Raw genomic sequence first — 57,671 nt, 5'->3', positions numbered from 1 at the left:
GCATGACGGGGAACTCCTTGCTCATCATCGCATGGAACATCATCTGCTGATAAGTCGCACGCCAGCGCGCAGGGTCTTCGGCAGACTGCCTGATCAAACTGCGCAATTTACCGCTGAGTTCGGTTTCTGATTCGAGCTGTTTGGCGATCTCGGCCAATAGGGGCTCGAAGTGTGCGATCTCCTCTGGCTTTTCACCTAAGTGTTTGAGGTCATTGATATGCTCCTCCAAAAAGGCATGTGCTTCGTGGTAGCGGTTGAGCAAACGAAGCAGTCGGACTTTGACCCAAGCCTGCTCCTTGTTCACCATGATGTTTTTGCCGTGCCAATAGTGAACCACCTGATCGATGTATTGCAGTCCTCGCTCAGCATAGCCGGCCATTTCACAGATTTCACTGGCGTACAGATAGGCTCCACTGCCTTCATTGTTTTCTACGAATTCTTCCTGCTTTGGCAAGTCATCAAAAAGCTGAAGCCCCTCATCTATGCTACTGATGTAGCTCAGGCGGTCCGCCTCGGGCAGCTCCAGGAGAAAATTCCGCAAGGAAGCCACAAGCAGGTACTGATCGTGAATACTGGGCTTTCCTCCTTCGAGCTGCACCATCCATTTGAAACTACCGTAGGCCTCTTTGTACTCCTTGTGATCGAAGTAACTCTTGCCTATGCAATAATGCCCCTGACGCCAATAATTCATGCTATGGACGTACACGCGCCCGGCTGCCAGGCATTTTTCGTGATCTCCCATACGCAATGCTGCGCGAGCCTTTCCCAGATAGTTAAAGATGTACTCTGGATTGAGCTGACTGGACATGTCATAACACGCATAAGCCTGTTCGTTATTCCCCTGCGCCAGATGCAACTCCCCAGCAGCAAATGCGGTCTCGTAGCGCTCTGGAAACTCTTCGAAATAGTCGAGTACCAAGTCGTGAATCTCCAAAAGATCATCCAATGTACCGAAAGTACTGCGATACTTCCAATAGAGAAAAACCTGTACATCACCATCCTGAGCCATCTCCATGGCCTTCTTGGTATCTTGCGGGTAATAAGTAGGTTCATGCCCTCCCTGCATATGTCTTCGGGAAGCTGAATACGCATAATGCTTCAATGCCATGATGTCAGGATCATCAGCAAGCGAATCAGGTATCTCGATCAACTCGTAGATCTCTAACTCCAACTGCTGTAGCATTCGCTCCAGATAAACACGCTTATCCGCCTGATCGACAGGCTGACTCAGTACAGCATCCAAAGCTCGCGCCGCATAACTTGCATAGTCCAGATTGAGAGGGTGTCGGTCAGCCAATTGCTGCAGCAGCTTATAGGCCTGCTGATTTTGATTGGTTCGCAAATAGCACCTGCCCAGAAGAAACATCTGTCTCTCATGCTCAGGGTGATTTTTCAAAGTTTTAATGATCTCCTCTTTGGTCTCGAAGGTAGGGCGTGTCTCAAAGCGAAAAGAATTTTGCAAAAACAGTAATCCCTCATCCTCAGGATAATAAATCATCGCCTCTGCCATCACCTGTGGAAACAAAGCCTGCGCGTGCTCCACACCATATGTCACACTGGCGCGGTAGACTAACTCCATCATTCTCTGCCAAACCACTACCGGACGAGTCTCAGCGGGGGTGCGAGACAGCATCTGAAAACTCTCCTGATCTTGCCCCTGACGACACAGCACACTCCCATGCAAAATGATCTCTAGCAAATCATCCATTCCTTTGGATTCCCACCCTTCCGTAGGAATACTCTGAATCAGCAAATCCAGTTCGAGATTGCCCTGCTCTAAGACCTCACGCACAAAACGGGTCGTCTGCTGATCTTCCTGGCACCACACCCGCCAATCAGGTGAATCGTACCACTTGTCCCAGGGAAAACTCTTTCTAATCAACAAAAAAACATCCGACAAAAGAAAAGAATGGCCTTGTAGAAACTGTGCTATCGGCAAGCAGTAGCTTTGCAAATTACCCTCCGCATGTTTTATGACATTCTGTACAAGTGCCTCCCATTGAGCAAAATCAAAGCGAATTGTCAGGTCAGAATAAACCGTATGCATCTGATGAATGAGTTGGTCTGGGGTATGAATCGCATCGATCATGATAGCCGCCCTAAGGCCTTCAGTGGGCCTGGCACCCTTGTCTTGCCCCTTGATTTTGACCTGATACTGACATAGCAGTTTCACAAATGTATCGATCTCCTGATCAGGATCTGTGTGTTGCAATTCCGCCTGAATGGATGCCAGGCAATTGGTTTCTTTGTCCACTGTCGAATTCAATTTTTGATCGTTTTTACTGTTTTAATACACCTCATTTGGGCCAAGAAACCCTTCTGATCAAGGAAGACTCATTGCTCAGAAGAAGTAGCATGTTGTCGACCACTGGTTGCATTTCATCTGGCGTGGGCAATTTGGTTTGTTGCAACTTGGTCAGGTGCGTACGCAGAAAGCTATCCCAAGAGTTCTCTCTCTCCTCCACCAATGCTCCTATCTCTTCCAGTTTTTGCCAAGCCTCCTCCTCGCTGAGATAGTCCGCATTGGCTGCCATTCGAATGAGCCAAGCCAAGTAGGGCAGATTATGGCTAGGTATCAGGTTCTTGAGCCACGGCATACAGTCTGCCACACGCTTGGCCTCATCGTAATAATGCTCTCCTCGCAACTCCTGCATCTTATCATACTGCTCTTCATAGCTTAAGTATAGTCCTTGCTGCATAGCATGGTCCGTACTACGACGGTTAGTTATATCCTCATACACCACTTCAAGATAGTAAGCACCGTCGAAATTGAAACTGTATCGCAGTTTGGCCTGTGCCTTTTCGATGGTTGCTTCGTCCTTCATCCCATAGGGAAAAAGTATATCCTCTCTACAACCATGCTCTCGTGCATAGTAGCTACTCAAGGCCAACAACCAATACTGTCGCTCAGAATATAACATCAGCGATGGATCTTTTGACTTGACCTCCAGTGAAGCGGTCGTTTTGGCCAATATACTCCCCAGTCGGTAGTCCATGTGCATGGGGTCGATTTGAGACAGCTTATCGAATATTCGCTGGGCAGTAGAGAAATCCCTTGACTTCAACGCTGACTTACCTAGTACCAACAGCAGTTTGAGATAATGGGGATGGACCTGTAACTTCGAAATCAGATCATCCCTGAGGGCAGACATATCCTGTCTTCGGTCCAGCTCAAAGCTATATTTCAAAAACAACAGGTATTCATTCTCAGGAAAAAAAGTCAAGGCCTGATCCACCAACTCACTGCAAGGGTGTGCTCCTTCCAGATGGAGATAATAATGCGCCAGCCTTTGCCAGGCGTAGATCGTCCTGTAACCCTCCGGGATCTGTAGATAACTATCTCTTTCACATTTTGCAGACTCGACCATGATCTTTTCCCTGGTACTGATGTCCTTGCCATCATAATCTCCTGGAGCCAGGAGTACAGTCAGTAGATCATCCACTTTTTCTTCAGGGTAAGAGCTGTAATCAAAAGCCTTAAGATAGATGTCAACTGCTCTCGTCCCAGCAATGTTTTGTCGGTAATTGATGCCCGTTTCTTGCCCCAAGCACTCTGCTTCTGCAGAATAAGCAAATTGAGAGAGAGAGAAGACTTCCGACAGCTTGTTGCGTATCGTATCACGTATTCTATCATGCGTCACTACAAATGCGATGATGGGGGCACAGAATTTTTTACGCTCCTCCTCAGCAAGGTTGTCTTTTAAGTGTTCGATGGCTGCCAACCAGTATTCGTTTTGAAAACGAACGATCGGCACAGCATACAGCTCCTCGAAATAGGCAATAAGCCCTTCGGGGTTCTTGATGCTAGTAGCCATTTCCAGCAGCTCAGGGTCCAATGGCTCTGACGGCTTCTGCAGCACTTCCTCCGCCTGATCGACCTGTGTCAGGTAGAGCGGGAGCCACTCCAAGTACTGATCAAAATTTTTGTCTAAATCTATATCTCTTGTCTTGTCGGCTAGTTTTTCTCGTGCTGGTTTAGTCATGTTCTAGTTATTCACTTGGTCACTTTCTCATCGACAATCTTCGATTATCTCTGATGCAAGTAATAAAATCTATCTACCTAATGAATCACTAAAAATGGTGATTTTGGGATTTCACCAATAATGGGGAGAGAATACAACGAGCAATAGTAAAGTTGAGCTAAACAAAAAAGACTGCCCTCTTCCGAGGTTATCGGAAAAGAACAGTCTCTTCATGTTATCCAATTATATCTACTAGTTCGCCAACAACTTGTGCGATGGTTTGAACTTCGTCAAGTTAATTCCCTGTACAGCTGCTTCGTACTCTTCTAAGTTTGGCGTTCTACCCAATACGGTTGAAAGTACGACCACTGGCGTAGAAGAAAGTAACGACTCTCCTTTTTTCTCCGTCGAATCCTTCACCACTCTTCCTTGGAACAATCGTGTAGATGTTGCCATCACAGTGTCTCCTGGCTCAGCCTTTTCTTGGTTACCCATGCAGAGGTTACACCCTGGACGCTCCAAATAGAGCATATTTTCGTATTTGGTACGCGCAGCGCCTTTTGGAGCATTGTCGTCAAACTCGAAACCTGAATACTTCTGTAGCACTTCCCAATCACCTTCGGCCTTCAACTCATCGACGATATTGTATGTAGGAGGCGCTACCACGAGGGGCGCATTGAACTCCACTTTCCCTTGTTGCGACTCGATGTTTTTCAACATCTGCGCCAAAATCTTCATATCTCCTTTGTGTACCATACAAGATCCAATGAAACCAAGGTCTACTTTTTTGTCTCCTCCATAGTAAGACAATGGTCGGATTACATCATGCGTATATCGCTTAGACACATCATCATTGTTCACGTCAGGGTCAGCAATCATTGGCTCTATGATCTGATCCAAATCCACCACGACATCCGCGTAATACTTCGCATTGGCATCTGGAGTAAGCGCTGGCTTCTCGCCTGATTTGATCTCTGCGATTCTCTTATTCGCGATATCAATCAAGCCTTTGAGGACCTGCTTCTTGTTGTCCATTCCCTTGTCTATCATGATCTGGATTCTACCTTTCGCGATCTCAAGCGATTCGATCAATGTCTCATCTTCAGAGATACAGATAGATGCTTTGGCCTTCATCTCGGCCGTCCAATCCGTAAAGGTAAATGCTTGATCAGCTGTCAATGTCCCGATGTGTACCTCGATGATTCTACCTTGGAATACATTCTCACCACCGAATTGCTTCAGCATTTGCTGTTGGGTAGCATGTACTACATCACGGAAATCCATATAGCTCTTCATCTCTCCCTTGAATGTCACCTTCACAGATTCTGGGATAGGCATAGAAGCTTCGCCAGTAGCCAATGCAAGGGCCACCGTACCTGAGTCAGCACCAAATGCGACCCCTTTCGACATTCTAGTATGAGAATCCCCACCGATGATGATTGCCCAATCATCAATTGTAATGTCATTGAGCACCTTGTGAATCACATCAGTCATTGCATGGTATTCTCCTTTCGGGTCACGTGCAGTGATTAGACCAAAGTCATTCATGAACTTCATCAACTTAGGGATGTTCGCTTGGGCCTTCTTGTCCCAAACAGATGCGGTGTGACATCCCGACTGATAAGCTCCATCGACGATTGGTGAAATCGTGGTAGCCGCCATAGATTCCAACTCCTGTGATGTCATGAGTCCCGTAGTATCCTGTGACCCTACGATATTTACTTCTACTCGGACATCCGATCCAGCGTGCAACACTTTCCCTGGGGTTGTACCCACGGCATTCTTATTGAATATTTTTTCTACAGCCGTCAGCCCCTGTCCTTCATGAGAGATCTCTTTGGACGGAGCATATACTGTCGGAGCTTCTACACCTAAGGTCTTCGCTGCGAACGTTTGAATCTTTTTACCAAATACAATAGCATATGATCCTCCCGCCTTGATAAACTCAACTTTCTGTGGCGTCAATGACGCAGAGATATCCATCAACTCTTTGTCGCCGTTGTAGAGTTTTTTCTTCTTAGTATTGATGGTAAGTACCGTACCTGTAGCTACAGAATACGCTTCCTCCAACACGGGTTCTCCATCAGCGTCCATTATCACATTGCCCTCGGCATCTGTCTTTTTGACCCAGTTTTTGAGATCTATCCCGATTCCCCCTGTGACTCCTACAGTAGTCAAGAAAATCGGAGAGATGCCATTCGTACCTGCGATGATCGGTGCTATATTGACAAATGGCACATACGGACTCGCTTGGATTCCTGTCCACAACGCTACGTTGTTGACACCAGACATTCTAGATGAACCTACCCCCATGGTACCTTTCTCTGCAAGGAGCATGACACGCTTGTCAGGGTGCTGCGCTTTCAATTCAGCAAGCTCGCTTTGCATCGTTTTGTTATGCTCGAATATACACTGACCGTGCAGCTCTCGATCCGACCTAGAGTGCGCGTCACCACCCGGAGAAAGCAAATCCGTAGAAATATCACCTACCCCTGCGATGAAAGTCACAACTTCAATTTCCTCCTCTACATCTGGAAGTTTGGTAAAGAACTCAGCCTTGGCATAGCTCTCCAAAATCTCTTTGGCAACTGCATTCCCACTTTTGAAAGCGACCTCTAGACGCTCAGTATCTGCGTCATACAAGAAGACTTGCGTCTTCAAGACTTTTGCTGCTTCTGCTGCAATAGAAGCATCATCCCCCAAAGCCAAATCAAGCAACACTTCAATAGAAGGCCCTCCCTTCATATGAGACAACAATTCAAACGCAAAAGCAGGTGTAATCTCTTCTACAACAGATTCGCCTAGAACGATCTCCTTCAAGAATTTTGCTTTAACACCCGCCGCACTTGTGGTGCCTGGCAAAACATTATAAATAAAAAATTGAAGAGAATCTTTGCGGTTCGCATTGTCCACCTCTTTGATTTGGCCAATGATTTCGCTTAGTAAATCAGCACCGTCAATTGGCTTAGGGTGTAGTCCTTGCTCTTTTCTTTCTGCGATTTCCTTGATGTAATCGTTGTAATAAGTATTCATATTTTTTGAAGCTTTTCAATAGTAAAGCCGAGCATATAGCGCCGTAGCATATACAGCAAGATTCCTTTGTTTCTTGTATGAATCGAAGAAATTCTAGCGGTTTTTGATCTTATCTAGACCAAAGACCCAATTGCTCGTGTTCCATTTTAAAAATTAACAATTGTATTTTGGGTACAAAATGCTTGTTTTGGGTCGCAAAAGTAAAAAATAATAAAGGCATTTCGAGTGAATTACCTACAAATAACTACGTAGAATATTTCATCGCCAATAAAATAGAAGTGTTCTAAATAAAAGAAAATACACTTCTCTAAATATCTGCCTTTAAACTCTCAGTGTTCGTACACGGAGCAAGTGACCGACACGCCTACCTTCACACCGATATCCCCATGATTCATACTTGTCTCTGTCACCAAAAACACAAAACAAACAGCGTACACACTCCTGTCTCGTGTAAATATCGGCATGGTTTTTTCTTGACCAGCTCCGTAAAATCTACCACCTGGTCAACATACTTTTATTCCTTCTAATTCGTTCACACACATAGAGCAAATAGACAACCCATGAAACACACACTACTTTTACTCTCTTTACTATCATTGATAGCCTTCGCTTGTGACGAAATCGACAAGCTCACCCAATTCAACATGAAGTACACGGAATCTGTCACTGTACAGTCCAGTACCATCGTAGACTTCCCTATAGACCTATCGACTCCTTCGATAGAGTCAAACACAGAATCGAGTTTTGCCGGCAACAACACCAGTAAAAACCTCGTTGAAGAAATTCGTCTCGATGAAATGACCTTAACCATTCAATCTCCCACTTCTGGAGATTTTGGATTTCTCGAATCAGTGCAATTGTTCATCAAAGCCGATGAGCTTGATGAGATTGAGATCGCCTACTTGGAAGAAGTTCCCGCAGACGCTGGCAGCACCATCTCCTTGGAGACGACAGGAGTAAACCTCAAAGAATACCTCCTCCAAGACTCCTTCCAACTCAGAATGAAATCAAATACAGACGAAACCATCGAGTCAGATCACGAAATTGAGATCGAATCGATTTTCTTCGTAGATGCAAAAATACTTGGCCAATAAAAGCGCGTCACGCTGAAGGTGAGGTACGCTCCCAGTGCTTGTACCTACCCTCCACCCTAATAGGTACAAGCAGGAACTACCCAGTATGGATCTTTGAAATTAAAAATTGGAATAATGAATGTCGAATATTGATCTTAATCCCCAAATTCACAGACGTGATCTAGTCTATCTCTAGCATAGTCCACTAGCTATCTCACAAAAAAAGCGCAAGAACACCTCCTGCGCTTTCACAACTCTTCGCGTGTTTCCGTTTATACATTAAATCGAAAATGCATTACATCGCCATCCTTCACGACATATTCCTTTCCTTCGATGGCTAGCTTTCCAGCTTCCTTACACCCGTTTTCAGTCTTGTACTCCACATAATCTGGGATTTTAATCACCTCTGCTTTAATAAAGCCCTTCTCAAAATCCGAATGAATCACACCTGCAGCTTGTGGTGCTTTCCACCCCTTCTTGATTGTCCAAGCCCGCACTTCTGTCACACCCGCTGTGAAATAAGTAATCAAATCCAACAGTTCATAAGCCGCACGAATCAACTTATCCAATCCAGACTCTTTCAAACCATACTCCCCCAAAAACATCTCTTTTTCTTCTGGCTCATCAAACTCGGCTATCTGAGATTCGATCGCCGCACTCACCATCACGACTTCTGCATCTTCTTCGGCTACAGCCGCTTTGAGCGCCTCCACATGGGCATTTCCAGTCAATATAGCACTTTCTTCTACATTCGCTACATAAATCACCGGCTTGACCGTCAGCAAGTGTAAATCCGCAATGGCTTCCTTGCGCTCAGGAGTCAATTCTAATGCACGTGCATTTTTACCTGACTCCAACAGCTCCTTGTACTCTTGCAGAGTCGCTACTAATGCTTTGACTTTGGCATCACCTGATTTGGCAAGCTTTACATTCTTATCTATTTTTTTATCAATTGACTCGAGGTCTTTGATCTGTAGTTCTGTATCGATCACTTCCTTGTCTATCACTGGGTTGACCACCCCGTCGACATGGACAATATTGTCATCATTGAAGCACCTCGTGACATGAACGATGGCATCTACTTCACGGATGTTTGCCAAAAATTTATTCCCGAGACCTTCTCCTTTGCTGGCCCCCTTGACCAGACCTGCGATATCAACAAACTCCATCACAGTAGGCAATACTTTTTGCGGACTAACCAACCCTTCCAATATCTTCAATCTTTCGTCAGGCACAGTGATCACTCCGACGTTTGGTTCTATTGTACAAAAAGGAAAATTAGCTGCTTCTGCTTTGGCATTTGATAGCGCATTGAAAAGAGTAGACTTCCCTACATTAGGCAACCCTACGATCCCACATTTCAACCCCATTTATTTTATTATTTTGATGCTTGAAAAACTTGATAACTGTTGAATCCATCCTTGATTTCCATCACCGAAACACGCAAAATCGTATACGTCGGAATGGCTGCAATCATGCCTGGAATCCCTGCTAAACTAGCGGCCGCAAAGATAACAACAAATATCTCTAATGGATGAGCTTTGACGCTTTTAGAAAAGATCATCGGCTGTAGCACTACATTGTCAATCACTTGAACCACTGCAAATACAGACACGATCTTGGCTATCAATATGAAAGTCACTTCGTCCAGTGCAAAATGTCCGCTAGTGGATATCCCTACCAGTATCCCAAAAGTAGATCCTAGCAAAGGCCCCAAGTAGGGTATCAAATTGGCCAACGCTGCAAACACAGCAATAGTCAAAGCATAGTTGACCCCAAATATCGACAAGCCTATCCCCGCAATTGAGAAAATAGACAACATCTGAAGCAAGAGACCAATAAGATAGTTGGACAAGAGGTGTTCGATCTTATAAATGGCTGAAATGAACAATTCAAAATACTGATTGGGCACGACAGAAATCATCAATCGGCTCAACATACCGTTTTCCAACAGAAGAAAAAAAGTAATGAATCCAAGTGCCATCAACGACACAAACACCCCTCCCGTCAAGGAAACAATGTTATTGAGTATTTTCTGAAAATTGATATCCTTGAGTACCGCCAACACAGAGGTCTTGATGGTCTGTGTGAGGCTATGATCTTCGGCCTCTACGAGATTAAACTCCATCAGATACTTTTCAGCGGTCACCACTGGCTGAGACATATGTGTGTAGACTTCATCAAAACTAATGCTTGAGATCACATTGATCTGTTCGACAATCAATGGAATAAACAGCAACATGAAAAGCGCAACGACTCCTATCACTGTGCAAAACGACACCAACACAGCAACCAGACGTGGGATCTTGACTCTAAAGATATATGTCCGACTGATGAAGTTGGTCAAAGGCCTAAGAATAGTCGCCAAGACAATCGAGATACAGATATACATGAATATATCTGAAAATAGCCATGCACTAAATACAAATAAGGAAGTGATGACTAGAATGGTCAGTAAAGTACGATTGATCATGATTCCAAATAAAAAAAGCCCTTGGGTATCCAAGAGCTCTACAGTTTTTTTTAGGTGAATTTAATCCCAGTTTAATTCTGAGTCTGCTCCCGTAGCGACAGTCGCTTTTCTCTCTTCTTGTTCCTCATCTTCACTGTCAAATGAGTCAAAATCTACCTCTGGCATCAACTCATCTTTGATATGATCCACAGTCTCGTTGAGCGCCTTGACGAATTTATTGAAGTCCTCTTTGTACAAAAATATTTTGTGCTTTTCATAGAAAAAACCATCGTCCTTGTATCTTCTTTTACTTTCGGTGATGGTAAGATAATAGTCATTCGACCGGGTCGCCTTCACATCAAAAAAGTAGGTTCTTTTCCCTGCCCGTACTCTCTCTGAGTAAATCTCAGTTCTTTCGTTGTCTTTATTCTCTTCCACTTTTCAGTTTGTTTTGGTGTCCGACACGTCGGATAGATAGATTAGTTTGATTTTCTAAAACATTCAATATAAAGGAAATTATTTAACAAATCCAAATGCTGTAGGATAATCTAAAATCATATTTTCACCCCTTGTCTCCTCTCTCCAAACCCTAGCTAATTTGTCATAAATCGCACATTTATTCCTAACTTCACTAGAATACTTCCTAATTTAGATTTGGAATAAAACTGTACTACCATTGGAACTAAACATTGACATCCACTCGCTGAAAGAATCGATCAATATCGAACTGCTGGCCAAGCAGATGGTCGAGGGATTCGTCACAGGATTGCACAAATCCCCCTACCATGGATTTTCGGTTGAGTTTGCTGAGCACAGTCTGTACAACTACGGTGAAAGCACCAAAAATATTGACTGGAAAGTATATGCAAAAACCGACCGGTTGTACACCAAAAAATTTGAAGAAGAAACCAACCTAAGGTGTCATTTGATACTGGACACTTCTTCGTCTATGTACTACCCTCGAGACAGCTTTGGCAAAATCCGCTTTGCGCTCCTCGCAAGCGCCTCACTATCCTACCTGCTCCACAAACAACGGGATGCAGTAGGACTGTTTACCTTTTCGGATCACATCACCTATCAGTCTCAAGTACGGTCAACTGCATCACATGTCCATCATTTGCTCCAAGAGCTACAGAGGCAATTTGACAAAAGCCCTACGAAACAACATACAGCTACTGCGCAAGTCCTTCATGAGATCGCCGACAAGATCCCTCGCCGGTCATTGGTGATTCTGTTTTCGGATATGCTCGATGATCCAGAGCAAAGTGCAGAAACTTTTTCTGCACTACAGCACCTCAAGCACAACAAGCACGAAGTCTTGCTGTTTCATGTCCATGACGGCAAAACCGAGCTCAACTTCGAGTTCGAAGACCGACCTTACAAATTCGAAGATTTGGAAAGTGGACAGATAGTCAAACTGAGTCCCAGCCAAGTCAAAGAAAGTTACCATCAGCAGATGAGCGATCATCTCTCTACCTTAAAACTAAAATGTTCTCAGCTAAAAATTGACTTGATTGATTGCGACATACATCAAGGATTTGATACCGTATTGTCCTCCTACCTAGTCAAAAGATCTAAAATGAGATAACCCACCATGATCACCGAAAGAAACGCCTCCTTGGCCAACACAGCCAACTGGATCATTGTCTTCGTCTTTTTATTGGCGACATTGATCTACTTCGATACCTTCCTCAAGGGATTTGCTATAGCCATACTCATCTGGTATCTGATTAAAAAACTACGGGACACCATTGCCAAAATCAAAATCGGCAAAATCAAATTGCCCAAATGGCTCATCACTGCCACCAGTACGATCACTGTATTTTTGATTCTGTATTTGATCATTCAGATTATCGCTTCGAACTTACAAAAGCTGATTGTCGACATCCATCTGTATAGAGACCACATCAAAGATGCACTCGTTGCACTAGAGGGCCTGATAGGAACTAAAGAAGACATCAGTACGAGTTTTGTTCATCTGTTTGATCAATACAAAAATGAAATCATCGGGTACGCGGGTTCCTTTGCAGGAGCGATTGGCAAATCTCTGATGATCGTCATCTATGTAATTTTTTTGCTTCTCGAAGAAAGTCTATTCAACTTGAAAATCAAGAAGACGCTCAACATGACTTCTCGCGGTGCTACCATTCATAAAATCGGAACAGCCATCACACTACTCTTTGACAGGTACTTGTCAGTCAAAACCTTCACTAGCTTCTTGACTGGGATTTTGAGCTATTTTATTCTTCTCATTCTTGGAGTTGAGCTGGCAGCTCTCTGGGCCTTTTTGATCTTCCTGTTCAACTTCATACCTACCATTGGCTCCATTGTAGCGACTGCTTTCCCAGGGCTATTTGCCTTGGTGCAGTTCGGTACACTCAATATGTTTTTCACAGTACTCGCCTGTGTAGGGATCGTACAACTACTCGTCGGCAACCTCGTCGAACCCCGCATCATGGGCGAACGGCTCAACATAAGCCCGATGGTTGTCTTGCTGGGACTGACTCTTTGGGGATTCATTTGGGGAGTCACAGGTATGTTGCTATCCATCCCGATCACTTCGACGCTCATTATTGTTTTTAGTCAGTTTGAAGACACACGTGCCATCGCCATTATGCTTTCCAAAAACGGGGAGATAGGTATCATTGATCAACCCGAAGACTCTATCGACCCAGAGGGAACTACTTCGAAAGATTCATAAAGTCAACCAAGGATTTTCGGACTTGGGCTCTTAGCTTCTTTTTGAAGTATGGAGTCCAACCGATCGAAAACCCTAAGGGTCCAAAAGCCATTTGTGTCCACTTGTACAAGTCAAAGCGATCAACATGTGAGACGATCAACCCGTCTCGAAAACCAAAGGTCGCCTCGATCTTGTTGTGCACAAGACGACCCGTCTTAGAAAATCGATAGACTGCATCCCAATGCGCTCCCCCCTTTTCTTCATCCGCATGGACTCGATCATGGTTGATTTTGAGGTCTACACCCGACTGGAGCAGCATGCGCCACATCCCACTTACATGCGCATGATCTAGGTGCCCAAACACAGGGTCTTGAAACAGCACCTCGCTGTGGTAGCAAGCCAACATGGCTTCAACATCCTTATTGGCAAAAGCGGTGTAAAACCGTTCGATCAATTCAATATGTGCTTCTTTCATTGTTGTCTTAGCTTTTCTTCAGTACTCTTCTAAAATTATCACAAAACACCGCCGTAGACACTGCCACGTTGAGGGATTCCGCTTGACCATACGCGGGGATCTTCACTTGCTGATCCAACTGCTCGATCAACTCCGGGGCAATCCCTGTAGACTCATTGCCAAACAAAATCAAGGCAGGGTCTTTGAAATCAATCGCATGGATATCTTCCCCCTGCAATGTAGCCCCATAGGTACAGGTCGCTCGTCTGACCACCTCAGCGATCTCAGCATAGACGACTCGTACGCGAACAAAAGACCCCATCGTCGCTGAGACGACCTTAGGGTTGTAGCAATCCACAGAGTCCAGCGAACATACGATCGTATCAAATCCGTACCAATCTGCAATCCGTATGATTGTCCCGAGATTGCCAGGGTCTTTGACTCGATCAAAAGCAAGTAGAGATTTGGAGAAATCCATACTCGCATCTTCTTTGATGCGAGCTACCGCGAGTGCCGCATTGTTGTTGGTAAACACCCCCACTTTGCTCAACTCCTTCTCTGTCACCAACCGAACCACCAGGTCTTCACGTCCATCCCATATCTCAAAATGACTCGATCGAAATGCCTCCGTCACATACAGAGTATCCACTACAAAATCAGAAGACATCAATTCCAACACATTCTTTGCCCCTTCGACAATGAACCTGTTTTCCAGTTTTCTAAATTTTTTTAATTGTAATGATTTAATGAATTTTGATTCCTTGATTGAGATCATTCAAATAGTGTCTTAAAAGAATGTTATTTTCGCGCTTCAGATATGGTCTGTACCTTCTGATAGATTATATTCAAACTTACATAGATTATTGGTGATAGCATACATGACGAATTAAATCCAGATGGTTCTACCGATCATTATCAACTACTGACATCTCTTCCTACCCATATCATATCGCAACACGCGGCCTTCACTGTGTCGTCTTGGTTTTGATCACATCGATACTCCTCTCTGGGTGCATGGGTAGGCGATACCTCAAAGGAGACGACAAACTCCTCGTCAAACAAAATCTGGAAGGTGCCCGAAAACTCAACAAAGAGGAGATCGAATCACTCTACGTCAACGAACCCAACGACAAAATCTTATTCCTGCCTTGGTCACCCTATGTGGACTTGTACCAATTAGGAAAAAAAGCCTATGATTCGACCAAATACGCCGACAGAAAATCCAAGTACAGGGAGAAATACAATAAAAAAATCAACCAGGCTATAAACAAACAGAAAGAGAAAAAGGAGAAGAAGTTTCGCGAAAAGCTGGCCAACAAACTCGACAAACAAAACCGAAACATCAAGGAAGGAAACCAAGCCATGAGGCTGGGGGAAAAGCTCGCCATCTACGATGATCGAAAAGAAATCGAAACGACCGAAAAGATCAAGCGCTACATGCACTCCAAGGGCTACTTCAATGCTGAAGTAACCTACTCAACTGAAGAAACCTTCAAACTCGTCACTTCCACCTACACGATCCAACGCAACGAGCCCTACATCATTGACTCGCTATTTTTTCTTGTACCGGACAGTGCCGTCTCTCAGGTCCTACAAGAATCACTCGAAGAATCCTTGATACACAAAGGCAATAACTACGACCAAAGTATTTTCACCAAAGAACGTGACCGCATCAACGAACTCATGCTCAACAACGGGTATTACAACTTCAACCGACGCTACGTTCATTACAAAATCGACACCTCTTCGCTCGGTGACAAACGTGTCATCGTAGGGCTGACCATCGACAATCCCCCCCAAAGCGATAAGCATAAAGTATTCAAAATCGATTCGGTCATATTCACCACAGACGCTGACATCACTGGGTTGTCTACTGGGCGCCTCTCCAAAAGTCACAAAGGAGTGAGCTACACCTTTTACAAAAAACGCTACAACGAAAAAATCCTCGATTGGAGGCTCTTCCTCTACCCAGACAGTACCTACAGTCGCCTCAACACCATCGAGACTCAAAAACAACTATCCAATTTGGATATCTTCAAATTCATCAACATCAACTACGACACAGTAGGCGGGCAATTCATTGCCAACGTATTCACTAGTCCTCTCAAAAAATACCAGACCTCCACAGAAGCTGGGCTCAACGTGAGTGAAGGACTTCCTGGTCCATTCGTCAACGCATCTATCAAAAATAGGAACATTTTCAAAGGGCTAGAGATCGCCGAACTCAGTGGTCGAGTAGGGTTCGAGGGGCTTACAGGAGCCACCGAAACAGGCAGTCCTTATTCTAGTTTGGACTATGGTGCCAACCTCTCGCTAACCTTCCCACAATTTGTCATGCCTCTAGGCAACAAACTCAAATCCAAACTCGGACACTACAACCCCAAAACAAAACTCGCCGTTGGACTTAATTTCAACTCTAGGCCTGAATACCAACGAAATAACCTCACCGCCAATTGGGCTTACTCTTGGCAGAATTTCGAAAAACGAAGGAGTTATGTGCTCAACGTCGCAGAAATCAACCTGATCAACTCCGACTTACAACCTGATTATGAAGAGTTCTTGATCGAGCAAGAAGCCAAAGGCAACAACCTCATCCGTTCGTTTGATCCTTCCTTCGTCAGTAGCTCATGGTTTTCGGCGACATACAATATCAACGAATACGGAAACAGCAAAACTGCATCTGCTTACTTTCGCTACCGCGTCGAAACTGGCGGCAACCTAATCCAATCTTTGGGGTCCTTTGGCCAAGACAACGACATTGCATTTTTCAAGTTCACCAAAGTCAATCTTGACTTTCGTCGTACGACGCCTGTCAACTCCAAAATCACCATGGCATACCGTATCAATGCAGGAGTAGCCGTACCTTATGGAGACAACAACACCCTCCCATACGAAAAATTCTACTTTGCTGGAGGCAGCAACAGTATCCGCGCATGGGAGCCACGACGACTCGGTCCCGGCTCGTACCTGCCCGTGGACAGTACCGGTACCTACAACAACAACATCGAACAACCTGGCGAAGTACTCTTAGAGGCCAGTGTGGAGTTTCGACACAAACTATTTGGGCCGATACACGGCGCGTTGTTTCTCGATGCAGGCAACGTCTGGACAATCCGAGAAGACCCTACGCGACCAGGTTCGCAGTTCGAGTTCAAAAGCTTCCTCCATGAGATCGCCCTAGGTGGTGGCTATGGTCTACGCGTGGATTTCTCCTTCCTAATTTTGCGCCTCGACGCAGCTTGGAAACTCTCCGAACCTGGTCGCGTCAGCACCGTAGACACCTACAACCGAAAACCTTTTGAATTGCCGGATTACTCCAATTACAAACGCCTAGTATGGAACCTCGGGATTGGGTATCCTTTTTAAACACAACACAATGAATAGACAGACCATAGAGACTTGGTTCAAAAAACTACAAGATGACATCTGTACTCAAATCGAATCTACAGATCAAAAAGGAGCCTTCGAACAAGACCTCTGGCAAAGACCTCAGGGTGGTGGCGGACGAACCCGCATCCTACGAAACGGCAACATCATCGAAAAAGGAGGAGTCAACTTCTCGGCAGTAGAAGGCCCCACGCCACAAAAAATCCTTGATGCACTACAACTCGACCAAGCGGACTTCTATGCCACTGGCGTATCTATCGTCATGCACCCTCGATCCCCCAGAGTCCCAATCATACATATGAACGTGCGCTACTTTGAGATGAGCAATGGAGTCAGTTGGTTCGGCGGGGGGATTGACCTCACTCCACACTACGTCGTAGACGAAGACGCACACTACTTTCATCAGCAACTCAAAACCACCTGTGATCAACACGACCCCTCCTACTACCCTCAGTTCAAGCAATGGGCAGACGACTATTTCTACATCAAACACCGCAAAGAAACACGTGGGATTGGCGGCATCTTCTTTGACCGTCTGACAGAGACCCCTGAGATCAGCCTAGCTGATCGTTGGGCGTTCGTACAAGATGTCGGTAGTCTATTCGCTCCGACCTATTGTCATCTCTTGGACAAAAACAAAGACCTGCCTTTCGGTGAAAATGAAAAATTGTGGCAATACCTGCGCAGAGGACGGTACGTTGAGTTCAATCTCGTTCTAGACAAGGGAACCAAGTTTGGACTGGACACAGATGGGCGTACCGAATCCATTCTGATGAGCATGCCTCCTCAAGCCAACTGGGAATACAACTACGAAGTACAACCAGGCTCTGAAGAAGAAAAAACTCTTCGGCTCCTACAAAAAGGAGTCAACTGGATATAACCAGGGTCTATGAATCCACGAATGACACCCATCCTGAAATATCAGCAGGATAAATAAGTTGGCACAAAACCACGGTACCCTTTAATCCAGAGTGCCGTGCCTTCGTATTACTTTATTCTGAGTCCATGTCCTTTCTCAAGAAGTGAATTTTCAAGAATACCCCAACCTGTAGTCGGATTGTAACCTATAAAGACACAAGGGTCCACGAGATATAAGCTACTAAAAACAGATAGATGCCCACCTTTCGACAAGTGCTCCTCGTTGACCTTTGGTTATTTAGAGCCCGAAACATTATCTTCACAAAAAACATCTTCAAGAACCTTGGCTCTTTGTAGATTCTACAGAAGAAGAAAAGCAACCCTTCATACAAAATGAAAAAACTCATCAATGACCTCTTAGGGTTTATAAAAACTACGTTAATTGGAGGTTTTCTATTGATCGTTCCATTTGGTGTATTGATCTTTTTATTTGGAAAGGCACTGGTCATCTTTCGTACTCTTGTCTCTCCGATTTCTAATCAGATCCCTATCGAGCACATCGGTGGTATCACACTCAACCGCATACTGGCCTTCCTTCTACTTCTATTTCTTTGTTTCGTAGCAGGGCTACTCGCCAAATCTCAACGCATCAACAAACGGAAAAACTGGCTCGAACAAAAACTACAATCCATAATCCCTGGCTACTCGCTGATCAAAGGCATGACTGAAACCCTCGCTGGACTTGAATCAGACAAGCTCAACGAAGTAGTCCTTGTCGATATGGAAGAAGCTTGGCAGATTGGCTTTTTGATGGATCGTATAGACGAGAACATCAGTACAGTATTTCTACCAGGAGCACCCAGTCCCTTATCTGGAGAGGTAATCTTGATCAAAAACGAACGGCTTAGAAAAATTGACATTTCAGAAGCCAATGCAATGAAGATATCCAAAAAGCTTGGACAAGACTCTCAAAAAATCCTTCAAGGGAAAATCCATGTGGGCATATTTGACAAGGACGATGACTAGACTAAATACCCATCTCTTGTATTGAGTATACTCCAAGTCTCTTTTGTCAAGTCAGGAGTGGAGAGCTCTAGGTAGCGGGATAAAGCCCCACCTGTATGGAATCATGGTGGTATTCTGTGATTTGTGTATATTAGATACCATGAACAACAACCCTCAACACACATTTACTGATCGCCAGCAAGCGTTTAGCAGACAGTTTACCAATCCATGGAAACTGCGTTTGTTTCTGCTCGCTAAACTACCCATGGGATGGCTCAGCGGCATGAAAGTCACCGAGATCAGTGAAAATCGAGCGGTCACTACTGTAAACCATCGCTGGCTCAACCAAAACCCCTTTGGCTCGATGTATTTCGCGGTACAATCCATGGCTGCCGAGCTATCGACGGGTGTACTTGCTCTGACAGCCACTCAGGGATTGAAGCCCAAAGTGCTCACCATCATCGTCGGCAACCAAGCCGAATATCTCAAACAAGCCAAAGAAAGAATCTACTTCACATGCACGGATGGGCAAAAAATCCTCTCTACTGTCGCACAAGCACTCCAGAGCAATGATTCGACACAAGTCACGGCTCGGGTAGAGGGTAAAACAAAAAATGGAACACTGGTATCAGTATTCCATTTTACGTGGAGTTTCAAACGAAAAGATTAGGTTCAGCCAAACTTCGCCTGATAATCTTCAATGCTTTGATTGACAATCTGCATCGCTACATCCTTGTTTTGGAAGTCTTCTACATGTACAGATTTATTTTCCAATTTTTTGTAGTCTTCAAAAAAGCTTCTGAGTTCTTTGACAAAGTGAGGAGGCAACTCCGAGATGTCTTTGTAGTGATTGACACTCATGTCGTTGGAAGCCACCGCGATGATTTTGTCATCCGCTTCTCCTTCGTCGAGCATTCTCATCACACCGATCACATTGGCTTGTACGATACACATTGGTACTACCTCGATCTGAGACATGATCAAAATATCCAAAGGATCCCCATCATCACAGTAAGTACGTGGGATAAAACCATAATTGGCGGGGTAGTTAATCGATGAGTACAACACTCGGTCCAATCTCAATAGACCGCTTTCTTTGTCCAGCTCGTATTTTGCTCTAGTATTCGTTGGTATTTCTACGATACCGGTTACCACTTCTGGTGCTCCTTGTCCGATACGGACGTCATGCCAGGGGTTCATCATAAATTCTTGTTTATATTGATTGCGGCGTAAAGTTACTACTTAGATCGAAAAGGAATAACGATACGCCTAGAAATGACTGCTCGTATTTCTTCTTTCCTGCCAAATCACAAATCTTTCAGCAGCTTATTGTGCGTCGAGCTCTTGAGTTCGGCTGTGATCTGCTGCAAATTGGCGTGCACTGCCCCTACTTCAGCGTTGCTCTCATCGTAGAGTCCTCCTACCCCGGTATCTTCGAGCTTACTGGACACATAGTACACATCGAGCTTGTTGATATCAATAGACGGTAGATAGACGTGGTGCAACTCCTCCTCACACAGGCTCTTGGTCAGTACGCCACAGCTTACCAATTTATTCACGGCATTGGACACGAATCGGTGCGGTATCCCGAGTGTTTTGCTCAAAGTCATTTTCGTATAGGGCGCTTGACCTTGCTCAAAGGCTTTGACAATTGCATGAACCACCGCCAAAGCAATTTTTCGTCGCTCCGCGTAGCTAAACTGTATGTCCTTTTCTTCGGGAATAAACTCTGATTCAACTTGCACCGCATAGGACAATTCTCCTCCGACAAACACAATCGACCAACTCAATTGGCAAAAAACAAAAAACAAAGGCAACACAGCCAATCCTCCATATACAGCTCCATAATTGCCCATCAAGAAAGAAAAATTGATGAATGCCCATTGTAACAACTGAAACAATGTCCCAGCGATCACTCCAGCGATCACTCCACTACGGATCGAGACACGCACATTGGGCATGATGATATAGATCAACGTAAAAAGCATCCATATCAGTACAAAGGGCGACAACTGCACAAAAAAGGAAGCCACAGGAGTCAACAAATCCTCATAATTGCTATTTCTACCGAAAGTTCTGATTTTGTTTTCGATAAAAAAGGTCACTCCACTGGACAAAATGATCAAGATCGGAGCAAAAATCAACAGCGCCGAATAATCGGTGAATTTCCGAATCAAATTGCGCGAACGCTGCTTGCCCCAGATGTCATTGAATACCTCCTCGATATTGTTGAGCAAGCGCATGACTGTAAAGAAAAGCACCACAACCGACACTCCAACGATCAGTCCTCCCTTGGTATTTTCAAGCATTTTTTGAGCAAAGCCAAAGATCGCTTCTTTGACGATCACCTGACCCAAAAACAAGCGATCCAGCTCTTCCTCGATCATCCCCTCCAAGCCAAATCCCTTGGATATCCCAAACACAATGGCCACCAAAGGAACGATCGACAAGATCGACAAGTAGGTCGTTGCAGACGCTTTGAGCACGACATTGTCCTTCTTTATTTCATAGGCGACTATCATCACGATACGCACGATCCGATACCAAAACTCTTTCGCACGGCTTGTCACTTCGGTCCGTTTCCATATGTCCGAATGGATAAATTTTAAGCTTGCATTTAGTCGGTCTTTGAGGTACATGGCTAATTGTTGTATTTAAAAACCCCCATCTTGGAGATATTTTTTTCATAGAGGTACGTCATGATTCCGTCTTTGAGACCAACATTAGGCACGATGATTTCCTTGGCTCCTGCCTGCTTCATGGCATTGATATAAATCCTAGAGGCTGGAATGATAACGTCTGCACGATCCGCATTCAATTTCAGCTTATTCATCCGCTCCTCATAGTCCATCGAGGTGAGCTTCTTCTTCATTTTCTCTAGATCTGCCAATTGCACTACCCCTCCTTTGACACCATTGATGAGCTCAGACAGTTTCTTGATGTTACCACCAGTACCGATCGCTACGATCTCTTCATGGTCAGGTAGATGGTCTCTCACCCATTCGTTCATCTCGTCCCACATGCCTTTATTGTTGGCGTTGTTGAGAAACCTAACTGACCCCAACTGAAATGATTTAGACGCCAGCTTGATCTTGTTTTTATACAATATCAACTCAGTACTACCTCCTCCCACATCGATATGCACGTGGTTCTTTTCGGTCAAATGAAAAGCGATCACTTTGTTGATCATATCCGCTTCCAGATCTCCAGAGATGATGTTGATCTCCAGCCCACAGGCTTCTTTGACTCGTCCGATGAGCTCTGAACCATTGGCTGCCTCACGCATGGCTGAAGTCGCACATGCAAAACACTCGTCGACCTTGTACAAATCTACGATCAACTTGAAAGCTGTCATCAGTTTGACAAAACGCTCCATCGTCTCATCACTGAGACGATGCTCACCCTTGAACACCTCGGTACCGAGACGCAACGGAAAGCGCATGAAGTGAAGTCGTTTGAAAGTCGTCTCATCGCCGTAGCGAATCACGTTGGTCACCTGAAAGCGAACGCCATTGGACCCAATATCAATTGCCGCAAATTTCATAGATTTGATTTATCATTCCGCCTCTGTACTAGAGGTTTGCTCCATCAAGAAAGCCTTAATATAGTCATTTAAATCTCCATCTAGCACATTTTGCACGTCAGTTCTTTCCACTCCTGTCCTCGCATCTTTGATGAGTTTGTAGGGGTGTAAGACGTAGTTTCGGATCTGACTTCCAAAATCGATCTTCATCTTGGTACTTTCGATCTCGTCCCGTTTGGCATTGCGCTTCTCCACCTCTTTTTGATAGAGCTGCGATTTGAGCATACGCATGGCGTGCTCCTTGTTGGCCAGCTGAGAGCGTTCGATCTGACAAACAATCACTATACCTGAGGGTTTGTGTGTCAATTGTACTTTGGTCTCAACTTTGTTGACATTCTGACCTCCAGCACCACCAGATCTCGAAGTATGAAATTCGATATCACCTGGATTGATTTCTATCTCAATGGAGTCGTCCACTATCGGGTATACATAGACCGATACAAATGAAGTATGTCGCCTCCCCCCCGAATCAAAAGGTGAGATTCTCACCAGGCGGTGAACTCCGATTTCAGATTTCAAGTAGCCATAGCCAAACTGTCCATCAAACTCGATGGTTGCTGATTTGAGACCTGCCGTTTCACCCGCTTGGTAGTTGAGTTGTCGGACTTTGAAGCCGTTTTTTTCACCCCACATGATATACATCCTGTGAATGATCTCTGCCCAATCCTGACTCTCGGTTCCTCCTGCTCCTGGGTTGATTTCCATCACAGCTCCGAGTTGGTCCTCTTCTCCACTTAGCATGCGCTTAAACTCGAGTTCTTCTAGCGCTGTGATTGCTTTTTTGTATTCTGCGTCCACTTCAGACATCTCTACCTCACCCGCTTCGTAAAACTCGTGAAGGGTCTCTACATCTTCTTTCAGTGTATTGACGTTTTCAAATCCGTCTGTCCAGACTTTTTTGGCTTTGATTTGTTTGAGGATTCCTTCGGCCTCTTTGGGGTCATTCCAAAAATCCGCCTGCATGGTAATCGTTTCTTCCTCTTCTACTTCTTTTACTTTGACATCATAGTCAAAGATAGCCCCGAAGTGCTGTCACTCGGGCCGTTAGTTCCTTCAATTGATCTCCAGTCATTCTGTTTGTTTTAATAAAATGAGACCCCAAATTTATACAGCACGCCCGACATAGCACAGCTTAACTGGAATTGAATATGGATTAGTTTGGACATAAAAAGATAAGCTCAGCCACGATCCCTTCTTAAACTTTTCTATCCTGTTCAATGGCTTTCCTCAAAATCAGATGGTAACAAAATCCGATCACACCTCTTTGTCGTGACAAACAAGAAGTAGACCTCAGTACCTAATCAATACAGAAGACCAAGCACTTAAGGTTTACTTCGATTCATCACCTATTATTTCATCAATGTTATTTTCCCTTTTTGCATGTTTTTATCTGGGCACGAGATTGTGTAATAGTAAAGACCCTGTGGCAAAGACTCACCATGATCAGTTCCATCCCAGTCGTTGTTATACCCAGACGATTCATACAGTACAGTTCCTCTACTGTTGTAAATTTTTATCGTACAATCGTCTAAAAGCCAATTGCCTTTGATCTCCCAAAAATCATTCTTCCCATCGGCGTTGGGACTTATGAAATTGTTCACTTCTATTTTTTCATTCACCGTGATGGTGATCTCATCGCTAGCCGAGCACCCTGTGTCACTGGTCGCCAATAGCGTGTAAGTAGTCGTTCGCGTAGGTTGAGCGACAGTGATCAAATCAAAAGGATTATCCAAACCTGCGGAAGGTGACCATTCAAATAGGGTCGCTTCCGTCGCTTTAGGGGCTAGGCGATGAAAAAAACCAGCATTAATCGTAACATCAGCTCCTGCATCCACCTCGACAACCGGATGTCTCGTGACAGTGAAAGTACAGGTAGAAGTGTTTCCACTTGCATCGGTGACGAGATACTCATTGGTCGTCACCCCTACAGGGAAAGCCTCCCCGCTCGCTATACCAGCCGTTTGAGTGACTGATAACACTTGACAATTATCAGTAGCAGTAGGCTCATCGAAGGTTATCACCTCCTCACAACTTTCCACATCTGCAGGGCAAGTGATCGTAGGTTTCGTGTCATCCGATGGAATCACATTGAAGGTACAAGTCTCGGTGTTACCTGCGCCATCTGTGGCGGTCAGTGTGATGACTTGGCTCGCAGTGATCACCGTCCCAACGGCTGGGGATTGTGTGACTGTGGCTGTTCCGCAATTGTCAGCGGCAGTTGCCAAAACCGTATAATCCAATAGCGTGTATTCACAGCTCGTGTCGAAACTCACATTCTGATCCGAAGGACATGTGATCGTAGGTTTGGTGTTATCGGCTGGGGTCACGTTGAAGGTACAAGTCTCCGTGTTACCTGCGCCATCTGTGGTGGTCAGTGTGACCACTTGACTCGCGGTAATCACTGTACCAACGGCTGGGGATTGTGTGACTGTGGCTGTTCCGCAGTTGTCAGTGGCAGTTGCCATAGTCGTGTAATCCAACAGCGTATACTCACAGCTCGTATCGAAACTCACATTCTGATCTGCGGGGCACGTGATCGTAGGTTTCGTGTCATCTGCTGGAATTACATTGAAGGTACAAGTCTCCGTGTTACCATTTCCATCTGTGGCGGTCAGTGTGATGACTTGGCTCGCAGCGATCACTGTCCCAACGGCTGGGATTTGTGTGATCGTAGCAGTTCCGCAATTGTCAGCGGCAGTTGCCAAAGTCGTGTAATCGAGCAGTGTATACTCACAGCTCGTGTCGAAACTCACATTCTGATCTGCAGGGCACGTGATCGTAGGTTTCGTATCATCCGATGGAATCACGTTGAAAGTACAAGTCTCTGTATTGCCTGCGCCATCTGTGGCGGTCAGTGTGATGACTTGGCTCGCAGTAATCACTGTACCAACGGCTGGGGATTGTGCGATCGTAGCAGTTCCGCAGTTGTCAGCGGCAGTTGCCATAGTCGTGTAATCCAACAGCGTATACTCACAACTCGCATCGAAACTCACATTCTGATCCGAAGGACATGTGATCGTAGGTTTCGTATCATCCGATGGAATCACGTTGAAAGTACAAGTCTCTGTATTGCCTGCGCCATCTGTGGCGGTCAGTGTGATGACTTGGCTCGCAGTAATCACTGTTCCAACGGCTGGGGATTGTGTGATCGTAGCAGTTCCGCAATTGTCAGTGGCAGTTGCCAAAGTCGTGTAATCCAACAGCGTGTACTCACAACTCGTGTCGAAACTCACATTCTGATCTGCGGGGCACGTGATCGTAGGTTTCGTGTCATCTGCTGGAATTACATTGAAGGTACAAGTCTCTGTATTGCCTGCGCCATCTGTGACGGTCAGTGTGATGACTTGGCTCGCAGTAATCACTGTTCCAACGGCTGGGGATTGTGTGACTGTAGCTGTTCCGCAGTTGTCAGCGGCGGTTGCCATAGTCGTGTAATCGAGCAGTGTATACTCACAACTCGCATCGAAACTCACATTCTGATCTGCAGGGCACGTGATCGTAGGTTTCGTGTCATCCGATGGAATCACGTTGAAAGTACAAGTCTCTGTATTGCCTGCGCCATCTGTGGCTGTCAACGTGATGGCTTGACTCGCGGTAATCACTGTACCAACGGCTGGGGATTGTGTGATCGTAGCAGTTCCGCAATTGTCAGCGGCGGTTGCCATAGTCGTGTAATCGAGCAGTGTATACTCACAACTCGCATCGAAACTCACATTCTGATCTGCAGGGCACGTGACCGTAGGTTTCGTGTTGTCGGCTGGAGTCACACTAAACGTGCAAGTTTTTGTATTTCCATCCCCATCATTGGCAGTAAGTGTAACGACTTGAGTAGCGAACAAAACAGACCCTGGAGCAGGAGATTGTGTAAGGGTAGGCGTGCTACAGTTGTCATTGGCGATCGCCAAACTCCTATAATCAGGCAAAGTATATTGACAAGAAGCGTTAAAATCTATCGTCTGATTGGCTGGACAGGTAATCGTAGGTTGATCATCTACAATGACTACAGATTGGGTTTTGAACTGAGAACATGTTCCTCCCGTCGTGTACCTCACAGTATAGGTACCCCCATTACTAGCCGACAAATCTATTTTACCCGTAGAACTATTGATAGAAAGACCCGAAGGAGAACTGGTGAATGTACCTCCTGCGTCCCCTGATATAGTAGGCGTGGGATCAGGTAGATTAGAACAATAGCTGCTGCTACCGTAACTAAAAGAAGGATCTCTAACTACCCCCAGTTTTGCTATTATTTTCAGATCTATATCGCTACTGTAAACGCTAAGTAATTTTTCATTTCCAAATCCAGTTGTTGTAATACTATTGGACCCATCTCCGTTGCCCTGTCCTTTAGCACTAGCTTGGACAACCAGTTGATCGCTGGCATCCCCAGGGTGCATCACTACGCCAATATAAAATCTACTGGTAGTCGGAACTGGCAAAGAAGGCAGCTCAATCCAAAACTCTCTAAAATTATGCACTACCCCTAACGAGGTAGGTGAAAGACCTGTTACACCCCCGACCTGAGTACCTGGTCTGCCTGACCCATTGTCATCATAAACCATCACATCAATCCTAAGATTATCATTGGCGTCCGAAAGAAACCCAAGACCTAATAAAACAGCTCCTACTGAGGTCGTACCAGGACTAGGACTAGTAAATCCTTCAAAGATTGTTTTTGCGTCTGTTGGGTTTGTAGAGTTCGATGGATCTGGTACACCTGTAAGCCTACCAGATCCATAATTAAAAACAGTTGTGGTTGGAGTGGGAGTTTCCCACTCATAGGATAGCGTATCACATTCTTGCGCTTTGGATAGGGTGAATGTCAACAAGGTAAGAGCAATAAGTAGTATCTTTTTCATCTATGTATCGGAAAAATAAGGGGATGATTTACTGAATCAGTTGACATGAAAAACAACCTGTACGCATCGGTTCTCTTCATCCTGTTCGGAGATAGGGTCTATTTCACCTCTCCCAATCGTAGAAATGCGGTCCCGAGCCACACCAATCTGAACAAGTTCGTTGGCCACCGCTGTTGCCCTTGCTTCAGATATTTGCTGATTAAATTCTTCTGTACCAGACGCGCTCGCATGTCCGATGATCGTAACATTAAGTTCCTGATGCGCTTCTAGTATTTCAGCTACTCTAGAGATGACCTTGTATTGATTTCCCGAAATCACCGAATCTTCAGATGCATTTGCAAATCTGATAATTAAGTCCTTTTGAGTAAAAACAGCATTGAGAGAATCAGGTAATGCTTCAACATTTGCGGGTTGGGTCACGAGCTGCGCCGAGGTTTCAACCGGCTCAACTAGAGTAGGCCATGTGACAAGTGCTGGTTGAGTGTGTGTGACATAGGTTTGTCTCTCTTCAGGTTTGTTTCTGCGACATAGCTTAATCCCCAGCATGATCCCATGCGAGCCTCCGAGAGATCGGGTTTTGGTAGGGATTTCATAGTTATAAGCAAAAATGAATCTATCATTGATTTGCACGTCAGCCATTACCGCCAAGCCATAGCCCGTTTTGTAGATCGCTCCAAGGCCTAAGATATCTTTGAGCAAGACGCGGCTACCAATATCTAGTTGATCGGTTTGTTCATCGTAGTTTCGATAGAGAAGAAATCCTTCGAGCATCCAGTTAGGCCCACTAGCGAGATCATAAGCAGCGTAAGCATTGAACAGTTCGCTCTGTGCAAAGTTCAACTCTGATTTTCTCGAAAATGTCTGAGGCATGGCCGCCCCTAGCGTCAACCTTCGAGAAGTAAACATCAGCCCCAAACCATTGGACACCCGTGATTGGGGTTGGTTTTGTCCAACTAACAATTCGTCCGTGTAATCACTAGCGATCACTTCATTCATGTCGAATCGCTGCTGATCGATCCCCAGAGAAACTCCAGCATGGAGCGCACCTTCCTCTGAGACCTTCAAATGATAGGCATAGCTAATGTTTCCTGAAAATTGAGTGATCAACCCTAAATCCGAATAACGTATAGCTGTACCCAAACCATGTGTAGGAGTTAGACTCCCATAGAGGCTCAACTGCTGCATCGAAGGGGACGAATCCACTCCAGTCGCTTGCACTCTACGATTTACAAAACCATACCAGCAATTGCTCATTCCTGCCACGGCGGGATTGATCAGAAAGGTATTTTGGTTGTAGAGGCTATAGGGCGTGATCTGCTGTGCCAATGCAAACGGACCATGCGTAGCAAGAATAACTACAAGGGTGGTTAGGAGGTGATTTCTTCTCATGTGCTGACGCTGATTTACAACTACAAAGATGAAAACAGCAGCTACACGAGGCAATACGAGGCATCCCGTAAAAACATACGTGGCAGTACGTAAAAGTCAAGCACATTTGGATGGAGTCAGATGAGACCCCCACATATCCGTTTCATTTCACATGAAAAGGCAGCTAGGAAACTGTAGCATTTTTTTGTCCTCCCGAACCTATATTTTGCATTTAATCAGCTTATTTTATGATTTTATCCTGATCTTGGCGACTCGAATGAATTACATCTCACTAGTGATGCAGCGATTATTCCTTTTAGCAGTTTTTATATTCTCAGCAGGTGGTTCGTCCTATGGCAATCACAACTACGATTCACTTTTTCAGGTCATTGATAGTCAACCTACTTGGGAGGCTAAACTTCCCTTGTATGACACCTTGGACGTATGGATATACCCCGAAAAGCTGGATTTATACCAACAGTGTCTTTCTCGAGCTATCCAGAACACTAAAGCAGAACAACAGTACGATTTTGCTACCAAGTACGCCATCCGTTTAGCTAAGACTTATTATTCAGAAGTATTCATCCCTGATTCTGCTTTTGCTATCCTCAGTAGAGCACTTAGCTGGGATGACCGGTTGTCTCCATCCTCCAAAGGATCGCTATTCATACAGCGGGGGCATGCCTATTCATATATAAACGAATATGACAGTTCATTACGTGAGTACAACAATGCCGCTCATGTTTATGAAACACTCAATGATTCAACTCAGAGGGAATTTGGAGAGGCCTACCTATATTCGGCAGCCAGACACATGCAAAAGGGCGATTTTATAAAATCAGGTGAATTGTTAGAAAATGCCCGTGCGATATTTGCCCACAACTATGATACTGCTAGCCTGATCAAAACGATCAATGAGACGGCTATCCTCTACGGGATGAACGGGTTTGCTGAAAAAGCGATCGAGCAGCGAAAAAAACTCATTCAGTTGAGCAATGCGAATACCGAAATAGGAGTGATTCTGGTGAACTATATAAACTACGCCACTGAAGCCCGCAAATTGAATAATGACAGTCTAGGGATTCGTTTATTGAAAAAAGCAATCTCACTTGGTGGTCCAAAGCCAGACCTAAGGTATTCAGCTTACAGCAAACTCACGGTTGCATATACCAAAATCAACCGCTGTGATTCTGCGAACCACTATTTTCAGCGCATGCAAGCCGAACGAGACAAGTTTAAGGGATCCAAATGGCTGGATGAGCTTTATTTATGGGCACAGGTCTATTCCCTTTACTGTCAAAACAGATACGATGAAACGATTGTATTGTCCAAACAATTGATCGATCAGTGCCGAACACAAAACAAGTACGAAGAGGTCATGGAAATGGAGAATTTGACCTATAAATGCTATTTGGCAAAAGGGGATTTCGAAAATGCTCATACACACCTACAGTCTTCCATTCATATCAAAGACTCCATACTCAGCGCCAGCAAATCCAATGCACTGGTCTATATGGAGACATTGTATGAGAAAGAGCACAGGGAGAGACAGATATCTGATCAAGAAAATGAAATTAAGGTTCTCGCAACAGCCAATTTATTCAAAACCCGACTGAGCTGGGCTATCGGGATTGGTTTGCTCTTATTCTTTGCGGGAATTTATTTCTATCGCTCATCAAGGTTTGCCATTCAAGCCAAAAAAATGGAAGCCCTCTATTCGCGGCAATTGATCGTAGCACACGAGGATGAAAGAAAACGGATCTCCCAAGACCTGCACGATTCAGTCGGCCAAAGTCTTATTTTGATCAAAAATAAGGTAGCCTTGAATCAAGATGAAAACACCACCAATATGGTATCCAAAGCACTAGAGGAAGTGAGATCAATCTCCAAGGCACTGCATCCAGCTGTATTAGAAAACTTGGGTCTTACAGCTGCCATCCAAAAATTGGTAAGTGACGCAGATGAATACTCCGACATTTTCTTTTCCGAAGAGATTGACACCATAGATGGTTTATTTGACGAAGCAAAGGAATTACAAATTTACAGGATCATTCAGGAGTGTTTGAATAACGTACTGAAGCATTCGATGACAGAGTCTGCGTCAATAGTCGTAAAGAACGAACCGAGACGTATATCGATCCAAGTGAAAGATTATGGCGTGGGTTTTGACTTGACTGAAGACTCCAGAGTGGTGACTAGCTTAGGAATGAAAACGCTCAAAGAACGAACACAACTTCTCGGTGGCAAATTGATGATAGAATCCATCAAGGGAAAAGGAACTAGTGTCACACTCCATATTTCAAAACGAACAGAAAATGCTTGATTCTAAAGTAGTACGCATCGTAATCGCAGATGATCACCCGCTGTTGTTGCAGGGGTTGAAAGAACTACTGCATCAAAAAGGTAATGTAGAATTGTTGGGAGCTGCAAGCGATGGTGCCACAGCTTTAAAATTGATCTTAGATAGCCAACCTGACATTGCTCTATTGGATATTGAAATGCCCTATTTGAGTGGGTTGTCCATTGCTGATGAGTGCAGAAAAAAACAGCTAGACACTAAATTCATTCTCCTATCCTATCACAAAGAGCCCGACTTGATCGCACAAGCGAAAAGTCTCAACATAGCGGGCTATATCCTAAAAGAAGATACCAGTACAGAAATATTCAAATGTATAGATGAGGTCATGCAGGGCAATTCTTATTACAGCCCGTCGATTCTCTCAACTACCACTACCACCGATAGCAAAAAGACCGTCAATTTGGATTTGCTTTCATCATCAGAAAAAAAAATCCTCAAACTTGTAGCCAGTCAATGTAGCTCTCAAATGATAGCCGAAAGACTTCATATCTCTGAACGAACGGTAGAAAAGCACAGAAGCAACATTATCAGCAAGCTAAACCTAGCAGGTCAATCAAATAGTCTTTCGTTGTGGGCGGTAGAGCAGAGGTCTCTAATAATGGCTCTATAAAAAAAACATCCACTGCTTGTTTTAATGCGTTGGATCATCCATCATTTGATGGCATAGCTATCAGGCCATAACACGCTCAACTCCCACCAACTAAATATAGACAGCCTACAGAAAATTATACAACCTAGTTGCAAATCATTTAAAAAGGAAGTCCCCATTTTCATTAGACCTATTTATTCTCTAATTTCGCGGTAGCTTTTGAAAACAGCCCGCCCGTCTACCTATTTTCATACTTAACCCATTAAAGCTGATGAAAACCATACATGAGGCAGAAGATGCCGTCTTGGAATTTGACGATGTGCAATCCATTCTCGTATTCACCTGGAAAGGGGTCGTGAGTGAGGCAAGTGTCACCAAAGTCCTCACCCTCGCTGCGAAAGCAGCCTATATGACAGAATCCATCCATTGGCTCATTGATCGTCGACAACTAGAAGCCTACGACGCTGGTGCACGTATCTGGGTCAAAACCAACTTTCTCAATAAAGTCGGCAAAGAACTCATCCAAAAAACAGACAAAATTGGTGCAGTGATGGCACATGACCCCATGGCACAGGTCTCTTCCAATGTGCTCATAGACTTGCTCATAGAACAAAACAAACAAATTAAATTTCAAGAGTTTGACTCACCGATCCCTGCGTCCAACTGGTTATCTGGTCAAACAGAGGAAGCTCCTACTCCAAAAAAGCGTCGCTTTTTTTAAAGAACCCAACGATCAAGACATCAAAAAAGCAGCTCAATGCTGCTTTTTTGATTATACAATTTTGTAAACCCAGTCGTGAGTATCCTCGACTCGACCCATTTTGATATCGTCAAGTGCTCCTAGTAGTTTGTCCGCTAGCGGTGTCTCCGATGGCAGCTGGTACTCTATGCCCTCATACCCGATCATTTTGATCTTGGAGATCGTCGCTGCTGTGCCCGCTCCAAACGCTTCTTGCACCTTGCCCGCTGCAAATGCCTCCTTGAGTTCGGTGACACTTAACCTACGCTCCTCTACTTTCATTCCCCAATCTCTCGCAAGTGTCAACACACTATCTTTAGTGATACCATCCAAGATGCTATCTCCTGCTGGCGCAGTAATCAGCGTATCATCTATGAAAAACAGTAGATTCATCGTACCTGCTTCTTCGATAAACTCATGCGTCTGACCGTCCGTCCATATCAGCTGGTGATACCCTTCTTTCTGTGCTTGCAGAGCAGGGTACAACGAAGCAGCATAGTTTCCTGCAGTCTTAGCAAAACCAACTCCCCCAGCTACCGCTCGGGTGTAATGTGTTTCGATCTTAACATTGACCGGCTCAGAGTAGTATGCTCCTACAGGCCCTGTAAACATCAAAAACTTGTAGGTGTGCGAAGGGCGAATCCCTACATAAGGATCATTGGCAAATACCACTGGTCTAATGTACAGCGACGTGTTGGGCTTGGTAGGTATCCACTGTGCATCCAACTTGATCAACTCGGTCAGCACCTCCATAAACAGATCCTCGGGAATCGGAGGAATACACATTCTCTCGGCACTCACAATCATCCGCTTGGCATTGGCCTCAGGTCGAAATACCACTACTTCACCTTCATCGTTTTTGTAAGCTTTGAGTCCTTCAAAAACAGACTGAGCATAGTGCAAAGTAGCATTGGCCGGACTAATCGATAAATCCGCATACGGTTCGATTCTAAAATTCTTCCATTCCCCTTCATCGTACTCTGCCACAAACATGTGATCCGAATACACTTTGCCAAATTCAATGCTATCAAAATCAACGGTGTCAATTTTGGATTTCGCTACTTGTTTGACGTCAAAATCGATCGTACTGCTACTCATTTCTATTATTATTTGATCTGAACCCTTCTTTCTGTACAAGAAAGTAATTCGCTAAGTTAAAAACTTTGGCACGGATTATATCTATGTTGATCTCATCTTTATCCTGATTTGTGGACAACACTTTTAAGAGACCTGACGACTCTCACCTACTATTTGGGGCCACCATATCTCCCCTACCTGGGCACCCAAGGCACTTCGTCTATTTCCAGTTTGAGTCCCATCCATCGACACAGCACGAAAAGATAATCTGACAATCGATTGAGATAGATGACCACCTCCTCCGATACCTCCTCCTCTTGGGCCAAAGCGATCACCCTCCGCTCAGCACGCCGGCACACTGTCCGGGCTACATGACCAAATGAAACCGACGGATGTCCTCCTGGCAACACAAAGAACTTCATAGGAGGCAGTTCCTCGTCCATACGGTCAATCGCCACCTCAAGCTCTCTCACGGCGACATTCGTCACAGGTGGCTTTTTGACCTTCGTTTTGGACGGGTCCGTAGCGAGATCTGCTCCGATGACGAACAAATAATTTTGTACCTCGATCAACTCGGATCGCAAACCAACATTAACCTCCTGATCCCTCAATAGACCCAGGTAGCTATTCAACTCATCCACGGTACCGTATGCTTCGATTCGAAGATCCGATTTCAACATCCTGGTCCCTCCTAGCAAACTCGTTTTACCTTGGTCACCTGTTTTCGTATAAACTTTCATCGCTGCTCAATTCAAAAGAGTTTAAAATTGTTTCTTATTTTCAAATATCGTAAACTTATACCCTACTTATTCCCAAAGTGTATCAAAAGCAGCACTTAATGAAAATTTCGAATTTACTATTGATCCTTGTATTCGTGGGGTCGATAGCATCCTGTGTGGACCGACATCCCAAAGCGGACATGGTCATCTTCAATGCTCAGATATACACTTTGAGTGCCAAGGAGCCCAAAGCAGAAGCCGTCGCAGTATCAGACGGCAAGATCGTCTACGTCGGCAACAACCTCAACGCCAATAACTGGGTGGGAGACAGTACCCAAATCATCGATATCGAAGGCAAAGTCCTCATCCCTGGATTTGTAGATGGACACGCCCACCTCATGGGAATAGGCTACAACCTCATTGAACTGGACTTGTCACAGACTACCAGCTATGCTGAAGTCATAGAAAAAGTACAAACTCGTATCGCTTCTGCTAAAAATGGAGAATGGATCATCGGCCGTGGCTGGCATCAAGACAAATGGGACACCATACCCAATCCTATCGCTGGATTTCCTACACATGACTCCCTCTCTGCCATCTCCCCCAACAACCCCGTCATCCTCTCCCATGTCAGTGGTCACCTCTCGTTGGTCAATGAAAAAGCACTCAAACTAGCTCAAATCACCCACAAGACAGAAGACCCTACAGGTGGCCAAATCATACGAGACGAAGCAGGCAAAGCCACAGGCATACTCAATGAAACTGCCGTTGACCTAGTCACGAGCATCATGCCTATCAAAACCGACGAAGAAAAAATCGAAGCACTCAACATAGCACTAGAAGAGTGCCTCAAAAATGGCATCACTGCAGTCCATGATGCAGGGGTAGACCAGTCCATCATCTCCCTCTACGAATCCTTTCTATCCAACCAAATGCTCCATATCAGAATCTATGCGATGCTGGACGGTAGCAACGAAACTTTGATCAAACACTGGTTTAGTCAAGGACCAAAAGTGGACAATGATTTCTTGACCATTCGAAGCATAAAACTCTATGCAGATGGTGCCCTCGGGTCGAGGGGAGCACTCCTTCTAGAAGAATATGCCGATGCTCCTGGCGAAATGGGTAAAAAGCTAACCTCCTCAGATTACATCGTACGCATCACCCAAGAAGCATTCGAAAAAGGCTTTCAGGTAGCCACACACTGCATTGGTGACAAAGCCAACAGAGAAACACTCGACATCTACGAAATCATCCTCAAATCCGACACGACCAAAGCTAACCCAAGGTTCAGGATCGAACACGCACAGCACATCTCCCAGGACGATATCCCTAGATTTGGAAGATTAGGCGTCATTCCGTCTGTGCAAGCCATACACATGTCATCCGATCGTCCATGGGCCATAGACCGCCTCGGTGAGGCTCGCATCAAAGAAGGAGCCTATGTCTGGAGAAAACTCATCGACAGTGGTGCCACGCTCGTCAATGGGACAGATGCTCCGGTAGAGCCTGTCAACCCGATTGCTAATTTCTATGCATCAGTCACCCGAAAAACCCTTGATGGATCACCTGCAGATGGCTATGAACCAGAACAAAAAATGACTCGGCAGGAGGCCCTACGCTCCCTCACCATCAACAACGCCTACGGAGCATTCAGAGAAGATAAAAAAGGAAGCATTGAAATCGGCAAGCTGGCGGATTTCACCATCTTGTCACAAGACATCATGACCATAGCTGAGGATCAAATACTATCCACACAGATAGAATACACGATAGTCCATGGCCAAATCAAGTACAAGAAATGATCACCCCCTCTTGAGTTCCAAGATAGTGATCTCTGGTAGAATACCTATCCTACCTGGATAGCCCAAAAAACCAAACCCGCGGTTGACATACAAATACTGCCCTCCCTCGTGGTACAGGTCAGCCCACTGCTTGTACATATATTGTGATGGACTCCATCGAAAATTACCGATCTCAACCCCAAACTGAAACCCATGAGTATGTCCAGACAGGGTCAAGTCAATGTCCGAAAATTGAGGCCGTACCTGAGCATCCCAATGACTCGGATCGTGTGAGAGTAGAACCTTAATATCCGCTTCCACATGTTGATGAGTACGACTCAAATCCCCGTATTTCGCAAAACCTCTCATTCCCCAATTTTCTACCCCCAACAATGCCAACCGCTCTCCTTCGACTTCCACATACCGATGTTCGTTGCGTAGGATATCCCACCCCATATTTTTGTTTGACTGCACCAAGTCTTCAAGATTCTTTTGCTTCGCTTGCTGCGATGACCACTGCTTGTAATCACCATAATCGTGATTGCCCAATACCGAATACTGTCCCAAAGGTGCCTTCACTTTCGAGAAAATATCCATATACTCTTTCACCTCCCTGGCCTCATTGTTGACCAGGTCACCGGTAAACAAGAATAAATCTGGTTTCTCCTTCATCATAAGATCCACACCTCCCTGTACTGCAGTCTTGTTGTAGAAACTCCCACTATGTATGTCTGACAATTGGGCAATTTTGATCCCATCAAATGCACGAGGCAGGTTGGCCATACGTATGGTACGTCTCCTGACACGGTAGTCATAGGCCCCTGACAGGATACCATAGCTCATCATCGCTACAGGAATCGCCCCAGCGATGACAGCTGATTTGGCCAAAAATTCTGAACGAGATATACCCTCGGCGGCCTGGGTGACGGCCCCATTGCTCACCAATCCCCGATAAACATACTTTCCAAAGCGAATGAGGTCATCATAAAACACCACCAAACCCGCAAGCACCTTTGCTACGACATTCATCACAATACCCGTCGCTATAAAATTGCGATAGATGGCCAATTCAAACGTATCTAGTCTCCCCCATACCAACAAACCCAAAATAGAAAGCAATGTGAAGGACCAGTACAAAACGATCACTGTCAACCTCCACCAAGTCTGTTGTCCTTGAATCAAAACACGAACAGCTTGAAACACATAATAGTCCAATGACACGAAGGCCATGAAAAACAAAAAGAGCAATACGATTCTATTCATAAGGGTCAGTTTACGTCCCTATGGCCAACAAGTTGGAATAGTTAGCCACTCATTTTCCTTCCAGTCATTTGTCAATTCGGAATCGGTGTTACCTTTGCGACCTCAAACGATAGACATGAAAAACCACAACACCGAAGTAACTACTGACATTCAGAAGAGTCTCTCTACTTTTTTGGCCAACAAGCAATACAGCAAAATCGCGATCCTAGTTGACGAAAACACAGAAGAGCACTGTCTGCCCAAGTTGATCGACTGCCTCCCAGATCACTACCTCATCACTATCCGCAGCGGTGAAGAGAACAAGAACCTATCGACATGTGAGGACATTTGGATGGCATTGACAGAAGCTGGTTTTGACCGCAAGGGGCTAATGATAAACCTAGGAGGTGGGGTAATCGGAGACATGGGTGGTTTTGTGGCAAGTACCTACAAGCGTGGATTTGAGTTTCTCAATATCCCGACCACTCTCCTCTCTCAAGTAGACGCAAGTGTCGGCGGCAAACTTGGTATTGATTTTCATGGATTCAAAAACCACATCGGCATTTTCAACGAACCACAAAACGTCCTGATATACACGGGATTCTACCAGACTCTGCCTCAAGAAGAAATTCGCTCGGGATTTGGAGAAGTGATCAAACACGGCCTAATCTACGATGCAGCCTATTGGGAGCAAGTCAAAACAATCAATCCATATGATCAAGACTGGACAGATATCGTGGCACACTCGATCGCCATCAAAAAAAAGGTCGTCACAGATGATCCGTTCGAATCTGGTTTGAGAAAAATACTAAATTATGGACACACCATCGGACATGCCATCGAATCCTATTTTTTGGAGATCCCAGGCCAAAGGTTGTTGCATGGAGAAGCCATTGCCCTCGGCATGATCTGTGAAGCCTTCCTCTCTCACAAGTTTACTGGACTCTCCTCTCAGGCCCTAGAAGAAATCACCAATTACCTCATACATGTATACAACCCTGTCAAGATCGATCCACAGCTGTTTGAGGTGATTTTGGGCTTGACCCTCCAAGACAAAAAAAATGAAGGCGGAGTGGTACAGTTCAGTCTATTGAAAGAAATAGGGACATGTGCTATCAACATTCCGATAGGGATACCGGACATGATTGATAGCATGTTTTATCTCAACGAAAAAATCGGATAATCCGAAGCACTTACAAAAACATGCGTTCTTGCTTCTTCTTGGATCCGTATTGCTCGATGTGTTTGAGGGGTCTACCTCCTCGAAACAAGGTGTACGTCGCAAACCCCACTGCAGTAGCCGTCAACCCCGCAATAAGTTTGGGTACAATGCTCTTCTTTTGTCTCTCTTTTTTCATTTTGTATAGTTATTAAGTCTCTTCCGTAGCAATTACATTGCCAATGTAAATCGACAATAGGTATAATACGATTTTGCCCAAGTGCTGGTGGTCCATTTCATCCAATTTCTTTGCATTTTTTTTCAAGAATCTAAAATCCTCGTTGGTATCTAGCTGCTCTCTGATTTTCGAATTATTATTGCCGAATAATTACAAGACTAGAAAATAATGAGTGACTCGATAAATCTCGCAAAGCATCAATCCAAATTGTCTCTGACTGTACCGTTGACTTCATCCAAAAGTGAAAGCAACCGTGCCCTGCTCATCAGAAAACTCGGAGGAGATCAAGCCCAATTGGACAACCTCTCTACTGCGAGAGATACCGTCACCATGACCTCTCTCTTGGCCTCCGATTCCAAACAACTCGATGTACTAGATGCTGGTACTGTCATGCGTTTTATGACAGCCTACCTAGCGACAGGGGCGACCCCACGCCAAATCACAGGAACACCACGCATGTGTATGCGTCCGATCAAGATATTGGCAGAAGCCCTCAACGAACTCGGTGCAAACATCTCCTATCTTGGAGAAGAAGGCTACCCTCCCTTGGATTTCCAGCCCTTTGGCACACAAAAAACGGACACATTGACAATCCCAGGAAATATCAGCAGCCAATACATTTCGGCCTTGCTGATGATCGCTCCCTCCCTACCACAAGGACTCACCATCCATCTGGAAGGGGAGATTTACAGTCGTCCCTACATCGAAATGACTCTCAACCTCATGCAGCATTTTGGTGTGACGGGGACTTTTGAGGGACAAACGATACACGTCGCGTCACAAAACTACCAAGCCAACAGCTACACCATCGAGTCAGATTGGTCTGGCGCGAGCTACTGGTATAGTCTAGTTGCTCTAGCCGAAGAAGCCGAAGTGACACTACTCGGCTTGCGCCAAAAATCCAACCAAGGAGACAGTGCCATCGCCCAAATCATGGAAGGGATGGGAGTCAAGTCTGAATTCAAAGACAATGCAGTCGTACTCTCCAAATGTGCACAAAAAAAACACTTGGTCATCGACTTCAAATCCTGCCCAGATTTGGCCCAAACGGTATTCGTATGTGCGGCCATCAAAGGCGTGAGTCTAGAAATGACTGGTCTAGAAAGTCTACGCATCAAAGAAACGGATCGTACAGCAGCCATGGCTACAGAACTAGCCAAGCTGGGAGCAAAACTCGAAGAATCCAAACCGGGTACTTGGATACTCACACCTGCACCCCAAGATTACACGGTGAGCCAACCGCTCTCCTTCGACACCTATGATGACCACCGCATGGCCATGGCTCTGGCTCCTGTATGTATGCAATACGATGTGATCATCCATGAACCCAATGTCGTCGTAAAGTCCTACCCAGAATACTGGGATCACTTGAAGATGGCTGGAGTTAAAATCACAGAATAAGCCAACAACACCGAACCATTTGGCTCAGTGGAGAGTTACAGAACAAAAGGATCTCTCTTGACACAAAACCAAACACTGGGCACCATAGTTGTCGCCCAGTTTCTTTGTACTTCGATCTGGTTTGCTGGCAATGCCGTCATCGACCAATGGGTGTCCTGCTTCGGCTTCTCCGATCAGGCACTCAGTCAGCTTACCTCTGGTGTACAGTTTGGCTTCATTATGGGGACGCTTTCTTATGCCCTCCTCAACCTTACAGACAAATACTCCCCTTCCCGCGTTTTCTTCATCAGTGCAGTACTGGCCGCTCTTTGCAACATTTCCTTGATTGTATTGCCTCCGACTTTAGGAGGATTTACTCTCCTTCGTTTTGGAGTAGGCTTCTTCCTAGCAGGCATCTACCCCGTAGGAATGAAAATCGCAGCGGACTATTTCAAAACTGGTTTAGGTCAATCTTTGGGTTTTTTGGTAGGTGCACTCGTCATCGGAACCGCCCTACCCCATTTGCTACGTGGCGCATGGCTTGCCTTGCCTTGGCAAGCAGTCATTGGGACTACATCTGGGCTTTGTCTATTCGGTGGTCTATGGATAGGTCTGGCTGTACCTGATGGACCTTACAGGACTGGGGTTCAGAAAATCATCCTATCCAAGACCTTTGAAATTTTTCGAGACAAACAATTCAGAACGGCAGCCATTGGCTATTTTGGACACATGTGGGAACTCTATACTTTTTGGGCACTCGTGCCAGCAATGCTCCATTGGTACCAAAACCTTCATTCAGAGACGACACTTCCCATGAACCTGCCCTTGTTATCTTTTGGCATCATCGCTGTTGGTGCAGTGGCCTGTTTTGTAGCAGGCAAACTTTCTAATCGTATTCCAAGCGAAACTATCGCTTACGTCAGCCTATTCGGATCTGCCCTCTGCTGCTTACTCTCCCCACTGCTATTTGACGTGGATTCCTTTGGCCTCTTCTACTCCTACTTGCTGATCTGGGGCATGCTGGTGATAGCTGATTCACCTATGTTTTCGACACTAGTCGCTCAAAATGCACCCACGCATCTCAAGGGGAGTGCTTTGACTATCGTCAACTGCATCGGGTTTAGTCTTACCATCGTCAGTATCCAAGTCATGAGCCATCTCAATCATGTACTGACATTACCTATCTTGGCCATTGGTCCCGTACTAGGTCTAGCCATTCATCTACGATCAAAATCACCTAGCCGAAGATAATTTGATGTTTTTTTCAACCCAAACCCGTAACTTGCGCCTCACTACTAGTAGTGAAATTTTGGGATTACATGACACACCTCTAGGAAATTTTCCTAGTGATGCCCTACCAACCACTCAACACAACCTATTGTATCAGTCAAATCAACCTACATTTAAATCGCGTTCCCGAAAAGAATATTTCGAAACTAGATAAAGAACAAATATATCATTTGGTAAAAAGAAGCATTTAAGACATATTTAGTAGAAATAGATTTCCCCATAGGCTTTTGAAGTCTTCATTTTCTATTGAAGACTTTCTAAGGGAAAACACCGAGAAAAAATTTATGAGAATTGACCAATTGTTTTACACCGTCATCTGCTGCATTTTTGCCTTGTGATTTGATTCAAACGTGAACCAATCATAGAGGTAAGAGACTGTTTACTAACCTAAACGACGACAGCAGCTGAACCATACAATAACGAATATCCAAACACCCACTCTTCCATGAAAAAGTTAAAGGCTTTATTTACTAACCTAAACATCACTATCGGCAAAAAGATACGGACCAGTTTTTTGGTGCTGATATTGGTTATCATTTTCAACGTCATCTATACCTCCATGACGCTGAGCACGAGTATTGATGTACTCACTACGATCTCTCAGGATGTGAACCCAACTCTAGCCATCCTCGATGATTTCAATACACTCATCAAAGACTCCAAAACGTACAGTACCAACTGGGTGTATATCAGTACGTACGAAAAAGACAAAGAAAAACTCACAGAGATTCACCAAACGGTTTATCCTCTGGAGAAGAAGAAGATATTATCAATGGTCGACCAACTAGAGCAGGAGGACGAGAAGAAAGAGATTGTGTCGATCATTGATTCTTTTGAAATCATCCTTGCAGATCAACAGACGGTCATGGAAAGCCTCTCTGGAGCAATGGACTATGAGGATCCTATGACGGTTTTTATTTGTGAAGACCTCATCGAGAGCAACATTATCCCTCAGAGTGACGCACTCATCGATCGACTCGACGCAACCATACAAATCAAAAACGAACAATCGGATCTGCTAAAAGAGAGCATGCAATCCTCTTTTGGAGATTTGCGTTTGACCATTATTGTATTGGGTGTCATCGCCGCAATCTTTGCCTTCTTGATCTCCAACTGGCTCTCAAGAAACATCACCCTACCCATCAAGATGCTTCAAGAAAAAGTCAGCCAAATCCAATTGGGTAAAATTCCTGAAAAAATCAAAATCACCAATAGAGATGAGATTGGGGTCATGAGTGTCGGAATCAACTCCGTCATCGAGGGCTTCAAATCTTCTTCTAGTTTTGCAAGTCAAATTGGTCGTGGAAACCTAAATGCAGATTTCTCTGCACTAAGCAAAGACGATGTCCTCGGCAATGCCCTCCTATCTATGCGTGACAATTTGACCAATGTCATAGATGAAACCAACGAAGTAGTACGCTTGGCAGGTCAAGAAGGGAAACTAGGCTCCCGCATCAACATCAACGACAAAGACGGTGCATGGCATGAACTTGGCCGTGCTGTCAACGAACTCCTACAGTCCATCTCTACGCCTATTTTGGAAGTAAACAAAATCATGGCGGCTACTGCAAACGGAAATTTGACGCATGTATACACTGGTGAGTCGCATGGAGACATCAAGATGCTCGTCGACAGCTTGAACCAAGCCTCTGACAACCTCAATACACTGATCACCAACATCGTCACAAACGCCAACATCGTAGAGGAGTCATCCATAGAGATGCTCAATGCAAGTGAGGAGATGAGCTCCAACACCGATGAAATTGCTTCGGCTATCGCCCAAATGAGCTCAGGAGCACAAAATCAAGTAGTCAAAGTAGACGAATCCTCCAACCTCGTCGAAAGCATACTCAACTCCTCTACCGAGATGGGGACCAAGGCCGAACGTATCAATGAAGCTGCAAAGGCAAGTGTCACCAAGAGCGAACGTGGTAGAGCAGTGATCGAAAACATAGGTAGCGCGATGAACGAAATCGCAATCTATGCCAAAGAGACCTACTCGTCGATCAACGTACTCACACAACGGTCCGCAGAGATCACCAGGGTACTTGGAGTGATCACAGACATTGCCTCACAAACCAACCTTCTCGCACTGAATGCAGCCATCGAGGCAGCCCAAGCAGGAGACGCAGGTCGTGGATTTGCCGTCGTTGCAGAGGAAATCAGAAAACTAGCTGAAGACTCGAGAAAATCGGCACAAGAAATCGAAAAACTGGTCAATGATGTACAGCAAGATACACAGCAAGCATCCAAGGTCATGGAGACGATGAACAAAAGTGTAACGACAGGATCGTCTGCTTCGACAGAAGCTTCAGAAGCCTTCCAAGAGATCGCTCAATCGACCAACGAATCGCTCGCACTATCCGAAGATATCGTCAACGCCACCAAACTGCAAAGCCAAGACATCACCAAGGTAGTGACTATCACCGAATCAGTGGTGGTCATCGCAGAGCAAACGGCCGCAGGCACGGAAGAAGTCGCGAGTTCGGCGACTGAGCTCTCCTCCGGCATGAGCAACTACAACGAGAAATCCGAGCAGCTGACTAAGGTAGCGGCTTCCCTCAAAGAGTTTGCGGGTCAATTTATTTTAAGAAACAAGGGTTAATATTCAACTTCAAAAGATGCATTTTACAATGAAAAAATCACTCATCATACTAGGACTCTTACTCTCAACCGTTTGCTTTAGCTTTCAAAGCCAAGCTCAAGAAAGTAAGTTCAAAGCACTGTTTATTTACAAATTCGCCGAATATGTACAATGGCCCTCTGCCCCTAGTACGCTGACTGTCGGTATCGTAGGCAACACGGACGTACAAGAAAAATTAGCAAGCTTTGCGGCGAGCAAAGGAGGCATGACAGTCATCTCCATCAAATCAGCATCTGATGCTGCCAAATGCCACATGCTCTATGTCCCTAGTTCGGAAGAAAAAAACCTCAGTCTCTATACTTCATTCATAGACAAGAAAAGTATCCTTCTCGTCTCGGACAACAGCTCCAAAGTTGGGAGAGGCGCTGACATTGGCTTCTTCCTCGAAGACGGCAAGCTCAGGTTCAAAATTGACAAGCAAAACATCGAGGCTAAAAAAATGATACCTAGTTCCAAACTACTGGCTCTAGGAGAATCCATCAACTAACTCACACAAAACATACTTAAAAGACCTTTTTGTTCAACACAAATTGTTGAACCCAGGATAGTTATATCCTATTTAATCCCCTGTGCACTGATATTCACCCCCTCTTGTAATAGTAGAACTACAAGGAAACGATTTGCTCGTAGGTGAAGACTTCTAAGCACAACCAGCTAGCAGTAAATTCAGATAAAACCAAAACGATCTACAATGAAAAAGACCAAAACATTATTACTCACCTTGACATTAGGTCTCGTTGCTCTCGGACAAACCTATGCGCAGGATACAGACTCGGACGACATACTTGATATGTCCCTCGAAGATCTGATGAACATGGAAGTCACTTCGGTTTCCAAAAAAGCCGAAAGGTTGCAAGATGTTGCATCATCCATCTATGTATTGACTGCCGATGACATCATGAAGTCAGGAGCGACTACTCTACACGAAGCGTTAAGAAACGTACCGGGATATTGGGGTGTGCAGACCTCTTACTCCAACGCCTACTCATCAATCAGAAACTCACCAACAGAAAATGCTGATCCAGGGACGGTACTCTACCTACTTGATGGCACACCCATACAAGACCTAATGGGCTCTGTGATGTCGTTCCAAAATTTCGATATTCCATTGGATGAAATCGACCGAATAGAGGTTATCAAGGGGTCTGGTGGAACCATCTATGGAGCCAACTCAGCCACAGGTGTCGTCAATATCTTCACCAAGAATCCTGAAAAATACGATGGGATCAATGTACGGGCCGAAGGTGCAGCGCCAGGATACGCAGCAGTATCCGCACGTGCAGGTGGACAAATCACCGAGAAGCTGGCCATCTCTGGATATGCCAAATACAGGTACTTTTCGGGTTGGGAATCCATGGCTGGAAAAGACGAGGATGGCAACAGTACAGGTGTCACTACCGCCTTTGATGAAAACTACGAAGAAAGTAGCTACTACAGCTTTGGAGCCAAATTGAACTTCGACATCACAGAAAAATCAAAAATATCAGCCAGACTACACCACAACGGCTACCAACAAAATGTGTACACAAGTGTATTTGACCAAAGCTTTTTGATCACAAGAGATGATGCACTGCAATTTACGGAAGTCAATGCTAACCGTACAGTAGCCAACGTACGATTCGACCATAGCTTCAGTGACACGCACAGTTTGTTCGCGAGAGTCTCTACCAACATCGAGAATGATTTTTACCGCGGCGGTGGTGGCATGAATATCTCCAACGCCATCTATGATTTTGAGATCCAAGACAATGTATCGTTGGGACAATACAACGACCTCAGTATCGGGATAAACTATCGTATCGTAGACTTTGATATACACGACATCAAATCGACGGATTATATCAATTACGTAAACCCACAAGCCAACGAGTCCATCAAAGGAGCATTCGTCCAAGACAAAATTAAGCTTTTGGATGAAAAGTTGAATTTCGTGGTAGGGATCAAAGCGGAAAATTATACGCTCGTCAACGACAAGTACTATCTCTCTCCTATGGCCAAAGTATCTTTCATAGCCAACAAAAACATCACGCTGTGGGGAGGGTTTACCCAGTCGTACACCACCCCAGGGTTCAACAGTACCAATGTCAATTTGTTCTTGGTACAGACTCCTACAGTAGCCACACAACAGATCACTCAAGGAGTATACAACTTTGCATATCAGCAGGCCATCGATGCAGGAGCAGATGCCGCGACAGCAGATGCTACCGCAAGTGCATTTGTAGCTTCTGACGCAGGTCAAGCAGCTATCCAAGCTGAAACACGTAATCAAGGTTTACAAAACCAAGCTGCCAAAAATGGCTCAGAAACGTCTCCAACTAAATTCCAAACATGGGAACTCGGTATCAAGAGCCATTTGGGAGACAAAGTCCAATTGAATGCAACATTCTTCAAAACTTACATCACCGATGGAGTATCTGCCAATCCTGGGGGAGCAATCTTGACCGATCAAAAGTCCATCACAGATGACCGCATCACCGACTACTACCTCTATGGCAACTACGTCAGTGGTGAAAGTATCGGTACAGAGACCGTCATCAAGTTTTTTCCAATGCAGGGACTTGTCATCGAAGCATCACACGCCTGGTCAGAAACAACTTGGGACTACCAAAAGAACGACGACTTTGATATCAGCGGCATCACCGAAGACCCTACTCCTTCTACTCCATTCATGCCCAAGCATGTGTTTAGATTCAAGGCAGACTACTCCTTCGGTCAAGGCTTCAATGCTACGGCTAGCTTGATTCAAACGTCTAGTTTTTGGACAGAGTCCTACTACTACTATGATACAGAGCGATACCCGACATTGATTGAAGGTCAATTGCCAACAGATCCTCCTGCTACACCTGCCACTTTGGTCGCAAAAAACAGTGGACGTACCATCATCAACCTAAGGTTGGAGAAAAAACTAATGAATGAAAAATTGTCTCTCTATATATTCGGCAATGACATCACCAATTCTGGCAATGTCGCAGATACAGACAACATAAGAAATGCAACAACACTCAGTCGCATAGGTGCCATGTATGGTGGTGGCATCAATTATAGACTGAAGTAAAGATTAGGTTAGGTGGTTTGGATAGGGCCGGAGCAGTATTGCTCCGGCCCTTATCTATTTATAACGTACTGACCTTCTCGTTTGCTCTATTCGAGATCAAGCCATTGCGTTCTATGATATTGTGGGCTCTTTCGGAGGCCAAATACCCCAAAAATGCCTCTACTTTCTGATCCTGCTGCTCCCTATAATAGATTCTCAGCCCTCTACGCAATGGGTACTCTCCCATGCGAATGGTTTTGAAAGAAGGTGAAATAAAAAATGTATCTGTCTTTTTGACAGAGGGCAACTGCAATTCCTTCACATTGAGTGTGACGTAGGCAAAACCAATAAACCCAATCCCTCGCTTGTCCTCATACACCTTCGTTACTATCTCGTTGTTTTCCGCTGCGACCACAGCATCCTTGGAGAGAGAGTCTAGCCCAAAAAACTCAGAGAAGTATTTTTGTGTACCCGAATTTTGGTTCCGAATGATCGGCATGATCTTGCCTGGGTCTCCCCCTACTTCGCTCCAATCTACAATCTCTCCTCTGTAAATTTTTCCAATTTGATCATTGGTCAGCTGACCAATTGGGTTTTCGTCGTTGTTGATGAGTACTATGCCATCATAAGCCACCACACGTTCCTCTACACCATGATTCTCTCCTAGGATAGAATCCAAATTGAACCCATATGACGACATGCCTATGTCAACTTGATTGTCCTTGATGGCCATCAATCCAGTACGGCTTCCCCCTCCTTGAATCTCGATGCTCCATGTGTTTTGCGTCTTTTCAAAATCCTCCTTCAATGCATTGAATGTCTCGTGCATCGATTCACTCCCTTTGATATATATGACTTGTCTCTCTTTCTCTGTACTTCTACACGAGAATTGAAGAATCATACAAACGACGGGTAATAGCTTAATTATTCTCATCTGCTTGGTTGAATAGTATAATAGTTAACTGCCTTTTTAAACAAGGCGCAAAAGAATGAATACCATCAGACAATTGATCCAAGGTTGTATTATCAAAATGAAAAGAAATCTTTACGCCTCTAAACAGGGGGACACTTAATACAAAATAACATTAAGCTAAATTTGATTCATTAATTGGTTGAATATATTTTTTAGTCTTATCTAAACATATACATTTGCAAAGCTAAAAAACAACACAATGCGCTCAATTACAGTCTCTTTTCTTTTGATTTGTATCCTACATACAGCCGTAGCTCAAAACCTAAGTACGCTAACCATACAAGTCATGAGTAATAAGGAGCCCTTGGAATATACCTCCGTAGGCATACAATCCACAGGAAAAGGGGGGGCGACCGATGAAACAGGTACATTGATACTTCAGCAAATCCCCTATGGCAGTTACAAAATTATTGCATCGCGAGTAGGCTATGGCAGCAGGTCAGTATGGGTTACGCTCGACGCTCCTGAACATTTCGTCACTGTGGATCTCATTGAGTCCACGACCTCCTTAGATGAGGTAGTCGTGTCAGGCACTATGCAAGAAATCAGTAAAATGGAAAGTACTGTACCTGTGGACGTCTATTCCCCTAAGTTTTTCAAAGCCAACCCAGCCCCATCGGTTTTCGAATCCATGTCCAACATCAACGGCGTACGCCCACAAATCAATTGCAATGTCTGCAACACTGGCGACATCCATATCAATGGATTAGAAGGCCCCTATACAATGGTTCTCATTGACGGCATGCCCATCGTAAGTGGCCTATCGTCAGTCTATGGTCTTACCGGCATCCCCCAATCTCTCATCGAGCGAGTAGAAATTGTCAAAGGCCCCGCCTCAACCCTCTATGGCTCGGAAGCCGTTGGTGGCCTGATCAACCTCATCACCAAAACACCCGAACGTGCTCCTATGCTTTCTGCCGACGCATTTGTCACTAGCTGGGGTGAGGTCAGTTCAGATATAGGCCTGAAGTTTCGTGCTACGCGCAAATTGCAATCGATCGTAGGCATTCACTACTTCAACTACCAAAATCCCATCGACAAGAATGGGGACAACTTCACCGACCTCACCTTGCAAAACAGGCTATCGGTGTTCAACAAATGGACAATGCAGCGACCAGGTAATCGACAGTTCAACCTCGCTGGACGCTATGTCTACGAGGACAGGTGGGGTGGAGAAATGCAATGGACGACCAAAAACAGAGGAGGCCAAGAAGTCTACGGCGAAAGCATCTATACTCGACGTTGGGAAATATTTGGTACCTATCAATTACCTACCTCAGAAAAGGTCGATTACCAGTTTAGCGCCAATGGCCACCAGCAAGACTCCTACTACGGCGACCTTTCCTTTGCTGCGCAGCAAAGCATACTTTTCCAACAACTGACTTGGCGCAAAGACTGGAGCACTAAACACCACCTACTCCTCGGTTTGGCTTATCGCTATACCTACTACAACGACAACACCACGGCCACTGCAACGGGTTCTGTGACTCATTTACCAGGAGCTTTCGTCCAAGATGAAATACAACTCAACACCCAAAACAAATTCCTGTTTGGTTTGCGCTACGACCACAATTCACTACATGGAAACATCCTTACTCCTCGTTTCAATTACAAATGGAATTCGCCCAACAAGAAGACTATTCTTCGCTGGAGTATCGGCAATGGCTACCGAGTGGCCAACGTATTTACCGAAGACCATGCCGCGCTAACAGGCGCCCGTGACGTAGTATTCGATGGAGAACTCAACCCTGAGCGGTCCTGGAACAGCAACATCAACTTTGTCAAAAACATCATCACTTCATCCAATGCTTTCATTGGAATAGATGCATCAGCCTTCTATACTTTTTTCAACAACCGTATCGTACCCGACTATGAAACCAACCCCAATCAAATCATCTATGGAAACCTAGACGGCACAGCTACATCCAAAGGACTCTCCATCAATCTTGACCTCTCGTGGTCTCATGGCCTCACGGCACTTGTAGGGATGACATGGATGGATGTGACTCTCACCGAAAATGGCCAATCCCGTAGACAGTTACTTACCGAACGCTTCTCTGGTGTCTGGAGCCTAGGCTACACTTTCGGTGCATCTTTGATTTCATTGGACTACACAGGCAATCTCTACGGTCCCATGCGTCTACCTCTCCTCGGAGAACTAGATCCTCGTGACGAATACTCCCCATGGTTCAGCATTCAAAACATACAAGTCACCAAAAAATACCTCAATGGCCTAGAGATATATGGAGGGATCAAAAATCTACTCAATTTCACCCCTCCTGCCAACAGCATTGCACGTGCACACGATCCTTTCGATGAGCAAGTCTCATTTGACACCAACGGAGACGTGATAGCTACTGCCAGCAATCCCTACGCCTTGACCTTTGACCCCTCTTACGTATATGCGCCAAACCAAGGAGTTAGAGTTTTTTTCGGTGTGCGCTACACATTGTCCCCCATTTAATCATCATCGCATAATCATACCACAAAAGATTTGAATAATTATATCCAAAAAGTATGTTAACTTTACAAAACCCGTATGTGGATGATGCACCAATCATTGCCCACCATTGTAGCATTGCCTGTATTATCTTGTTATGAAATACACCGCCTGTCGTCCAGCATTGAGAGACACAGGATGTGATTATTACTATGAGATGATGTTAAATCAACCTATTTGCAAAAATATACTCCTCAGTCTGTTTGTACTCTTGGTGCATATTGGCTTTGCTGTACAAGGTCAGCCGACCTTAGGCTTCAAGCACCTGTCGGTGAAAGACGGCTTGTCTCAATCCAATGTCAACACAATCATCCAAGACCGAGACGGTTACATTTGGATCGGTACTTTTGATGGACTCAACAAGTATGACGGATACAAGTTTACAGTTTACACCAATGACCTAAATGACAACACCAGTATTCCCTCCAACTTCGTGACCAAAATCATCGAAGACCGACACGGGTACCTATGGATGGGCACTACATATGGATTGACACGATTCAACAAAGAGACAGGCAAATTCACAACCCTATTTCATGACCCAAACAATGCAAATAGCATCAGCAACAATTCCATTTGGTCCCTGCTAGAAGACACGGAAGGTAACATATGGGTTGGCACATTCGGTGGAGGGCTGAATTTGCTAGAAAACACCGAAAATTTCCCAAATGTCAAAGTTACACGCTACCTCAACGAACCTTCCAACCCCAGCAGCTTGTCTCAAAATTGGGTCATGGACATCTATGAGGACCACAACAAAGACATTTGGGTCGCCACCGTAGGTGAATACCTCAATCAATTTCGACCACAGACCAAAACCTTTGACAGAATACACCTAGCTGACAGCCTCAGCGCCAACACAAGCGTATGGTCTATTGCCGAGGACAACAAAAATCAACTATGGCTAGGAACCGAAACGGGTTTAAGCCGTCTTGACTTAAACACCAAACTGGTTCACAACTATCTCCATGACTCAACTGATTCAACCAGTATAAGTGAAGGTCAGATTCGTGCCATACTATTTGACTCCAAAAACAACTTATGGATAAGTACACAAAATGGACTCAACATCTACAACAAAAACAATGACAATTTCACCCAACACCTACAGGATGATTTCGATGCATGGTCGATCAGTAGTGATGAGGCATGGACCATCTACGAAGACAAAGACGGTACAATCTGGATAGGCACTTACAGTGGAGGAATCAGCTACTTCCACCCAAGCTACGCCTCCTTTGGCCATGTAGCTTACAACCCAATCAACCCTAAAGGAATGCATGGAAGCAACGTCACCTCCTTTGCCGAAGATCCCAATGGAAACTTATGGATTGGGTTGGACCATGCTGGACTAGACTTTTACAACAAACAAACGGGCGAATACACTCAGTATAGCGCAGCGGAGAAAAACCCCAACAGCCTCAGCGGAAACTCTGTCATGGATATTCATCTAGACAATCAAGGTTTTCTATGGATAGGCACTTACAACACGGGACTCAACCAATTGAATACGCGAACCCAAAACATCACACATTATCCGTCGAACTTAGCAACCGATGGCATGCTCAACAATGGCAACATCTGGACAATCAAGGAAGACGAACAGTCCAATCTCTGGATTGGAACAATAGGTGGAGGACTCAATCACTACAACCGCACAACCAATCAATTCTCCAATTTTGGTTGGGGATTTGAAGACTCTACTACATTGAGTAATGAGAACGTTTGGTCTATTCTCTTAGAGGGAGACAGTCTTGTCTGGATTGGTACCAGCAACGGACTCAACCGATACGATCTCAAAACCAAACATTTCAAAACGTATACCAACAACCCCAATGACTCCACCACTATCTCCAATCACAAAATTCAAACAATCTTCCAAGACAGTCAAAACCGCTTATGGATTGGTACTCAAGGCGGAGGACTGAATTTGACACACCGCGATACGGACACCTTTACCTCCTACCACACCCAAGATGGTCTTGCCAATGAAAACATCTCCAGTATACTTGAGGATGATCACGGAAATCTCTGGATCAGTACCAATGAAGGGTTGAGCAAATTTAATCCAACAACCAAAGAGTTTCGAAATTTCAAAACTGGACTACAAAGTAACCAATTCAACCTAGAATCCTGTCTCAAATTAGAAGATGGACGCATGCTCTTCGGAGGTGTCAATGGCTACAACATATTTCACCCAGACAGTATCCAAGAAAACAACCAGTCTTCCGCCGTGACGATTACTAACTTTCTCATCTTCAACAAACCCATACCACTTTCCACATTGAAGGTCGAGAGTAGAGATGATATTCCTACCATCCGATTGGACCATACACAATCCGTGTTTAGTATTGAATTTTCAGCACTCAACTACATCGACGCAGATCAAATACAATACGCACATCGCCTGTACAATTTTGAATCCGAATGGGTCAAAACAGGGGCCGACAGACGATTTGTCTCCTACACCAATATTCCTGCAGGAGAATACTTGTTGAGTCTCAAAGCAACCAACACAGAAGGAGTATGGATGAACAATGCCAGTCACTTGCGAGTCATCATTGCCCCTCCTTGGTGGCTCACCTGGTGGTTTCGAATTGCTACAGTGACCAGTGTTCTGATCTTCATATACTTCTCCTACCAGCTACGTATGAAGCTCATATACAACCAAAAAAAATCCCTAGAAGAAGAAGTAAAAGCTAGAACCGCCGAGGTAGTCAAGCAAAAGGAAGAGCTTGAATTGCAAGCCAATATTTTGACCCGCTACAACCAAGAGATTCTTTCTAAGAACGCTCTATTGGAAGATCTGCATAGACAAAAAGACGGTATGGTAGGAGTAGTTGCTCACGATTTGCGTTCTCCACTCAACAATATCAAAGGGTTGATAAACCTGGTCACCAAATCAGGTCAGCTCAATGACGAACAAACCCGATACGTTCAGCTAATCACAAGGCTCCTCAATCAAGGAGATCTTCTGATTAGTGATTTACTCTATGTCAACGGTATACAACAGTTTGACATACAACTTCACCCTCGTGAATTCAATATCAATGAATACATCACTTCATGGTTGGAAAATTTCCAGAGTGATCTAAAAGATAAACAACAAAAACTCTCGCTCAAAACACAAACGGCCACTGCCATCATACGCACAGACCAAGAAGTACTTCGAAGAATACTAGACAACCTCTTTACGAACGCGATGAAATTTTCAGAAAAAGGAGCAACCATACACCTCAGTTTAGTAGAAAAATCAGATTACTTTAAAATTTCAATAACTGACGAGGGACCTGGTATCAGTGAAGCGGATCAAGAGAAAATGTTTGAAATGTTTCAAAAACTCTCCGCAAAACCTACTGCAGGAGAAAGCTCTAGTGGCCTTGGTTTATCAATTGTCAAAGCACTCATTGACAAATTGACTGGGAAGATATTGGTACACAGTGTACTTGGGGAAGGCACAGAATTCGAACTGAGAATACCAAAAAGAATCAATTGAGCGTCATTTCTTCTTTTTTCGTTTCTTTTTAGCAATGATTTTATCTACCTCATCCGCCTTACTCATTAGGGTCTTCCAGTCGTGAGACTTGCTTTCACTCAAGTCAATTGTATCTTCGTAATCATCTCTTTTGATCTCCAATACTTTAATGGGCTTGGTGACATACTCCTCTATCTGCCTCAAAGTCGGGCGCTCCTCCATACTACAAAATGATACCGCCTGCCCCTTACTCTTACCACGTCCCGTTCTCCCCACTCTATGCACGTAGAATTCTGGATCATCAGGAAGATCATAGTTGACCACCATATCTACATCCGGAATATCAATCCCCCGAGCCGATATATCTGTAGCAATCAATATATGACATTTTCCTGATCGAAACATTGACATAGCTGCATTTCGATCAGCTTGGCCCTTATCACTATGAATTGTCACAGTATCAATGTGTACACGCTCCATAGCAGCCTTGACACGTTCAGCACGTACTTTTGTCCGGACAAAAACCAAAATCTTAATTCCAGGATTTTCTGTCACCAACCTCTCTAAGAAAAAACGCTTATCATCCATTTCCACATGCGCTACAGCATGACTCACATTCTTGGAAACAGGGTCTTTTGGTGAGATTTGGATACGAATAGGCTTGTGCACCAACGAATACGCTAGTTTCTTAATTTCCTCATCAATAGTCGCTGAAAAAAACAAAGTTTGTCGACGCTTTGGCAAGTACTTAATTAAGTCTCTAATATCCTTGATAAAACCTAATGCCAACATATGGTCAGCCTCATCCAAGACCAGCACCTCAACTCTATCAAAATAAATATGGCCTTGACTAGCCAAATCAAACATTCGACCAGGGGTAGTTACCAATACATCGACCTGCTTGGACAACCGCTCTATTTGTGGGTCTTGATCCACACCACCATAAAGAGCAAATACTTTCACACCCGTACCTTTCGCTATTCGCTCAAAAGATTGAGAAATTTGAATAGCCAATTCACGAGTAGGCACCAACACAATACATCGTATTCCTGCCTCTCTGTCTGCATGTCTGGACCTACTTAGCAACTCAACAATTGGAATTGCAAAAGCGGCAGTCTTACCCGTCCCTGTTTGCGCGATCGCCAAAACGTCTTCCTTATTGAGGATAGCTGGAATTGACTTAAACTGAATATCGGTTGGCCTTTTCAATTCCATCTTAGCCAAATTCGCTTTTATATCTTCAGATATTCTATAGTCTTCAAACTTCATCTACTTGCTATTCAGCTCCCCCCTTTGCAAACCATTTAGTGGTTCAATCTATTTTCATGAATAGTGTTCAAAGCTGTCTGAAGCTCTCGTTTAAGTTTGACTTGCTTCTCACGAGCCTCTTCCTTATACAACCTAAACTCATCTTCAATACTCTCCAACGAAACCCTTGAATCAACGGTAACCTTATTGCTCCTCATATACATGAAATACAAAACCGCAATGGCTACTACTAAGCCTAGAATAATCAACCACACCATGATATTATATGTGGCTTTATTCATTTGAACTCCTACAAAACCAATCGTATCATTCAATGCAGTACTTTCAGACAGTTCAACCTCTATATCTGCCAATTGCTTCTTCAACCCTACAATTTCAGCATCACGTGTGACGATATTCGATTTAAGAGTCACAATCTCCACATTCTTTAGTCGTACCGTATCACTCACTACCGTCCAAAACTCCTTCAATAAAGGGCGCTTAATCAAATTATACTCTTGCCAAGAGGACGTACTATTCTCATAAAAATCATCAAACTGTTCATCAATGGTTTGTTGAGCATAAGACGAAGTAAGAGTCAATAAGAATAGGAGGTTTAATAAAGCAATTTTACGAATCATATCTTACAGGATTTTTTGGTATTAAGTAAGGTGCAAAATTAACTTAATTATACCTTTAATAATTATAATGAATAAAATTCTCCCCCCAAAGTCGTGATAAGTAATGGAAGCAGCGATTAAGTTGAGGGAAGCGGGTTACTCCTTCAATACCTACTGATCTCGAAAACTGATGTACCTCCCAAACCCTAGGGAAAAAAGTATGGACATAAAAAAACCTTGATCACATATGCAATCAAGGTTTTGATAAAAACTGGCAACGACCTACTCTCCCGCGTTTTACCGAAGTACCATCGGCGCTGAGGGGCTTAACTTCTCTGTTCGGAATGGGAAGAGGTGGACACCCTCGCAATAGTCACCATAATGTCTTTGTTGCGATTTGCTAGCTGACCTACTGTCAACTTTATAATATCTTAAAAGTTCTAATCTTAGTAGATATAAATTAATACATCCACCAAAATTGACATGATTGTTATGAAAGAGATGAAAACTCGCACCGTTATAAAAAAGCTTACAGGTAATTAGTACTGCTCAGCTTTGACATTACTGCCTTTACACCTGCAGCCTATCAACGTAATCGTCTATTACGACCTTTAAAAGAAATCTCATCTTGAGGAGGGTTTCGCACTTAGATGCTTTCAGCGCTTATCCTCACCGAACGTAGCTACCCGGCGGTGCAGTTGGCACCACAACCGGTACACTAGAGGTTCGTCCAACTCGGTCCTCTCGTACTAAAGTCAGAGCCTCTCAAATTTCTTACGCCCACAACAGATAGGGACCGAACTGTCTCACGACGTTCTGAACCCAGCTCGCGTGCCACTTTAATGGGCGAACAGCCCAACCCTTGGGACCTTCTCCAGCCCCAGGATGTGACGAGCCGACATCGAGGTGCCAAACCTCCCCGTCGATATGAGCTCTTGGGGGAGATCAGCCTGTTATCCCCAGAGTACCTTTTATCCTTTGAGCGATAGCCCTTCCATGCGGAACTACCGGATCACTATATCCTACTTTCGTACCTGATCGGCTTGTTGGCCTCACAGTCAAGCACCCTTATGCTATTGCGCTCTACGCACGGTTACCAAGCGTGCTGAGGGTACCTTTGAAAGCCTCCGTTACTCTTTTGGAGGCGACCACCCCAGTCAAACTACCCACCACACAATGTCCCCGACATGCGGGTTAGGCATCAGATAAATAAAGGCTGGTATTTCAACAACGGCTCCACCATGCCTAGCGACACAGCTTCAAAGCCTCCCAGCTATCCTACACATCATTTACCCAATACCAATGTGAAGCTATAGTAAAGGTTCATGGGGTCTTTCCGTCCCGTTGCGGGTACGCGGCATCTTCACCGCGACTACAATTTCACCGAGCTCATGGCTGAGACAGTGCCCAGATCGTTGCACCATTCGTGCAGGTCGGAACTTACCCGACAAGGAATTTCGCTACCTTAGGACCGTTATAGTTACGGCCGCCGTTTACCGGGGCTTCAGTTCAGCGCTTCTCCCGAAGGATAACGCCCCCCCTTAACCTTCCGGCACCGGGCAGGTGTCAGGCCTTATACATCATCTTTCGATTTCGCAAAGCCATGTGTTTTTGTTAAACAGTCGCCTGGGCCTTTTCACTGCGGCCCGCATTGCTGCGGGCGCCCCTTCTCCCGAAGTTACAGGGCGATTTTGCCTAGTTCCTTAGCCATGAATCACTCGAGCACCTCAGGATTCTCTCCTTGACTACCTGTGTCGGTTTGCGGTACGGGTACCATATTCATAAGTTTAGAGGTTTTTCTTGGAAGTCTGATTAGGCGCATTATCAACGCTCCCGAAGGATTGTTGTACTATCAGGTTCATCATAGTCAGCGGATTTTCCTACTGT

The 57,671-nt window shown here is 44.7% G+C and carries 40 protein-coding genes and 2 rRNA genes (2 of these 42 only partly in view); 19 read left to right on the top strand and 23 right to left on the bottom strand.

The window, feature by feature from the left end:
- The 3 genes from BFP72_RS02470 to BFP72_RS02460 form a co-directional block, all read right to left on the bottom strand.
- Nucleotides 1-2,266: the 5' portion of a tetratricopeptide repeat protein gene (locus tag BFP72_RS02470; RefSeq protein ID WP_143519904.1), read on the bottom strand. Its footprint begins 215 nt before the window's first position; 2,266 of the gene's 2,481 nt are visible here — the first part of the coding sequence; it begins with the start codon at nt 2,264-2,266; its stop codon lies off the left edge, out of view.
- Between the two features lie 31 nt (nt 2,267-2,297).
- Nucleotides 2,298-3,983: a DUF1266 domain-containing protein gene (locus BFP72_RS02465; RefSeq protein ID WP_099597597.1), complete on the bottom strand. Its 1,686-nt coding sequence runs from the start codon at nt 3,981-3,983 to the stop codon at nt 2,298-2,300.
- 231 nt (nt 3,984-4,214) lie between these two features.
- Nucleotides 4,215-6,995: a bifunctional aconitate hydratase 2/2-methylisocitrate dehydratase gene (locus BFP72_RS02460; RefSeq protein WP_099597596.1), complete on the bottom strand. Its 2,781-nt coding sequence runs from the start codon at nt 6,993-6,995 to the stop codon at nt 4,215-4,217.
- 560 nt (nt 6,996-7,555) lie between these two features.
- On the opposite strand from BFP72_RS02460, the gene BFP72_RS02455 reads away from it, so the two are divergent.
- A complete protein-coding gene (locus tag BFP72_RS02455; RefSeq protein ID WP_099597595.1) occupies nt 7,556-8,089 on the top strand; it encodes a hypothetical protein in 534 nt (177 codons plus the stop codon).
- A 251-nt stretch (nt 8,090-8,340) separates the two neighbouring features.
- Here BFP72_RS02455 and ychF read toward each other — a convergent pair whose 3' ends face one another.
- Genes ychF through BFP72_RS02440 form a run of 3 tightly spaced genes read right to left on the bottom strand, consistent with a single transcriptional unit; the run spans nt 8,341 to nt 10,958 of the window.
- Nucleotides 8,341-9,438, bottom strand: a complete 1,098-nt coding sequence (ychF, locus tag BFP72_RS02450; protein ID WP_099597594.1) for a redox-regulated ATPase YchF — start codon at nt 9,436-9,438, stop codon at nt 8,341-8,343.
- 8 nt (nt 9,439-9,446) lie between these two features.
- Entirely contained in the window at nt 9,447-10,541 is a 1,095-nt protein-coding gene (locus tag BFP72_RS02445; protein WP_099597593.1) for an AI-2E family transporter, read from the bottom strand.
- Nucleotides 10,542-10,601: 60 nt separating this feature from the next.
- A complete protein-coding gene (locus BFP72_RS02440; protein ID WP_099597592.1) occupies nt 10,602-10,958 on the bottom strand; it encodes a DUF3276 family protein in 357 nt (118 codons plus the stop codon).
- A 238-nt stretch (nt 10,959-11,196) separates the two neighbouring features.
- Between BFP72_RS02440 and BFP72_RS02435 the strand changes: the two genes are divergently transcribed.
- A complete protein-coding gene (locus BFP72_RS02435; protein WP_255397144.1) occupies nt 11,197-12,108 on the top strand; it encodes a DUF58 domain-containing protein in 912 nt (303 codons plus the stop codon).
- 6 nt (nt 12,109-12,114) lie between these two features.
- Nucleotides 12,115-13,221, top strand: coding sequence for an AI-2E family transporter (locus tag BFP72_RS02430; RefSeq protein WP_099597591.1), 1,107 nt, complete (start codon nt 12,115-12,117; stop codon nt 13,219-13,221).
- On the opposite strand, the gene BFP72_RS02425 is transcribed toward BFP72_RS02430, so the two are convergent.
- Nucleotides 13,202-13,675, bottom strand: coding sequence for a nuclear transport factor 2 family protein (locus BFP72_RS02425; protein WP_099597590.1), 474 nt, complete (start codon nt 13,673-13,675; stop codon nt 13,202-13,204). The genes BFP72_RS02430 and BFP72_RS02425 overlap by 20 nt on opposite strands.
- 7 nt (nt 13,676-13,682) lie before the next feature.
- Nucleotides 13,683-14,429 (bottom strand): RNA methyltransferase, encoded by a 747-nt coding sequence (locus BFP72_RS02420; RefSeq protein ID WP_099597589.1) that lies wholly within the window; start codon nt 14,427-14,429, stop codon nt 13,683-13,685.
- 203 nt (nt 14,430-14,632) lie between these two features.
- On the opposite strand from BFP72_RS02420, the gene BFP72_RS02415 reads away from it, so the two are divergent.
- The 4 genes from BFP72_RS02415 (at nt 14,633) to BFP72_RS02400 (ending at nt 19,574) form a co-directional block, all read left to right on the top strand.
- Complete coding sequence (locus tag BFP72_RS02415; protein WP_143519903.1) at nt 14,633-17,020, top strand: BamA/TamA family outer membrane protein; 2,388 nt, start codon at nt 14,633-14,635, stop codon at nt 17,018-17,020.
- Between the two features lie 10 nt (nt 17,021-17,030).
- On the top strand, nt 17,031-17,921 hold the full coding sequence (gene hemF, locus BFP72_RS02410) for an oxygen-dependent coproporphyrinogen oxidase (RefSeq protein ID WP_099597587.1): 891 nt from the start codon (nt 17,031-17,033) through the stop codon (nt 17,919-17,921).
- Nucleotides 17,922-18,292: 371 nt separating this feature from the next.
- Entirely contained in the window at nt 18,293-18,925 is a 633-nt protein-coding gene (locus BFP72_RS02405; RefSeq protein WP_099597586.1) for a DUF502 domain-containing protein, read from the top strand.
- Between the two features lie 139 nt (nt 18,926-19,064).
- Nucleotides 19,065-19,574 (top strand): PaaI family thioesterase, encoded by a 510-nt coding sequence (locus tag BFP72_RS02400; RefSeq protein ID WP_158233250.1) that lies wholly within the window; start codon nt 19,065-19,067, stop codon nt 19,572-19,574.
- Between the two features lie 2 nt (nt 19,575-19,576).
- Here BFP72_RS02400 and BFP72_RS02395 read toward each other — a convergent pair whose 3' ends face one another.
- From BFP72_RS02395 to BFP72_RS02370, 6 genes are all read right to left on the bottom strand, one after another.
- Nucleotides 19,577-20,107 carry an inorganic diphosphatase gene (locus BFP72_RS02395; RefSeq protein WP_221406459.1) on the bottom strand — a complete coding sequence of 177 codons (531 nt, stop codon included), beginning with the start codon at nt 20,105-20,107 and terminating at the stop codon, nt 19,577-19,579.
- A 104-nt stretch (nt 20,108-20,211) separates the two neighbouring features.
- Nucleotides 20,212-21,543, bottom strand: coding sequence for a YihY/virulence factor BrkB family protein (locus tag BFP72_RS02390; RefSeq protein WP_099597583.1), 1,332 nt, complete (start codon nt 21,541-21,543; stop codon nt 20,212-20,214).
- 2 nt (nt 21,544-21,545) lie between these two features.
- The gene (locus tag BFP72_RS02385; protein ID WP_099597582.1) at nt 21,546-22,448 is read right to left on the bottom strand and encodes a Ppx/GppA phosphatase family protein; all 903 of its coding nucleotides are present in this window, start codon (nt 22,446-22,448) and stop codon (nt 21,546-21,548) included.
- A gap of 12 nt (nt 22,449-22,460) precedes the next feature.
- Nucleotides 22,461-23,559, bottom strand: a protein-coding gene (gene prfB, locus BFP72_RS02380) for a peptide chain release factor 2 (RefSeq protein ID WP_099597581.1) whose coding sequence is annotated in 2 segments (ribosomal slippage) — nt 22,461-23,498 and nt 23,500-23,559 — 1,098 coding nt in all. Because the reading frame shifts where the segments join, the coding sequence is not laid out codon by codon here.
- 277 nt (nt 23,560-23,836) lie between these two features.
- The gene (locus tag BFP72_RS02375; protein ID WP_099597580.1) at nt 23,837-27,346 is read right to left on the bottom strand and encodes an HYR domain-containing protein; all 3,510 of its coding nucleotides are present in this window, start codon (nt 27,344-27,346) and stop codon (nt 23,837-23,839) included.
- A gap of 36 nt (nt 27,347-27,382) precedes the next feature.
- The gene (locus tag BFP72_RS02370) at nt 27,383-28,735 is read right to left on the bottom strand and encodes a PorP/SprF family type IX secretion system membrane protein (protein ID WP_099597579.1); all 1,353 of its coding nucleotides are present in this window, start codon (nt 28,733-28,735) and stop codon (nt 27,383-27,385) included.
- Nucleotides 28,736-29,012: 277 nt separating this feature from the next.
- On the opposite strand from BFP72_RS02370, the gene BFP72_RS02365 reads away from it, so the two are divergent.
- The 3 genes from BFP72_RS02365 (at nt 29,013) to BFP72_RS02355 (ending at nt 32,383) form a co-directional block, all read left to right on the top strand.
- A complete protein-coding gene (locus BFP72_RS02365) occupies nt 29,013-31,037 on the top strand; it encodes a sensor histidine kinase (protein ID WP_158233249.1) in 2,025 nt (674 codons plus the stop codon).
- Nucleotides 31,030-31,683, top strand: coding sequence for a response regulator transcription factor (locus BFP72_RS02360; protein ID WP_099597577.1), 654 nt, complete (start codon nt 31,030-31,032; stop codon nt 31,681-31,683). The genes BFP72_RS02365 and BFP72_RS02360 overlap by 8 nt, the downstream gene beginning before the upstream one ends.
- Before the next feature lie 250 nt (nt 31,684-31,933).
- Nucleotides 31,934-32,383 (top strand): hypothetical protein, encoded by a 450-nt coding sequence (locus tag BFP72_RS02355; protein WP_099597576.1) that lies wholly within the window; start codon nt 31,934-31,936, stop codon nt 32,381-32,383.
- Between the two features lie 51 nt (nt 32,384-32,434).
- On the opposite strand, the gene BFP72_RS02350 is transcribed toward BFP72_RS02355, so the two are convergent.
- On the bottom strand, nt 32,435-33,499 hold the full coding sequence (locus BFP72_RS02350) for a branched-chain amino acid aminotransferase (RefSeq protein WP_099597575.1): 1,065 nt from the start codon (nt 33,497-33,499) through the stop codon (nt 32,435-32,437).
- A 173-nt stretch (nt 33,500-33,672) separates the two neighbouring features.
- The gene (locus tag BFP72_RS02345; RefSeq protein WP_099597574.1) at nt 33,673-34,218 is read right to left on the bottom strand and encodes a cob(I)yrinic acid a,c-diamide adenosyltransferase; all 546 of its coding nucleotides are present in this window, start codon (nt 34,216-34,218) and stop codon (nt 33,673-33,675) included.
- A 98-nt stretch (nt 34,219-34,316) separates the two neighbouring features.
- Here BFP72_RS02345 and BFP72_RS02340 point away from each other — a divergent pair, with 98 nt between their 5' ends.
- Nucleotides 34,317-36,002, top strand: a complete 1,686-nt coding sequence (locus tag BFP72_RS02340; RefSeq protein WP_099597573.1) for an amidohydrolase — start codon at nt 34,317-34,319, stop codon at nt 36,000-36,002.
- Here the strand turns inward: BFP72_RS02340 and BFP72_RS02335 are convergent, their stop codons facing one another.
- The gene (locus tag BFP72_RS02335; RefSeq protein ID WP_099597572.1) at nt 36,003-37,244 is read right to left on the bottom strand and encodes a metallophosphoesterase; all 1,242 of its coding nucleotides are present in this window, start codon (nt 37,242-37,244) and stop codon (nt 36,003-36,005) included.
- 115 nt (nt 37,245-37,359) lie between these two features.
- Between BFP72_RS02335 and aroB the strand changes: the two genes are divergently transcribed.
- A complete protein-coding gene (gene aroB, locus BFP72_RS02330; protein WP_099597571.1) occupies nt 37,360-38,406 on the top strand; it encodes a 3-dehydroquinate synthase in 1,047 nt (348 codons plus the stop codon).
- Between the two features lie 10 nt (nt 38,407-38,416).
- On the opposite strand, the gene BFP72_RS19080 is transcribed toward aroB, so the two are convergent.
- A complete protein-coding gene (locus BFP72_RS19080; protein ID WP_158233248.1) occupies nt 38,417-38,581 on the bottom strand; it encodes a hypothetical protein in 165 nt (54 codons plus the stop codon).
- Between the two features lie 207 nt (nt 38,582-38,788).
- Between BFP72_RS19080 and BFP72_RS02325 the strand changes: the two genes are divergently transcribed.
- From BFP72_RS02325 to BFP72_RS02305, 5 genes are all read left to right on the top strand, one after another.
- On the top strand, nt 38,789-40,021 hold the full coding sequence (locus tag BFP72_RS02325; protein WP_099597570.1) for a 3-phosphoshikimate 1-carboxyvinyltransferase: 1,233 nt from the start codon (nt 38,789-38,791) through the stop codon (nt 40,019-40,021).
- A gap of 57 nt (nt 40,022-40,078) precedes the next feature.
- Nucleotides 40,079-41,251 carry a nitrate/nitrite transporter gene (locus tag BFP72_RS02320; RefSeq protein WP_099597569.1) on the top strand — a complete coding sequence of 391 codons (1,173 nt, stop codon included), beginning with the start codon at nt 40,079-40,081 and terminating at the stop codon, nt 41,249-41,251.
- 484 nt (nt 41,252-41,735) lie between these two features.
- On the top strand, nt 41,736-43,895 hold the full coding sequence (locus BFP72_RS02315) for a methyl-accepting chemotaxis protein (RefSeq protein ID WP_099597568.1): 2,160 nt from the start codon (nt 41,736-41,738) through the stop codon (nt 43,893-43,895).
- Nucleotides 43,896-43,923: 28 nt separating this feature from the next.
- On the top strand, nt 43,924-44,421 hold the full coding sequence (locus BFP72_RS02310; RefSeq protein ID WP_158233247.1) for a YfiR family protein: 498 nt from the start codon (nt 43,924-43,926) through the stop codon (nt 44,419-44,421).
- Nucleotides 44,422-44,625: 204 nt separating this feature from the next.
- Nucleotides 44,626-46,989 (top strand): TonB-dependent siderophore receptor, encoded by a 2,364-nt coding sequence (locus tag BFP72_RS02305; protein ID WP_099597566.1) that lies wholly within the window; start codon nt 44,626-44,628, stop codon nt 46,987-46,989.
- 58 nt (nt 46,990-47,047) lie between these two features.
- Here the strand turns inward: BFP72_RS02305 and BFP72_RS02300 are convergent, their stop codons facing one another.
- Complete coding sequence (locus tag BFP72_RS02300) at nt 47,048-47,869, bottom strand: phosphate ABC transporter substrate-binding protein (RefSeq protein WP_158233246.1); 822 nt, start codon at nt 47,867-47,869, stop codon at nt 47,048-47,050.
- 271 nt (nt 47,870-48,140) lie between these two features.
- On the opposite strand from BFP72_RS02300, the gene BFP72_RS02295 reads away from it, so the two are divergent.
- Together BFP72_RS02295 and BFP72_RS02290 are read left to right on the top strand one after the other, a co-directional pair.
- Nucleotides 48,141-50,405, top strand: a complete 2,265-nt coding sequence (locus BFP72_RS02295; protein ID WP_099597564.1) for a TonB-dependent receptor — start codon at nt 48,141-48,143, stop codon at nt 50,403-50,405.
- A gap of 133 nt (nt 50,406-50,538) precedes the next feature.
- Nucleotides 50,539-53,937, top strand: a complete 3,399-nt coding sequence (locus tag BFP72_RS02290) for a two-component regulator propeller domain-containing protein (protein ID WP_099597563.1) — start codon at nt 50,539-50,541, stop codon at nt 53,935-53,937.
- Nucleotides 53,938-53,940: 3 nt separating this feature from the next.
- Here the strand turns inward: BFP72_RS02290 and BFP72_RS02285 are convergent, their stop codons facing one another.
- The 4 genes from BFP72_RS02285 to BFP72_RS02270 form a co-directional block, all read right to left on the bottom strand.
- Nucleotides 53,941-55,185 carry a DEAD/DEAH box helicase gene (locus BFP72_RS02285; protein WP_099597562.1) on the bottom strand — a complete coding sequence of 415 codons (1,245 nt, stop codon included), beginning with the start codon at nt 55,183-55,185 and terminating at the stop codon, nt 53,941-53,943.
- Between the two features lie 35 nt (nt 55,186-55,220).
- Nucleotides 55,221-55,805 carry a hypothetical protein gene (locus tag BFP72_RS02280; RefSeq protein ID WP_099597561.1) on the bottom strand — a complete coding sequence of 195 codons (585 nt, stop codon included), beginning with the start codon at nt 55,803-55,805 and terminating at the stop codon, nt 55,221-55,223.
- Between the two features lie 248 nt (nt 55,806-56,053).
- Nucleotides 56,054-56,165 (bottom strand): 5S ribosomal RNA (gene rrf / locus BFP72_RS02275).
- 138 nt (nt 56,166-56,303) lie between these two features.
- Nucleotides 56,304-57,671, bottom strand: a 23S ribosomal RNA gene (locus tag BFP72_RS02270); it runs 1,512 nt beyond the window's last position.

The sequence above is a fragment of the Reichenbachiella sp. 5M10 genome (assembly GCF_002742335.1).
Taxonomy (GTDB): domain Bacteria; phylum Bacteroidota; class Bacteroidia; order Cytophagales; family Cyclobacteriaceae; genus Reichenbachiella.
Note: the sequence above shows the minus strand (reverse complement) of the source record. Positions and strands in the feature narration are given on the sequence as shown.

What these genes read in the sequence shown, in the direction of transcription:
- BFP72_RS02465 (WP_099597597.1), bottom strand. Translation starts at nt 3,983, where the DNA reads ATGACTAAACCAGCACGAGAAAAACTAGCCGACAAGACAAGAGATATA.
- BFP72_RS02460 (WP_099597596.1), bottom strand. Translation starts at nt 6,995, where the DNA reads ATGAATACTTATTACAACGATTACATCAAGGAAATCGCAGAAAGAAAA.
- BFP72_RS02455 (WP_099597595.1), top strand. Translation starts at nt 7,556, where the DNA reads ATGAAACACACACTACTTTTACTCTCTTTACTATCATTGATAGCCTTC.
- ychF (WP_099597594.1), bottom strand. Translation starts at nt 9,438, where the DNA reads ATGGGGTTGAAATGTGGGATCGTAGGGTTGCCTAATGTAGGGAAGTCT.
- BFP72_RS02445 (WP_099597593.1), bottom strand. Translation starts at nt 10,541, where the DNA reads ATGATCAATCGTACTTTACTGACCATTCTAGTCATCACTTCCTTATTT.
- BFP72_RS02430 (WP_099597591.1), top strand. Translation starts at nt 12,115, where the DNA reads ATGATCACCGAAAGAAACGCCTCCTTGGCCAACACAGCCAACTGGATC.
- BFP72_RS02425 (WP_099597590.1), bottom strand. Translation starts at nt 13,675, where the DNA reads ATGAAAGAAGCACATATTGAATTGATCGAACGGTTTTACACCGCTTTT.
- BFP72_RS02420 (WP_099597589.1), bottom strand. Translation starts at nt 14,429, where the DNA reads ATGATCTCAATCAAGGAATCAAAATTCATTAAATCATTACAATTAAAA.
- hemF (WP_099597587.1), top strand. Translation starts at nt 17,031, where the DNA reads ATGAATAGACAGACCATAGAGACTTGGTTCAAAAAACTACAAGATGAC.
- BFP72_RS02405 (WP_099597586.1), top strand. Translation starts at nt 18,293, where the DNA reads ATGAAAAAACTCATCAATGACCTCTTAGGGTTTATAAAAACTACGTTA.
- BFP72_RS02400 (WP_158233250.1), top strand. Translation starts at nt 19,065, where the DNA reads ATGAACAACAACCCTCAACACACATTTACTGATCGCCAGCAAGCGTTT.
- BFP72_RS02395 (WP_221406459.1), bottom strand. Translation starts at nt 20,107, where the DNA reads ATGATGAACCCCTGGCATGACGTCCGTATCGGACAAGGAGCACCAGAA.
- BFP72_RS02390 (WP_099597583.1), bottom strand. Translation starts at nt 21,543, where the DNA reads ATGTACCTCAAAGACCGACTAAATGCAAGCTTAAAATTTATCCATTCG.
- BFP72_RS02385 (WP_099597582.1), bottom strand. Translation starts at nt 22,448, where the DNA reads ATGAAATTTGCGGCAATTGATATTGGGTCCAATGGCGTTCGCTTTCAG.
- BFP72_RS02375 (WP_099597580.1), bottom strand. Translation starts at nt 27,346, where the DNA reads ATGAAAAAGATACTACTTATTGCTCTTACCTTGTTGACATTCACCCTA.
- BFP72_RS02370 (WP_099597579.1), bottom strand. Translation starts at nt 28,735, where the DNA reads ATGAGAAGAAATCACCTCCTAACCACCCTTGTAGTTATTCTTGCTACG.
- BFP72_RS02365 (WP_158233249.1), top strand. Translation starts at nt 29,013, where the DNA reads ATGCAGCGATTATTCCTTTTAGCAGTTTTTATATTCTCAGCAGGTGGT.
- BFP72_RS02360 (WP_099597577.1), top strand. Translation starts at nt 31,030, where the DNA reads ATGCTTGATTCTAAAGTAGTACGCATCGTAATCGCAGATGATCACCCG.
- BFP72_RS02355 (WP_099597576.1), top strand. Translation starts at nt 31,934, where the DNA reads ATGAAAACCATACATGAGGCAGAAGATGCCGTCTTGGAATTTGACGAT.
- BFP72_RS02350 (WP_099597575.1), bottom strand. Translation starts at nt 33,499, where the DNA reads ATGAGTAGCAGTACGATCGATTTTGACGTCAAACAAGTAGCGAAATCC.
- BFP72_RS02345 (WP_099597574.1), bottom strand. Translation starts at nt 34,218, where the DNA reads ATGAAAGTTTATACGAAAACAGGTGACCAAGGTAAAACGAGTTTGCTA.
- BFP72_RS02340 (WP_099597573.1), top strand. Translation starts at nt 34,317, where the DNA reads ATGAAAATTTCGAATTTACTATTGATCCTTGTATTCGTGGGGTCGATA.
- BFP72_RS02335 (WP_099597572.1), bottom strand. Translation starts at nt 37,244, where the DNA reads ATGAATAGAATCGTATTGCTCTTTTTGTTTTTCATGGCCTTCGTGTCA.
- aroB (WP_099597571.1), top strand. Translation starts at nt 37,360, where the DNA reads ATGAAAAACCACAACACCGAAGTAACTACTGACATTCAGAAGAGTCTC.
- BFP72_RS19080 (WP_158233248.1), bottom strand. Translation starts at nt 38,581, where the DNA reads ATGAAAAAAGAGAGACAAAAGAAGAGCATTGTACCCAAACTTATTGCG.
- BFP72_RS02325 (WP_099597570.1), top strand. Translation starts at nt 38,789, where the DNA reads ATGAGTGACTCGATAAATCTCGCAAAGCATCAATCCAAATTGTCTCTG.
- BFP72_RS02315 (WP_099597568.1), top strand. Translation starts at nt 41,736, where the DNA reads ATGAAAAAGTTAAAGGCTTTATTTACTAACCTAAACATCACTATCGGC.
- BFP72_RS02310 (WP_158233247.1), top strand. Translation starts at nt 43,924, where the DNA reads ATGAAAAAATCACTCATCATACTAGGACTCTTACTCTCAACCGTTTGC.
- BFP72_RS02305 (WP_099597566.1), top strand. Translation starts at nt 44,626, where the DNA reads ATGAAAAAGACCAAAACATTATTACTCACCTTGACATTAGGTCTCGTT.
- BFP72_RS02300 (WP_158233246.1), bottom strand. Translation starts at nt 47,869, where the DNA reads ATGATTCTTCAATTCTCGTGTAGAAGTACAGAGAAAGAGAGACAAGTC.
- BFP72_RS02295 (WP_099597564.1), top strand. Translation starts at nt 48,141, where the DNA reads ATGCGCTCAATTACAGTCTCTTTTCTTTTGATTTGTATCCTACATACA.
- BFP72_RS02290 (WP_099597563.1), top strand. Translation starts at nt 50,539, where the DNA reads ATGAAATACACCGCCTGTCGTCCAGCATTGAGAGACACAGGATGTGAT.
- BFP72_RS02285 (WP_099597562.1), bottom strand. Translation starts at nt 55,185, where the DNA reads ATGAAGTTTGAAGACTATAGAATATCTGAAGATATAAAAGCGAATTTG.
- BFP72_RS02280 (WP_099597561.1), bottom strand. Translation starts at nt 55,805, where the DNA reads ATGATTCGTAAAATTGCTTTATTAAACCTCCTATTCTTATTGACTCTT.